This window comes from Kutzneria sp. 744 (assembly GCF_000568255.1).
Lineage (GTDB): Bacteria > Actinomycetota > Actinomycetes > Mycobacteriales > Pseudonocardiaceae > Kutzneria.
This window is the reverse complement of sequence record NZ_KK037166.1, coordinates 320,312-377,982: the sequence shown is the minus strand read 5'-3', so window position 1 is coordinate 377,982 and position 57,671 is coordinate 320,312. Positions and strand designations below refer to the sequence as shown.

General features: G+C 67.9%; 43 protein-coding genes, 1 tRNA gene and 3 pseudogenes (1 of these 47 cut by a window edge). 23 read left to right on the top strand and 24 right to left on the bottom strand.

Annotated elements, in window-relative coordinates:
* Positions 1–449: the 5' portion of an IS30 family transposase gene (locus KUTG_RS01735; RefSeq protein ID WP_043714398.1), read on the bottom strand. 922 nt of this gene lie to the left of the window's left edge; 449 of the gene's 1,371 nt are visible here — the first part of the coding sequence; the start codon lies at positions 447–449; its stop codon lies beyond the left edge, outside the window.
* Between KUTG_RS01735 and KUTG_RS60570 the strand changes: the two are divergent.
* A pseudogene (locus KUTG_RS60570) lies at positions 374–739 on the top strand (integrase core domain-containing protein); the annotation flags it as partial. The gene KUTG_RS01735 and the pseudogene KUTG_RS60570 sit on opposite strands and share 76 nt — an antisense overlap.
* A gap of 256 nt (positions 740–995) precedes the next feature.
* Positions 996–2,594, top strand: coding sequence for an IS4 family transposase (locus KUTG_RS01730; RefSeq protein ID WP_063753465.1), 1,599 nt, complete (start codon positions 996–998; stop codon positions 2,592–2,594).
* On the opposite strand, the gene KUTG_RS01725 is transcribed toward KUTG_RS01730, so the two are convergent.
* Together KUTG_RS01725 and KUTG_RS01720 are read right to left on the bottom strand one after the other, a co-directional pair.
* A complete protein-coding gene (locus KUTG_RS01725; protein WP_043714396.1) occupies positions 2,591–3,034 on the bottom strand; it encodes a hypothetical protein in 444 nt (147 codons plus the stop codon). The genes KUTG_RS01730 and KUTG_RS01725 overlap by 4 nt on opposite strands.
* A complete protein-coding gene (locus KUTG_RS01720) occupies positions 3,031–4,788 on the bottom strand; it encodes an IS1182 family transposase (protein WP_255361005.1) in 1,758 nt (585 codons plus the stop codon). Before KUTG_RS01720 ends, KUTG_RS01725 begins: the two co-directional genes overlap by 4 nt.
* Before the next feature lie 1,039 nt (positions 4,789–5,827).
* Between KUTG_RS01720 and KUTG_RS01715 the strand changes: the two genes are divergently transcribed.
* On the top strand, positions 5,828–6,217 hold the full coding sequence (locus KUTG_RS01715) for a hypothetical protein (protein WP_157494217.1): 390 nt from the start codon (positions 5,828–5,830) through the stop codon (positions 6,215–6,217).
* A gap of 231 nt (positions 6,218–6,448) precedes the next feature.
* Here KUTG_RS01715 and KUTG_RS01710 read toward each other — a convergent pair whose 3' ends face one another.
* From KUTG_RS01710 to KUTG_RS01700, 3 genes are all read right to left on the bottom strand, one after another.
* Positions 6,449–7,642: a S53 family peptidase gene (locus tag KUTG_RS01710; RefSeq protein ID WP_232240596.1), complete on the bottom strand. Its 1,194-nt coding sequence runs from the start codon at positions 7,640–7,642 to the stop codon at positions 6,449–6,451.
* Positions 7,643–7,671: 29 nt separating this feature from the next.
* On the bottom strand, positions 7,672–9,870 hold the full coding sequence (locus KUTG_RS01705; RefSeq protein WP_157494215.1) for a hypothetical protein: 2,199 nt from the start codon (positions 9,868–9,870) through the stop codon (positions 7,672–7,674).
* A 727-nt stretch (positions 9,871–10,597) separates the two neighbouring features.
* Complete coding sequence (locus KUTG_RS01700; RefSeq protein WP_043714389.1) at positions 10,598–11,527, bottom strand: LysR family transcriptional regulator; 930 nt, start codon at positions 11,525–11,527, stop codon at positions 10,598–10,600.
* A gap of 147 nt (positions 11,528–11,674) precedes the next feature.
* Between KUTG_RS01700 and KUTG_RS01695 the strand changes: the two genes are divergently transcribed.
* The gene (locus tag KUTG_RS01695) at positions 11,675–12,586 is read left to right on the top strand and encodes an SDR family oxidoreductase (protein ID WP_043714387.1); all 912 of its coding nucleotides are present in this window, start codon (positions 11,675–11,677) and stop codon (positions 12,584–12,586) included.
* 32 nt (positions 12,587–12,618) lie between these two features.
* Here the strand turns inward: KUTG_RS01695 and KUTG_RS01690 are convergent.
* Positions 12,619–13,397, bottom strand: a pseudogene (locus KUTG_RS01690) (transposase family protein).
* 208 nt (positions 13,398–13,605) lie between these two features.
* On the opposite strand from KUTG_RS01690, the gene KUTG_RS01680 reads away from it, so the two are divergent.
* Positions 13,606–14,819, top strand: a protein-coding gene (locus KUTG_RS01680) for an IS3 family transposase (RefSeq protein WP_157494212.1) whose coding sequence is annotated in 2 segments (ribosomal slippage) — positions 13,606–13,909 and positions 13,909–14,819 — 1,215 coding nt in all. Because the reading frame shifts where the segments join, the coding sequence is not laid out codon by codon here.
* Positions 14,820–14,880: 61 nt separating this feature from the next.
* Here the strand turns inward: KUTG_RS01680 and KUTG_RS52760 are convergent.
* From KUTG_RS52760 to KUTG_RS01650, 7 genes are all read right to left on the bottom strand, one after another.
* Positions 14,881–15,936 (bottom strand): hypothetical protein, encoded by a 1,056-nt coding sequence (locus tag KUTG_RS52760; RefSeq protein ID WP_052393710.1) that lies wholly within the window; start codon positions 15,934–15,936, stop codon positions 14,881–14,883.
* Positions 15,933–20,360, bottom strand: coding sequence for a coiled-coil domain-containing protein (locus tag KUTG_RS01670; RefSeq protein WP_157494210.1), 4,428 nt, complete (start codon positions 20,358–20,360; stop codon positions 15,933–15,935). The genes KUTG_RS52760 and KUTG_RS01670 overlap by 4 nt, the downstream gene beginning before the upstream one ends.
* Positions 20,357–21,073, bottom strand: coding sequence for a hypothetical protein (locus KUTG_RS52755; protein WP_052393707.1), 717 nt, complete (start codon positions 21,071–21,073; stop codon positions 20,357–20,359). Before KUTG_RS52755 ends, KUTG_RS01670 begins: the two co-directional genes overlap by 4 nt.
* Positions 21,070–22,635 carry a hypothetical protein gene (locus KUTG_RS01660; protein WP_157494208.1) on the bottom strand — a complete coding sequence of 522 codons (1,566 nt, stop codon included), beginning with the start codon at positions 22,633–22,635 and terminating at the stop codon, positions 21,070–21,072. The genes KUTG_RS52755 and KUTG_RS01660 overlap by 4 nt, the downstream gene beginning before the upstream one ends.
* 278 nt (positions 22,636–22,913) lie before the next feature.
* Positions 22,914–23,477 carry a DUF6907 domain-containing protein gene (locus KUTG_RS57850; RefSeq protein ID WP_157494206.1) on the bottom strand — a complete coding sequence of 188 codons (564 nt, stop codon included), beginning with the start codon at positions 23,475–23,477 and terminating at the stop codon, positions 22,914–22,916.
* A gap of 76 nt (positions 23,478–23,553) precedes the next feature.
* Complete coding sequence (locus KUTG_RS52750; RefSeq protein ID WP_052393706.1) at positions 23,554–24,294, bottom strand: hypothetical protein; 741 nt, start codon at positions 24,292–24,294, stop codon at positions 23,554–23,556.
* Between the two features lie 361 nt (positions 24,295–24,655).
* Positions 24,656–25,708 carry a hypothetical protein gene (locus KUTG_RS01650; protein ID WP_157494204.1) on the bottom strand — a complete coding sequence of 351 codons (1,053 nt, stop codon included), beginning with the start codon at positions 25,706–25,708 and terminating at the stop codon, positions 24,656–24,658.
* A 68-nt stretch (positions 25,709–25,776) separates the two neighbouring features.
* Between KUTG_RS01650 and KUTG_RS65855 the strand changes: the two genes are divergently transcribed.
* The 4 genes from KUTG_RS65855 (at position 25,777) to KUTG_RS01625 (ending at position 29,903) form a co-directional block, all read left to right on the top strand.
* Positions 25,777–26,097, top strand: a complete 321-nt coding sequence (locus KUTG_RS65855; RefSeq protein ID WP_084578778.1) for a transposase — start codon at positions 25,777–25,779, stop codon at positions 26,095–26,097.
* A 568-nt stretch (positions 26,098–26,665) separates the two neighbouring features.
* A complete protein-coding gene (ltrA, locus tag KUTG_RS01640) occupies positions 26,666–28,102 on the top strand; it encodes a group II intron reverse transcriptase/maturase (RefSeq protein WP_043727917.1) in 1,437 nt (478 codons plus the stop codon).
* A 146-nt stretch (positions 28,103–28,248) separates the two neighbouring features.
* Entirely contained in the window at positions 28,249–28,692 is a 444-nt protein-coding gene (locus KUTG_RS60565; RefSeq protein ID WP_198046962.1) for an IS3 family transposase, read from the top strand.
* A 45-nt stretch (positions 28,693–28,737) separates the two neighbouring features.
* A protein-coding gene (locus KUTG_RS01625) for an IS3 family transposase (protein WP_232240595.1) occupies positions 28,738–29,903 on the top strand; the annotation gives its coding sequence in 2 pieces (ribosomal slippage) (positions 28,738–29,022 and positions 29,025–29,903; 1,164 coding nt in all).
* Here KUTG_RS01625 and KUTG_RS01620 read toward each other — a convergent pair.
* Positions 29,810–31,060: an NB-ARC domain-containing protein gene (locus KUTG_RS01620; RefSeq protein WP_043714376.1), complete on the bottom strand. Its 1,251-nt coding sequence runs from the start codon at positions 31,058–31,060 to the stop codon at positions 29,810–29,812. The genes KUTG_RS01625 and KUTG_RS01620 overlap by 94 nt on opposite strands.
* 172 nt (positions 31,061–31,232) lie before the next feature.
* Positions 31,233–31,315 (bottom strand) — tRNA-Leu (locus KUTG_RS01615).
* Positions 31,316–31,839: 524 nt separating this feature from the next.
* On the opposite strand from KUTG_RS01615, the gene KUTG_RS01610 reads away from it, so the two are divergent.
* Positions 31,840–32,925 (top strand): ankyrin repeat domain-containing protein, encoded by a 1,086-nt coding sequence (locus tag KUTG_RS01610; protein WP_052393703.1) that lies wholly within the window; start codon positions 31,840–31,842, stop codon positions 32,923–32,925.
* A 9-nt stretch (positions 32,926–32,934) separates the two neighbouring features.
* Here KUTG_RS01610 and KUTG_RS01605 read toward each other — a convergent pair whose 3' ends face one another.
* On the bottom strand, positions 32,935–34,533 hold the full coding sequence (locus KUTG_RS01605) for an SDR family oxidoreductase (protein WP_084578776.1): 1,599 nt from the start codon (positions 34,531–34,533) through the stop codon (positions 32,935–32,937).
* Between KUTG_RS01605 and istA the strand changes: the two genes are divergently transcribed.
* Both istA and istB read left to right on the top strand, forming a co-directional pair.
* Positions 34,532–36,007: an IS21 family transposase gene (gene istA / locus KUTG_RS01600; RefSeq protein WP_043714374.1), complete on the top strand. Its 1,476-nt coding sequence runs from the start codon at positions 34,532–34,534 to the stop codon at positions 36,005–36,007. The genes KUTG_RS01605 and istA overlap by 2 nt on opposite strands.
* Positions 36,004–36,777 (top strand): IS21-like element helper ATPase IstB, encoded by a 774-nt coding sequence (gene istB, locus KUTG_RS01595; protein ID WP_043714372.1) that lies wholly within the window; start codon positions 36,004–36,006, stop codon positions 36,775–36,777. The genes istA and istB overlap by 4 nt, the downstream gene beginning before the upstream one ends.
* Before the next feature lie 26 nt (positions 36,778–36,803).
* Here istB and KUTG_RS01590 read toward each other — a convergent pair whose 3' ends face one another.
* A complete protein-coding gene (locus KUTG_RS01590) occupies positions 36,804–37,454 on the bottom strand; it encodes an SDR family NAD(P)-dependent oxidoreductase (protein ID WP_084580929.1) in 651 nt (216 codons plus the stop codon).
* A gap of 111 nt (positions 37,455–37,565) precedes the next feature.
* On the opposite strand from KUTG_RS01590, the gene KUTG_RS60560 reads away from it, so the two are divergent.
* The 5 genes and pseudogenes from KUTG_RS60560 to KUTG_RS60555 form a co-directional block, all read left to right on the top strand.
* Positions 37,566–38,609 (top strand): cupin domain-containing protein, encoded by a 1,044-nt coding sequence (locus KUTG_RS60560; RefSeq protein WP_198046961.1) that lies wholly within the window; start codon positions 37,566–37,568, stop codon positions 38,607–38,609.
* A 34-nt stretch (positions 38,610–38,643) separates the two neighbouring features.
* Positions 38,644–40,056 carry a MocR-like pyridoxine biosynthesis transcription factor PdxR gene (locus KUTG_RS01580; RefSeq protein WP_043714371.1) on the top strand — a complete coding sequence of 471 codons (1,413 nt, stop codon included), beginning with the start codon at positions 38,644–38,646 and terminating at the stop codon, positions 40,054–40,056.
* Between the two features lie 116 nt (positions 40,057–40,172).
* Complete coding sequence (locus KUTG_RS01575) at positions 40,173–41,090, top strand: NADP-dependent oxidoreductase (protein WP_043714369.1); 918 nt, start codon at positions 40,173–40,175, stop codon at positions 41,088–41,090.
* A gap of 422 nt (positions 41,091–41,512) precedes the next feature.
* A complete protein-coding gene (locus KUTG_RS01570) occupies positions 41,513–42,988 on the top strand; it encodes an arabinofuranosidase catalytic domain-containing protein (RefSeq protein ID WP_052393701.1) in 1,476 nt (491 codons plus the stop codon).
* A 395-nt stretch (positions 42,989–43,383) separates the two neighbouring features.
* Positions 43,384–43,983, top strand: a pseudogene (locus KUTG_RS60555) (chitinase); the annotation flags it as partial.
* A gap of 17 nt (positions 43,984–44,000) precedes the next feature.
* Here KUTG_RS60555 and KUTG_RS01560 read toward each other — a convergent pair.
* The 4 genes from KUTG_RS01560 to KUTG_RS01545 all read right to left on the bottom strand — a co-directional run bounded on the left by KUTG_RS01560 (position 44,001) and on the right by KUTG_RS01545 (position 47,834).
* The gene (locus KUTG_RS01560; protein WP_043714366.1) at positions 44,001–44,765 is read right to left on the bottom strand and encodes an anti-sigma factor; all 765 of its coding nucleotides are present in this window, start codon (positions 44,763–44,765) and stop codon (positions 44,001–44,003) included.
* Positions 44,765–45,382: an RNA polymerase sigma factor gene (locus KUTG_RS01555; RefSeq protein WP_052396505.1), complete on the bottom strand. Its 618-nt coding sequence runs from the start codon at positions 45,380–45,382 to the stop codon at positions 44,765–44,767. The genes KUTG_RS01560 and KUTG_RS01555 overlap by 1 nt, the downstream gene beginning before the upstream one ends.
* 135 nt (positions 45,383–45,517) lie before the next feature.
* Positions 45,518–46,162, bottom strand: coding sequence for a fasciclin domain-containing protein (locus KUTG_RS01550; protein WP_043714364.1), 645 nt, complete (start codon positions 46,160–46,162; stop codon positions 45,518–45,520).
* Between the two features lie 136 nt (positions 46,163–46,298).
* Positions 46,299–47,834, bottom strand: a complete 1,536-nt coding sequence (locus KUTG_RS01545; RefSeq protein ID WP_157494197.1) for a molybdopterin-dependent oxidoreductase — start codon at positions 47,832–47,834, stop codon at positions 46,299–46,301.
* 63 nt (positions 47,835–47,897) lie between these two features.
* On the opposite strand from KUTG_RS01545, the gene KUTG_RS01540 reads away from it, so the two are divergent.
* The 4 genes from KUTG_RS01540 (at position 47,898) to KUTG_RS01525 (ending at position 53,453) form a co-directional block, all read left to right on the top strand.
* On the top strand, positions 47,898–48,827 hold the full coding sequence (locus KUTG_RS01540) for a DUF389 domain-containing protein (RefSeq protein ID WP_043727897.1): 930 nt from the start codon (positions 47,898–47,900) through the stop codon (positions 48,825–48,827).
* Positions 48,828–48,894: 67 nt separating this feature from the next.
* Positions 48,895–49,356, top strand: a complete 462-nt coding sequence (locus tag KUTG_RS01535) for a hypothetical protein (RefSeq protein ID WP_157494195.1) — start codon at positions 48,895–48,897, stop codon at positions 49,354–49,356.
* Between the two features lie 111 nt (positions 49,357–49,467).
* Positions 49,468–51,810, top strand: coding sequence for a tetratricopeptide repeat protein (locus KUTG_RS01530; RefSeq protein ID WP_198046960.1), 2,343 nt, complete (start codon positions 49,468–49,470; stop codon positions 51,808–51,810).
* A 236-nt stretch (positions 51,811–52,046) separates the two neighbouring features.
* Entirely contained in the window at positions 52,047–53,453 is a 1,407-nt protein-coding gene (locus KUTG_RS01525; RefSeq protein ID WP_052393695.1) for an NAD(P)/FAD-dependent oxidoreductase, read from the top strand.
* Between the two features lie 75 nt (positions 53,454–53,528).
* Here the strand turns inward: KUTG_RS01525 and KUTG_RS52740 are convergent, their stop codons facing one another.
* The gene (locus KUTG_RS52740) at positions 53,529–54,383 is read right to left on the bottom strand and encodes an alpha/beta hydrolase (protein WP_052393694.1); all 855 of its coding nucleotides are present in this window, start codon (positions 54,381–54,383) and stop codon (positions 53,529–53,531) included.
* Positions 54,383–55,441, bottom strand: a complete 1,059-nt coding sequence (locus KUTG_RS01515) for an LLM class flavin-dependent oxidoreductase (RefSeq protein ID WP_043714360.1) — start codon at positions 55,439–55,441, stop codon at positions 54,383–54,385. Before KUTG_RS01515 ends, KUTG_RS52740 begins: the two co-directional genes overlap by 1 nt.
* A 211-nt stretch (positions 55,442–55,652) precedes the next feature.
* Between KUTG_RS01515 and KUTG_RS01510 the strand changes: the two genes are divergently transcribed.
* Together KUTG_RS01510 and KUTG_RS01505 are read left to right on the top strand one after the other, a co-directional pair.
* The gene (locus tag KUTG_RS01510; RefSeq protein ID WP_043714359.1) at positions 55,653–56,276 is read left to right on the top strand and encodes a TetR/AcrR family transcriptional regulator; all 624 of its coding nucleotides are present in this window, start codon (positions 55,653–55,655) and stop codon (positions 56,274–56,276) included.
* Positions 56,277–56,387: 111 nt separating this feature from the next.
* Positions 56,388–57,671, top strand: a 1,284-nt coding sequence (locus KUTG_RS01505) for a serine hydrolase domain-containing protein (protein WP_043714357.1), incomplete at its 3' end; no start/stop codon positions are given.

Genomic DNA, 57,671 nt, shown 5'->3' with positions numbered 1-57,671 from the left:
AGCTTCGAGGCTTTTGGCCGGCGAGCACGACGCTCGGCATGCCATTGCGCGGTCGAGGCCTTGTAGTCGAGGTTGTAGGTTCGGGTCGATGCGTTGCGCCGCAACTCGCGCGAGATCGTCGAAGCATCACGCCCGAGTTGTCGAGCAATCTCACGAACGCCAACGCCTTGCGCACGCAAGATCGCGATGTCCTCTCGTTCAGCGAAGGACAAGTACCGGCCCGACACCGTCGGAGGAAGAGCTGGATTCACGCCGCCAGCGTGACGGAACCATCTGAACGCGACCGGTCCCGACACGCCGGCCTTCGTAGCCGCGTCCTCGGTCTTCTCGCCTCGCGCGATCGCAGCCCAAAACCTGACTCGATCCTCGCGCCATGCCACCGTTGGACGCCCAGGCGACGGCATCTGACCGCGGTACTCACGCGCCAGTTTCTGCTTCAATCCGGCCATCACAAACCCCTGACGTCGAGGTGTTGCGACGACCAGTTGAATCCACCCAGTACACGTCGATCAGCTTCACCGACCACCTGATCGCCACGGACATCGACGCCTCGATCGGCTCGGTCGGGGATGCCTACGACAACGCCCTGGCCGAGTCCATGATCGGGCTGTACAAGACGGAGCTGATCACCAGGCGTGGCCCGTGGCGTACCCGTGATCAGGTCGAATACGCCACCCTGGAGTACATCGACTGGTACAACAACCGGCGGCTGCACAGTCGGATCGGGCACCTACCGCCTGCTGAGCATGAGGCCGGGGCTTACCCCGGATGTCGGACACGGGGTTATGTGAGGTTCCCCCAAGGCCGGGTAGTTAACGCATTCGTGCTGGTGGCAAAGGGTTTTAGTACGGTTCCTCTTCGGCACGGGAACGCGGGTAACGCAGCCACGTTGGAGCAGGTAGTCCGTCAAGATCCACTGCTTCCACGGAGCTCTGTTGCCCACACGTCGTTGTGCCCTGCCGCCTGGTCTGACGACCGTCTCCCGCGAGTTCACGGTGGCAGAGGGACGCTTCGCTCCCGGCCACCTGGGCGAGCTGACCCAGGTCGTTCCGTTCGATCTCGTGGACGCCGTGCTGGAAGAGACACGCAGAGGGCAGCGCCGACTGCGGGACCTGCCCTCCCGGGTCGGGGTCTACTTCATGCTCGCGATGTGTCTGTTCCCGGAGGTCGGTTATCGGCTGGTGTGGCAGAAGCTGACCGCGGGCCTGGCAGGACTGGAGGTGGCCCAGCCCACCGCGAAAGCCTTGCGGGACCTGCGCCGCCGGCTCACCGCCGCACCGATGCGACGCCTATTCGAGGCGGTCGCAGGGCTACTCGCCCAGCCGACGACACGCGGCGTGCGATTCGGGCCGTTGCGCACGGTCTCCTTCGACGGCTGCAGTTCCATCAAGATCCCCGACAGCGTGCGCAACGTCGACCGGTTCGGGCCCGGTAGCCGAGGCGGCTACCCGATGGTGGAACTCATGACCCTCGTCGAAACCGGCACCCGAGCCGTGATCGCCGCGGTATTCGGCCCGACCCGTGAAGGGGAGACCGCCTACGCCCGCCAACTGCTGCACCACCTGGGCCCGGACATGCTGGTCTTGTGGGACAAGGGCTTCGACGCCAACGCCTTCCTCGCCGCCGTGGCCGACACCGGCGCTCAACTCCTGGGCCGCCTGCGCGCCAACCGTCGCACCCCGGTCCTGACCCGTCTGAGCGACGGGTCCTACCTGTCGGTCATCGGCGCTGTCCCCGTCAGGGTCGTGGAGGCGCGGATCACCGTGACCTGCACGGGCGGCACCGTGTTCACCGGCTCCTACCGGCTGGTCACGACGTTGACCGATGCCCGCCGCTACCCCGCCCAGGCCCTGGTCGCCCTCTACCACCAGCGTTGGGAGCACGAGTCGGCGTACTACGCGCTGCGGCACACCCTCGGGCAAGGCCGGGTGCTCCGCTCGGGCGACCCCGCCGGCGTCGAGCAGGAGATGTGGGCCCTGCTGACCCTCTACCAAGCGTTGCGGGCCGTGATGGTGCGGGCCGCCGAGTCGCAGCCCGGCATCGACCCGGACCGCTGCGGCTTCACCATTGCCCTGCACACCGCCCGTGATCTGGTCATTGGAGCCAGGGGCATCACGGCGCCCACCGCGGGGACGGACCACGTGGGTGTCATCGGCCACCGCGTGCTGGCCGGTCTGCTTCCACCACGACGCCTTCGCGTGAGCACCCGCAAGGTCACATCGCCGATCTCGCGCTACAGCGAACGCCTCGACGACGGCCGCCCGGACACCAGCCGCGCTGTCACCGGCCTCGACATCGTCATCGTCGAACCCCCGCAACCGCTGCCCGCGCTGCCCACCGAGTCCCGAGACGACCGAAACACTGCCCCTGCACAGCGTCGTAGGCACCGGATTTTGGCTCTGCTACAACAAGATTCCACTCGCCTGTGGCGACCCCGTGACATCGCGGCCCACTTCGGCGACATCACCATGGACACCATGTACAGACAGCTCTCCCGATGGGCGGACAGCGGGCTCATCCACAAGATCGGCCCCGGTCTCTACACCGCAACGACATGGGCGCCCAACCCCTTGCCAGGACACAAAGATCGTTAACTTCCCGGCCTTGGGTCAAGTCCCCGCTCGATGAACCCCGGCTCGTAGGACCAGCCGTCGCCGACCCAGGACGCCTGGTTGTTTGTGGCCGAGGTCAGGCCGTCCACCGACTGCGAGTCGTAGTTCAGCTCGAGGGTGGGATGCAGACCGCCGGGCACCGGCGGAGTGTTCATCGTGTAGTTCCAGGTGAACGCGTCCGAGGAGCCGCCCGCTGCCCAGGACCCGGATGGCTTCAGCGATGTCGCAGTGAAGTCGCCGCTGCCGTTGCCGGTGCTCGACCCCGTGGCGGCGAGCATCATCGGTGTCCTGGAGGCAGGCAGTCTGACATCCGCGGACACCGTGAGCGTCTTGGCGTTGTTGGTGGACGCCAGCGCGGTTGGGGCCAGGCATTCGGGATTGTGGTTCTGGCCCACTTTCCGGATGCTGTTGGTGATCTTCAAGCGGCCAGCTCGGTGAGCAAGGTCTGACTGAACCGGTAGAAGGGACTCGGCGGCCGTGGGTTCCGATCGGTCGCTGATTGTTGGCTCAGGCGGATGATGTTGGTTCCGGCGGCGGTCAGGACGTGCTGCACGTGGGTCTTGGCCAGTCCGTGGTAGCGGCAGTGTCGTAGCCCGTGGGCGTGGACGGTCTCGGAGACCGTCGCCTCACACCCGGCCCGCATCGCGTACCTCTCCTTCCACTCAGGGGTTTTCTGCTCCACTCGGGCACGAGACTGAATCTCCTGCAGCGGTTGAGGTAGTAGGAGGAGATGCCGGCCTTTGCCATCGACGTTGCCAGTGCATTGCTTGCGCACGGCGCAATCCCGGCAGTCTGACCGTCTAAACAGGACCGATAGGCCGGGGTTCTGGTCGGCGATGGTAGGTTTCCATGGTGGGCTGGTGACTCCTTGCGGACAGGTGACCGTCCGGGCCTGCCAGTCGATGGTGAACGCATCCTTGCTGAAGCCGGGATGCTCGTCAGCTCGAGGGTCTTCCCGAACCGGCCCGACGATGGTGACACTGTGGACGGTCGCGGCGTGGTGGATAGCCTGCGGGGTCACGTATCCGGTGTCGACCAGGTGTTCGGCGGGGAGGAGATGTTGGGTGGCCAACGCGGTGTGGACACGGTCGAGGGCTGCGATGTCCTGCTCGGGAGCCGGGGTGGTCAGCACATGCACGATCACCCGTGGCATGTCCTCATCGCACGTCTCGGTCTGGTGGTCCTTGTACCCGATCCATCTCGCCTTGCCCGGCTTGTGACTGAACCGCGCCTCGGGATCATGCAGGGACACGATCTCCAGCCCCGACCACGGCACTCGAGCCGAAGCCGGATCCGGATTCCCATCGGCCGCCGGCGCGGAGGCTGATCTGCGCGGCATGCCTCGCCGACTGTTGCGGTCCTTGGTTTGTTTGGGGCCCCGCCACCGCAGCTGGCTGGCACTGTCGTACCAGTACTGCTGAATCCAGACCCGCCGCAAGACATCCACCTGTTTACCCCGGCGCAGCCGCTGCGGGGTATCCGGGCGAGCCAGGGCCTGCAGCACCGTCATTCCGTCGGTCCCGACGGTCAGGGCGTAGTCCCGTTGGGCGTCGGCGCCGCGAGGTAGCCGATCGTAGCGGACCGGTCGACCGTAGCGCTTGACCCAGTCCGCGGTCACGACGCCGGCCAGCCAGTCAGGAGCAGTGGCCGCCAGTTCCTCCAGTGCTGCCCGCAGCGTTTCACCCACCAACTCCAGCCGCGACAACGTGCGCACCGCGGCCAGCACGTGCGTGGAGTCCGTGCGCTGCCGCCCCCGGCTTTTGACCAAGCCGGCGGCCACCAACCGATCGACCATCACTGCCAGCAGTCGGTCGGCACGGTCGTCCTCGGCCATCCGATCGCGGAACTCGCACAGCACCGAGTGGTCAAAGCCCGGTGCGTCCAACTCCAGCCCCAAGCAGTATTTCCAGTCGATACGGCACGCCACCGCCTGCGCGGCCTGCCGATCAGTCAGGTTCTCGGCGAACTGCAGCACCGACACCAACGCCAGCTGGGCCGGCGACAACCCCGGCCGGGTACCAGTCGGCGAAGTCCTCGTCGACGAACAAGCCGTCCAACTGGTCCCGGATCCACATCGCCGGCGTCCCTCGGGGGTTCGCTGCACGCGCGACCCGCGCCGTCTCGGCCGGGATCGTTCTGCCCGAGCTGTGCCCCATCGCCACGACCAGCACCTCATCCGCGAGGCCGCCCCCACGCTGACCAGCTAATCGCTCATACGAGCGGTGATGCCAGGGGCCAACTATCCAAGATCACCAACAGCATCCGGAAAGCGTGCCAGAACCAGTTTTCACGCATCGCCGACAGCTGTACGCCGACTTCGACGTCTCGGTGCTCCACATCGTGGCTCAGCCTTTTCTTTTGTCAGCAACGACTATGGGCGTGCTACGCAAGCAAATTCCGGACTATCTGCTGCTCACCCTGACGCAGGGACATCGATGATCACAGCAGTCAGTTCCGGTTCGGACGGGAGCGGAACGGGACACCCACAGCCCCATGGACCTGGAACGACCTGGCATAGCACCCAGCCCCCGCGGACAGCAGGGGCTCAGTCCAAGCCCGCGCTGCGTTCGGCGCGTCGCCGCTCGGCGGAAGTAACCGACGCCATGCGCGTCCAACGGCAACTTAACAACCTCGACAAGCTGCGCGGCACCGGCGATGAGCTGTACGACCGCTGACCTGGCCGGTGTCAGGCGAGGAAATGCCACAGATATTGAGACTGATCATGGGCGATACGGTCGTGAGACGACCAGAACGCCCAGGTCAGCAAAGATCGACATGTCGTCGACAGCGAGACCCTACAAGACAAGATCACGATCTAGGGTTGGAGCACTACGCCGGTTGAAGCTGGCCGCGCAGTTCGTCTACGGTGGGCCAATTCGCTGGCCCCTTTTCTCGCCGGCCCACACGGGAGCAGACTGGATGCAAGTCGCTCGCGAATCATCATAGCCGGCCAAGGATTTCGGCATGAGCCGCGCGACCGCGTACGGCTACGTGTGGGCCGCAAGCGCCGTTTCGGGGTTCTGGCAGTAGCGGCGAAAGAAACGGCGCATGCATAGATCATCGGCCATGCCAAGGCTGTCTGAGGAGGTGGTTGTCGCGAAGCCGCGGACCAGGCACCTCGATGGTTCCGCCGTCGCTACTACCAAGACTCCACCACACGCGGGGGGCTTGGATGAAAAACGCCAACTATTTCCGTTAGTCGAAGGGATGAATTCATGATTAAGCGCATGATCGTGGGCGCGACCACGGTGCTGGCTGCCTGCCTACTGGCAGGCGGACCCGCGAGTGCTGCCACCCCGACCGCCACGCCTCAAGCCGGTCCGGCTGTGGGCACCGCCCTCCTCCTGTCCCCGGAACCCAATTTCCTGGGGGTCCCGCAGCGGGTGCTCGCTCCAGTGCCGTTCCGGTGTACGCCCGTGGCAATCGAAACTCTGCCGGATGGCGCACGATCCGCGATCAACCGCACCCGCCAGAGCATCCGGCTGTACGCGGAGCCGGGCGAGGGACAGGCCCCGTGCGAGGGCACTCCGGTCGTCGACCTGCCGCCCCGCTCCGCGGTCGCTGCATTCACCGAGCCGGTTTTCTACTTCAAAGCGGCTCTTTAGTAACGCGCCAGCAATCGAGCCCCCAGAGCCTTGGGAGCGGATTCTGAACGTGTGAGTCAGGTTTCAGGTGTTGGGTCATCTGGCTGCTGGCGTAGGGCTCGCCGAGCAGTCGGGCGACATAAGGCGCGCAGGCTCCTGGTGGTGATGCCTGACCTGACTTGTCATTGATGCTCCCCAAGCAAGCGGCGGGTTGCCCCACCCGAGAGGGTGGGGCAACCCGCGACGGCCCGGTCAGAAGGAGGCCGGGCCGTTGGGGGTGCCCTCTCCGGTGGGACCGTCGTAGCCGGACAGGGAGTTGCATTGGTAGTCACCGCCGCAGTCCATGCCGGACGGGCTGGTGACGTTGGTGCCGCTGGTGATGTCGTTGAGTGCATCGGTGTGGGCATACAGGTAGCTGGCGTCGGGAAACGCGGTGGGATTGCCGGCGAGCGCGATCACACCCGCGATGAACGGAGAGGAGGCACTGGTGCCACCAACTATCGTCCAGCCGGGACCTCCGTCTGACCCGTAGCTGTCGTAGACGGCGGGTCCTGTGTCAGGATCGGCGTCGGCGGCGACGTCAGCGGTCATCCGCCCCGAACAGTTCGGGTCGTGCTGCCAGGTGGGCTTGGCGATCCACGCCGAGCAGCCGCTGCCCGTACCGCCGGTGGTGCTCGAGCCGCCCCAGGCGGTTTCGGCCCAGCGGCGTGCAGCGGTGGGCACGCGGGTCAGGCGAGTGCCGCCGACCGCAATCACACTTGCCAGCACTGCGGGGAATTCCGGGATGCCGTAGCCGGAATCGCCTGCGGCGGCGACAATCGCCACGCCCGGATGGCGGTAGGCGTCCTGAAACGGGAGCATCGCGGGGTCCTCCTGGATGCCGTAGCTGTTGGAGATCTCGTTGGCGCCCAAGCTTGCGGCGGTGGCCTCGGCGGTGGCCAGGTCCGCGATGGCCGCGCTGGCGCCCTCGACCAACAGGACGCGGCAGTCCGGGCAGGCGGCAGACACCATGTCCAGATCGAGGGAAATCTCCAGGCCCCACCCCTCATCGGCCGGAGGGAGCGGACTGGCGGCGCCGCTGCCGTTGACCTTGTGGAAGCAGCCGTTGGCGGTGGTGCAGGCCGGCAGGCCGTAGGTGGTCCGGTAGGTGGCCAGATCGGATTCGGCGTTGGGATCGTCGTAGGCGTCTACGACGGCTACAGTCTGTGCGCCGCCGCCGGTGATGGGCAGGTTGTACGCCGAGCGCAGATCCGCCGGACCGTAGCCGGCCGGTAACGCGGCTGCAGTCATGTGGCCACTGTGGACGTCAGTACGGATTTTGGCGAAACACCTGGCGTATCCAGGCCGTGCCGCGCCGCAGGCGTCGCGGACGGCCGCGGTGCGCGGAAAGCCGATGGCGACCGGCGCTTGGACGGTCAGCGCCGCAGCCGTGATCGTGGCGAGCATGACGACGAGTCTCATCGCAACTCCTGTGATCAGTGGCCGGGCGCGGCGATGGTGTAGGCGTTGGTGATGGTCTGGGTGATCGATCCGCCGGCGGCGTCGGCGGCGGTTACTCGCAACGCCGGGCTGGTGCCCCGCGCCGACGCGGGATTGGGCCAGGCCACGAGGTACTGCCCGTTGTCGCCGTGCACCATCGCGGGCTGCCAGGTGGCGCCGTCGAAGGACACGGACACCGTCACCGAGGTGACCGGGTCGTGTGAGCCGGCGCCGTCATAGCTCAGATGGGCGACGGTGAGCCGCATCAACTGCCGGGGCGCGGTGCTGCTGCCGGTCTGGTCGGTAGCCAGCCAGTAGTTCAGCGTGAGCACCGGCAGGATGTGGCACGCAGTGGACGCCGATTGTCCGTAGCAGGTGTTGCCGGCGGGCAGCGCGCTGCCCGGCAGGTCGCGGAAGGCCAGGTCGGTGTGCGTGTGGGTGGACTGGCTGACCGGGGACTGCGTGCCGCGGTCGACATCGAACACCGCGCGATAGGCGCCTGGCACACTTGTCACCACGGCGCCGATGGCGTTCTGGCCGTCGACCACCTGAGTGCCGTCACGGTAAAGCGTGATCCGCGTGGTGGCATCCAGGAGAGTTCCCTGATGGGTTGGATCGCTGTCGGCCGCGTCGTCGGCGAAGAACAGGGAGAGCGTGCCGCCAGCGCTGCACGCTAGGCAGTACGGGTACTGGATACTGTCCAACCACTGGTGCGGTCCAGTGTGTTGCCCGAACTCGGCGGCCTGCGGACCGTGGCCCCAGTCGATCGAGTACCGGTGTCCGGCGGTGAAGGTGCGCGCGTCCGCCGTGTACAGCACGTTGCCGGGCATCTGCGTCATCTGCAGCCACTGCCCCCCGTTGGCGGCGCCCACGTACTCGGTCACCTCGCCGGGTGCCGGGACGCCGCCCAGGTTGCCGTACACCAGTCCCCCTATCCGACCGGTCGCCGGGTCCAGGGGAGCCTTGAGGAACGCTGCCCTGGGCGTGTCGGCGGGGTCGGCGAAGAAACGCTGTCGCACCACGGCCAGTTCGTTGGGGTGCACGACGTAGGCGTTCACGGTCGGCACGTCGTTCGAACCGAAAGCCACGTCATAGCGCGAAGTCGCGGACTGGCCGCTCCACGAGACGAGGAAACGCAGATTCCCCACCGGGGCAGCGGATGTGGGCGTCACATAGAAGTCGGCACCGTGCGAGCCAGCACCGCCTGCGGTGACCACCAAACCGGTTTGCCTGGCCTTGTCCTGTGGGATGAACGTGACGGTCATACCGTCTTCGGCGGCCTGCTGGGGCGTGGCCACCGAGATCCGAGACGACGCGCTGCGCTCATCGATCCCCAGCGCGGTGACGGCGTCGGAGTCCGAGACGGTGAAACTCGGCGTGACCCATCGTCCCGCCACGACCCTGCCGCGCTGGTCGAAATCGCAGAAGAAGCTGAGCGCGACATAATGTCCTGCCGGCACCGCCAGCCGCTGGATCTCGCCGTGAGTGAACAGCGCCACCCCAGGCACGCGACGGATGGAGTCCACATTGAACAGTGTGAGAAAGCTGTTCGTCAGCTGGCCGGTCAGGCCGACCGTGGTCAGCTGGACGACACGCATGGGATACGCCGGCGTGGCGGAGCTTGAGTCGGTCGGCGCGGCCAGTGTCATCCGTGCCAACCCGCCGGGCAGCGGGCCAGTGCCTGGCTCCCGACCGGCGGCGATGTCGGCGCCGATCCGCTCGCGCAGCATCGCGGCGAACCGCGACGCCGACGCGACGTTGAGGTATCCACGCGCCGTGCCGCCCGATGCGGCGGTAAGCGTGACTCCCGGCGGCGCCACCGGCGGGGCTCCGGCGGCGAACGACAGCTCCAGCGGAATCCCGTCCCGGGTCCGCGCGCGAGCCAGCGCCGACACGTCGAACAACGACAGGTCCAACTGGCGCCCCGCATACGGTGCCGCCACGGAGGGCACCACGTAGCGGTCACCGGTGGGACCGGTGAACGACAGCATCGGTCCGCCGTCGTCCTCGGAGGGAATCGTGGCGACCGGACCGCCACCGGCCGACTCCACAATCCGGTCGCCGGTCACCAGGGTCACCGACACCGAACCGGCATCCGCTCCCAGCGCGGTGGGCGCGGTGGCCACCATGCCTGGCGGCGCGGTCAACATAGCGACGACAAGTGGTGCGGTCACCAAAGGCAAGAACGCGTGCATGAGTACCTCCCGCAGGCAGGGTGGAGGCGAGTCCGCATAGTGTGCATGTATCCCTTGGTTGAGCAGGAGAATGTGTCATGGCCAATAAGTGCCGTTGACCGCGAGTGGTCATCACATCAGGTCACCCTCAGGAGTTCTTCTCCGGCCACGCCGGCCAGCAACGCCCGCGCCAGCAGCGCAAACGACGTCCAAGGCTCCGGATGGGTGAACATCCAGCCCAGGTCCTCGGCCAGGGCTTGAAGATCCGCATCTCGCGATGTAGTACGGGATCCCGACCTCCGCTGGCAGCTTCATTTGTGAAGCGAGTTTGAGACAGCAGTCCCGATCAAGATCGTTGCTGGGGAGTACGGACGATGCGACGTTGTGTGGTCGGGAATCTCTCAAATCCGGGGCTGGTGGGACGCGTGGCACGCCTGTTCGCGTGAATCGTGTAGGCGCTGCGGCCCCGCTTAACAGCCAACTCGGCTATGCCGCCACCTCAACATCGTCCCAGGCAGAGCTTTCCTAAGGGCAGCAGCAGTTTCGTCGAGCTCATCACGTTGACGTACGCGCCAATCTGCATGCAAACCGAAGCCATCACCCGGAAACCGGGGGAAGACGTGCAAGTGATGTCGGAGCGGCGATGGGTCAGCCAGGTGGTCAACGAGCCGGCGGGTGAAGGTGGTGTCGGCCGGCGGTCGGGTTAAGTGCGCCAACCGTTGATCTTGCAAGCCGTTGTCGGTCTCTGTCAGTACATTTTCCCGAGGTTTGGGGAGCGCGTCGCGCCCCTCCTGGTGAGCTGGTTCACAGCAACGTCGAGGAAGTCCTGTACGAGCGGTCCACGGTCTTCGGCCCTGGTTGCGAGCACGACTCGGCACGGTGCGATTCCTTCAACGGGAATGGTTGTGAGGTCGTGTCGAAGGGGGGTGTGCTCGCCGCCGGCCGGTGCGAGGGCGAGGGCCTGGCCGCTGGCGATGAGTTCGAGTTTGTCTGCCGCGGACATGGCGAGCGGGCCTTCGGGTGTCGGGCGTCCGTTCGGGCGTGGGTCGAGACGCCAGAATGCGTCATACGCCGCGTCGGTGTACCGGACCAGGGCTTCGTCCGCAAAGTCGTCAATGGTGACAGACGTGCGGCCGGCGAGGCGATGGAAGGTGGGCACCACGAGCACCCGGGGCTCCTCGTAGAGGGCCGTCACGCGCAGCTGGTCGGTCGGGAACGGCTCTCGGGCGAGGACCACGTCGACCCGGTAGTCCATGAGGGCCGCTTTTACCTGGCTAAAGTCCAGATGCAGGGTGCGCACCTCGGCGTCGGGACGCCGGTTGCGCAGTTCGCGCGCCGCGGTGGTCACGATGAGGCCGCCCGTGTACCCGATGGTGAATTCGTCGGGGCCAACGGCGGCACGGGTCGTCGCCACGGCTTGCCGGGCGGAGTGCAGGAGTGCTTGCGCCTGAGGCAGGAAGATCCGGCCCGCCTCGGTGAGGTGGCTGCCCTGTCTCGTGCGATCGAGCAGGCGGACGCCCATTCGTTCTTCGAGACGCTGAATCTGCCGGCTCAGCGACGGCTGGGCGAGGTGCAGGGCGCTGGCCGCGCGGTGGAAGTTGCGGTGCTCGGCGACGACCGTGAAGTACCGCACCAAGCGCAGTTCGAGGTCCGCCGAGGAGGCGGGCTGGTCGGGCACGCCGCCAGGATACTCCTGATACCTATTTCGCATCACGTGGTGCGGGACAGGACTTGGACGCGGGGCGCCCGTGGTTCTTAGCGTTGAGGCACAGGCCCACCCCTCTCCAGAGACCGGGCTGACTCGAAGCCACAGAGGATTGTCATCGTGCGCATTTTTGTCACCGGTGCCACCGGGTACATCGGATCCGCGGTTGTCCGCGAGCTCCTCGGAGCAGGCCATCAGGTCATCGGCCTCGCCCGCTCGGACTCGGCCGCCGCAGCGTTGTCGGCGGTCGGCGCAGATGTTCGCCGCGGCGAACTGGAAGACCTCGACAGCTTGCGTGCCGGCGCCACCGCAGCGGACGGGGTCATTTACGCGGCCAACCAGCACATTACTGAGACCACGGATCCGGCCGCTCGAGCCCGGGTCGAACTGAGCGCCGTCGAGGCGATCGGGGCAGCGCTTGAAGGCTCCGACAAACCCTTCGTGGTGACCTCGGGAACCTTGGGCCTGACGTTCGGGCGCCTGGGCACGGAAGCGGATGCCCCCGATGTAGAAAGGCTGGGGGCCTGGGCCCTGCGAGTTCCGACCGAGCACGCCGTGATCGCGATGGGAGAGCGCAGCGTGCGCGCAGCTGCGCTACGGCTCGCGCCGCTGGTGCACGGCGAGGGAGACCTGAAGGGTTTCACACCGACTCTCATCGGCATCGCCCGCGCGAAGGGCGTGTCCGCCTATGTTGGCGACGGATCGAACCGGTGGCCTGCGGTGCACCGGCTGGACGCGGCGCACCTGTACCGGCTGGCTGTGGAGGCCGCCCCAGCCGGCTCGCGCCTGCACGCAGTCGACGATGAGGGGGTGAGGTTGCGGGACATCGCTGAGGCCATCGGCCGTCAGCTGAAGGTGCCGGTTGTCAGCCTCGCGGCCGAGGACGCAGGCAACCACTTCGGTTTTCTCGGCCCCCTGGTGTCGATCGACAGCCCGACGTCGAGCGCACTGACGCAGGAACGCCTGGGATGGCGGCCGACGCGTCCCGCGCTGATCGCGGACATCAAGGAAGGCCACTACTTCAACGATTGACGATTCATCTTGGAGAGCACACTGAACGTTTTTCATCCTGCGGTGACTTCGTAGTTCTGTAGCACGTGGATGGCCTTGGCCGGACGGCCGGCGCGGCGGGGACAGCACCGGAGCTTGCGCAGGATGCGCCAGGTCTTGAGTTGTGCGTTGGCGCGTTCGCCGGGGCCGCGCAGCCGGGCGTGGGCGCGGTTGGCCTCCTTCTGGGACTCGGGCTTGTTGCGGCCCTTGTACGGGGTGATCACGTGGTGTCCGGTCTGGTCGTAGCCGTGGTAGCCCTTGTCGCCCAACGCGATGAGCCCGGTGTCGCGTAGGGCGGCGAGGATCTGCCAGATCCGGGCGGCGGCGGTGTCGTGCGTGCTGCCGGGCAGTTGGCCGGACACCCACAGGATCGTGCCGTCTGGGGAGGCGATCACCTGGACGTTTATTCCATGGAGCTTGTGTTTGCCGGAGTAGTACGGGCGGTCGGCGGCGATCCGGTCGATCGGGATCAGGGTGCCGTCGATGATCACGTAGGCCATCCCCTCGCGCTGGGCTTTCCGGAGTGCCGCCCGCAGCTTCGGCGCCCGCGCGGTCAGCAATCCGACGGTCTCGTTGACGTAGCGCCAGCAGGTGGCGGTGGACACCTCGAACCCGGCGCCGACCTCGGCGAACGGCTCGCCTTGCGCAGGCACACCAGCACCAGCAGGGCCTGTTGTCCCGGGTTGAGCGCCCGCCACACCGAGCCGATCCGCCGGCGGTGGGTACGGATCAGCCTGGACACGACGGTCAGGGTCTGACGTGACAACGGCAGCGCCGCACGGTAGAACAGCATACGAAGCCCTTGGGTCGGACGTGGATCTTGGTCGATTGCTGTCCTACCAAGGGCTTCGTCATGTCTCCAGCACCGACACGCCCACCGACAACGGACGCTGTGACCTGGAACCCGTACCCGGCAACACATCCACGGGACTTGACCCCGGATGTTGGACACCTGACACACTCGGATCGTGATGGTCCGGGTGGACTGGAGTCCTGCATAAATGGTCATGAAGCACTACCCGCCGGAGTTCAAGGCTGAGGCGGTCGCGCTGTACCGGTCCCGTCCGGGCACGACGGTCGCCGCGGTGGCCAGGCATCTTGGGGTCAACGCCGAGACGCTGCGGTCCTGGATCCGGATCGACGACGCACGACGCGCCGATTCCCACCCCACGACCGGCGCAACCCCGGTTGCCGCGCCGGCCTCGGGCACGCTGGAAAGCGAGAACGCCGAGCTGCGCAAGCGAGTCCGAGAGTTGGAGGAGGAACGCGAGATCCTGCGCAAGGCGGCCAAGTATTTCGCCGGGGAGACGCGCTGGTGAACCGCTTCCAGTTCGTCGCCGACCATCACCGCCGCTACGGCGTGAAGCGGTTGTGCCAGGTCATCGGGATCGCCCGGTCCAGCTTCTACCACTGGAAGGCCACCGCGGCCGACCGCGCCGCCCGCAGTGCTGCCGACGATCGGCTGGCGGCCCGGATCCGCGTGGTTCACCGGGAATCCGACGGCACCTACGGCGTTCCGCGGATTACCGCCGAGCTGCGTGAGGCTGGGCAGGTGGTCAACCACAAGCGGGTCGCGCGGGAGATGCGCGGGATCGGCCTGGCCGGGGTGCGGCTGCGCCGCCGGCACCGCACCACCGTCAGCGATCCGGCCGCGGGCACGGCGCCAGACCTGATCCAGCGCGACTTCACCGCGCAGGCGCCGAACATCCGCTACGTCGGTGACATCACCTACCTGCCGATCGCCGACGGCACGTTCTGTTATCTGGCAACGGTGATGGACCTGTGCTCGCGCCGGCTGGTCGGCTGGGCCATCGCTGATCACATGCGCACCGAGCTGGTCATCGACGCACTCGCAGCAGCCCAGCGCACGCGGGGCAGCCTGGCCGGGGCGATCTTCCATACCGACCACGGGGCCCAATACGTCTCCCGGGCGTTCGCCCAAGCCTGCCACGCGGCTGGGGTGATCCAGTCCATGGGCGCGGTCGGCAGTTCCGCGGACAACGCCGCCGCGGAGAGCCTGAACGCCGCGTTCAAACGCGAGACCCTGCAGGGCATTGGAAGCTGGTCCACCGCAAAGGAAGCACGGCTGGCGGCGTTCGGCTGGCTGCATCGCTACAACACCCGACGCCGTCATTCCTACCTCGGGCAACGGTCCCCGATCGCCTACGAGAACAGTCTTGGCGCGACATCGGCTACGCTGCCCGAAGTCGCATAACCCCGTGTCCAACATCCGGGGGTAAGCCCCCCTAATGCGGACGCTGTTTTCCCGGACATCGTCAGACTTGATCGAGCCGCTCGCCACGGTCCATCAACAGCTCGTATCCGACTGCCTCTTGTGGGAATCTGACGCCGTTGACCAGAGCGTCCCGTGCCTGCGCGGCGAACGACCCCAGCCACGCCGCAGCTTCCGTGGCGACAGCGGTGGGAACCTGCTTGGCGGGTCGCGCAAGGCCCATCTCGAAGAGGAGGCCATACAACGGTACCGCCGGAACTACTCCTGGAAGCCCAGCCAGGGAGCCAGCAGCGTGTGCCGCCAAGGGAATCTGTAGTCCTTTTAGGTCCACGTCGCCGAAGTATGCGATTCGTTCGGGCATGGGGGACAGCAGCGGCACGGACAGCACCGCTGAGGGAAACTGGCCACCGGTCCCGTACCCCACATGCCGTCCCGGGCCGCCGCTGGCCGCGCGGTGCCGTGTGACTTCCAGCAGAGACGTGTAGGTGTGATGGTTTTCGGCGATGAGCAGCGCTGTGCCCTTTGGGTCGTCGATGCCCGGAACCCATTGTGAGACAAAGGGGATGGGCACGGTGTGGCAGCGCAGGAGGTTCAGGGTCAGTGCCCCCGATGTGAATAGGCGGGTGCTCAGGAGCCGATCGAGTCTCTTCTCGTCGCCGAACAGTTCCAGGGACCGCTCTCGCATCGGCACGTTCGGCCGCGTCGCACCGCTGTCACGAAGGAAAGCGGTAACCGTGTCCAGCAGCGCCAGTTCCTCGTCGCGGTGCGCGATTCGGCCTGCGGCTTCGAGTGCCGCCGGCCAGACCCGAACGGGCGCCTTCTCCCGTACGACACGTTCGCGAGCCGGCCGCCGTACCCACCTGGGCAGGTGAGGCTCGTCCCGGGTGTCGAAGTCCCGAAGCGAGCGCGGAAACATCACCAGGCCGGCGGCGACGAGCTCATCCAGCGCATGGCGGATCTCGCCGCGTGCCGCCGGTGCCGTCGCCAGGCTGCGATCGAACTCGACGGCCGCGGCGTACAGCGCCCCAACCTCGATCTTCTGCCTGGGCGCGTCTGCGACGTGTGCGGCCAGGTATCGCGCCAGTGAACTCAACGTCATGACGACGGTTCCTCCACTGCTTCGTCGCGTGCGACTCGGACACTGGTGATGCCGTCGACGGTCGTACCGAAACGCTCCTCCACGACCACATAGCGCCTGGTGCGCAGCGCACCAGGGGCGTTGCGCATCCGCAGCACGTTGGGGAACTGGCCGACGGCGCCGAGGTCCTCGACGCCGGTCGTGTAGAGGAGCTGCACTCCGTGTGCGGCTGCGACGTCGCGTTGCAGCCGCAGCAGTGCCACGTGGCTGGCCGTGCCCAATGGGTTGTCCAACACCAGGGTGCCGCCCAGCGCGGATCTGCCTTGGCCGCGGTTGATCGCGCGCAGCCGGGCGAGGGTGCAGTACAGCGCGACACACACGGTGAGCTTCTCACCGCCGGAGAACTTGCCGAGCCGGGTCACATCGACGGGTTCAACCGCGAGATCGCTGTTCGGCTTGAGAACCTTGACGGTGAAGCCGCGCGGCGCGACTGCTTCGTGCACGCACCGTTTGAGCAGCGCGAGACCCTCCGGCTTCGACTTCTCCGCCACGATCCGGTCCACCACGGCGTTGATCCGGGCCCGCAGGTCCTCGTCACCAGTAGGACGGGTGAAACGGATCCGGAGGAAGTGCTCGTTGCCCCAGCCGCCGAGCGTGCCGGGCAGCTTCGAGTGCCGGTGCGCGGAGTCCAGGTTCGCGAGCACACTCTGGACGAGGGCGGCGATCTCGACCACCACCAGCCCTTGATCACGGTCGATGTCTCCGAGCTGGTCCTCGATCGTCCGCCGGCGCACGCGCATCTCCTCGGCCCGGCCGGCTGCGCGGGCGGCGAGCACGGCGGAGTCGTCACCGGTGAACCGGTCCCTGATCGCGGCGGGGATCGCGGCGAACCGGTTGTCCGACGCCAGTTTACGCACCTGCTGGACGGCTTCGTCCCGGTCCTGTCCGGTCGACGAGGCTACGGTGTTGGCGCCGGTGAGCCGCTCGAGAAGGTGCTCGGTGTCGGATTCGGCCCGCGCGCTGTCGCCGTCGTACGCCGGGACGTCCTGCGGTGCCGTGACCGGGACGGCGGCATCGGCGAGGCGGTGAGCACGTTGTGCGAACACCTGGGCGGCGGTGTCCGCCTCGCGTGCCGCTGTGCCTGCCTCGTCGGCTTCCCGGTTGAAGCTGGTCACCTTGCCACTCATCTCCGCCGCCCGGGCGGAGTGCTCCTCGGCCTGTGCACGGGCCTGCTCTTCGGTGGCCGGCTCGGCATCGAGCTGCGTGTGCCGTGCCCTGTCCCGCGGTGTTCGCGCGCTGAGCTCGTTCTCGGCCGTCTTGACCTCCGTCTCGGCGCGGGTCAACGCCACCTGGAGCTCGTCCGCGCGGTTTCGGGCGCGCTCTCGTGCCGTTGCTCGACGTGCCGGATCCTGGCCGTCACCGGTCTTGAGCAGAGCGGCGGAGCGCAGCCGAGCCGACTGCGTGAACCTGGCCAGGGCGTCCGCGGCTTGTCCGGCTCGGGCGAGAGCGCTCCGTAGCCGTTCGGCCAGGACGGACTGTGACGCTACTGTGCGCCAGCGTTCGTCCGCGCCATCGAATTGCCTCTCCAGCAACGACAACGGATCGCCGGCATCATCGACGTCGGCCTTGTGATCGGGTTCGAGCAATGAGATCTTGCGATCGGCCTGCTCGTACCGTTCCTTGTTGGAGTGGTGTCGGCGAGCACCGTCGCGGGCGCCTCGTTCTTCGTGGCGATGCTCATTCGCTCGTTCGGTCGCTTCTGCCTCGATCCTCCTGTGAGTTCGTGCGTCACGGTCCAGTTGCTCGACAGCCTGGCTGATCCCGGGCAAGTCGGCGACTTTGTCCCGGAGCAGGGCCAGCCGTTGAATCTTTCCTTCGAGCGAGGCGAGTTCGTCACCAAGAGCGGTTTCGGTGTCCGCGTCCTCTGCGTCCTGGCGCTCGAGTTCGTCACTCTGGTCGAGCAGGTTCCGGTCGGTGCCGTCGATGTCCTCGATCGCCTGCCGGTACTCCTCGATATTGGCCTCGAGTGCGCGCAGGTGGCCTTCCGGGCAGTCGTGCAGCACCGTGTCCACCCTGTCGAGCAGGACACGATCCGCTGCCGCCTGGTCACGCAACTCGGCCATCCGACGATCCTGGACTTCGCGGCGGAGTTCACGTTCGGCGCGCGCGTTCTCTGCCGCGCCCGGATCGAACAGCGCCGGATCGTTCGGTACCACCAGCCACTCCGGCCGCGCGCCGGTCAGCGCGTGTTGCAGCTGGCTGGCGGTGCACACGGTCACGTGAGCCACCGACCGCCAGTCCCGCGACCGTACTGCGTCGCGGACATCGTTGGCGGCGACGTCCGCGACGACGACTCCGGCCGCGAGCTCCGCGACGACCGGGTTCTCCAGCACCCTGGCGCGGTCGGGTTCGGGCACCAGGTCGCGCAGCAGCTCCCAGCCAGGTCGCGCTGCCTTGCCGGTGGCAGCGTGGATCGCTTCGGCCGCGCGCTGGGCATCACGTGTGGTGGGCAGGAAGGCGTCGCCGCGCAGCCCCTCCAAGGCACGGTCATCGTCTGCCGCGTCGACACGAGTGTCCACAATGGTCGACTCGGCCAGTGCGATCGCATGCGTCAGCGCCGCACGGAGATCGGCTGCTTCCCGCCACAGGTCCAGCCGGCCACCGTCGTCGAGTTGGACGAGTTCGGCCAGTCTGGGGTGCGTCGCGAGCTCATCGACGCGCTCAGCCAACTTTCGGCGTTCGGCGGCGAGGTGATCCCGTTCTGTCACCTTGGTGGCACGCTCACGGGCAAGGGCTTGTCGTCGGCTCGACAACGACTTGCGCGTTGCCGGCCGCTTGGCGCGGCGGCGTCGAACGGTGTCGAGATCGTCCTTCTTCTCGCGTTTGGACGTCCGTGCCTCGGCGAGAATGACATCCGGTACGGCGTCCGGACCCGGCAGGTCGCCCTGCCGCACTGAGTCGGCGATCGCGTCGCTGATCTCGATCAACTTGCCCCTGAGGCCCTTGGCACGGGTCTCCTCCTGAGTCGCGAGGTCCCGGTTAGCCAGGGCCCGGCTGTCCTCCTCAGCCGCCTTCGTCTCCGCGGTGTCGGCGAGGGAGGTCTCCGTTTCCTCAGCGGCGGCTTCCTCCTCGGCGAGCGCGGTATAACGGGCCTTCAGTGCGGTGGCCGCGCGGTCGCGTTCTACGCGCAGTGGTGCCGTCTGTCGTTGCTCCTCCGCCATCTGCTTGCGTACGGACTCCGCGTCGTGCTCGGCCTCCATCTGCTCGGCCAGCGGAACGACCGCCTGCCAAGCCAGTTCCTCGTCCCGGGCTTCGACATGATCAGACGCTGCCTGCTCATGGGTCGCGACTGCGGTGGCAAGACGGTGCGTGGCCGCGACCCTGTGCAACTCGTTCGCGACGTCGTTGACACCTTTACGTTCACGGTCCAACCTGAGCGCTTCCTCGCGGAGCCGACCTTCCTCGTTCGTGAACCACTCCGCGTCGGTTCCGCGTTCGCGTGCCGCGACGGCGAACGCACCGGCAAGCCGGGCAGCGGCCTGCCTGGCGGCGTTCGCCTCGGTCTCGGCGTTCTTGGCGACCTCGTGACGTTCGGCGAGCAAGTCCAGCCGGCCCGTCACCTCCACACAGAAGTCGCGGTCAGCGAGCAGGTCCGGCTTGCGAGCCAGGATGTCGATGATCTTGCGCAGGTTGGTCGCGACGAGGTCCGGCTGCGCGCTGTCCACGGTCAGGTCGATCAGGAAGTCGACGAACCTGTCGGTGGACGGGAAGTTGAACAGCTCGGCCACACCGCCCTCGGAATGGTTCATCTCCTTCTGATAGCTGAACAGCGCGGGATCGAGGCCGCGCGCGGTGAGCGTGTCCATCCATAGGTTGCGTTGGTCGGTCACCGCGAACGAGAACTGCTGCGGTCTGGTCGCAGCGATCTCACGCAACAGGCGGACGAACTCGGTCATCGGCCTGAGCCGGCCGGTGTCGTGTACTGGCAGCCGGTCGAGATCAAGTTCCCCGGACACCGCGAAGAACGTGTAGTACCACCCCTTGAGCTTGTCGCGGTCCCGGTCTGGGTCGAGTGGCCGGCGGCGGTCCACCCATTCGTAGACCGCGCCGGTGATCAGTCGCGGTGCGGCCGAGGGCAGCAAGCTGTTATCGGACCGTGCGACCCATTCGGCGATCGTGTGACTGGTGTCGCCCGACGCGACGTAGTCCTCCAGGTAGCGCTTCACGGTCTTGCCCATGAAGTCCTTGCGCAGCGGCAGCAGCAAGGCGAAGAACAACGACAGTAGGCTCGATTTGCCGCCGCCGTTGCGCAACCAGAGTATGGAGTCGACCGGATCGCCCGGGCCGTCCACGCCGGACGAGGACATATCCAGGGTCACGTCGGTGAACCGGGCTGCGCGATCTCCCACGCTCGCCAACCGCAGTCGGGACAGTTGGTACGTCACGACGTCACCTCATCCTGTCGGATCGCTGCCAGCACGTCATAGGTGGCGTTCCCGGCGAGTTCCCCGGCTTGTATACGGAACCGCTCCAGCAGTTGGTACGCCTCCGGGCCGCGAGCGGGCGCCGGTCGGGCGAGCCCCTGATCCACCATCCAGCCCAGTACGCTCGCCACCCAGTAGGTCGACGACGCTGGCGATCGACGCCCCTTGCCCTTTCCCCGGTCTGCCTTGTAGCCGGGAGACAATCGGTCGTAGCAGCGCCATGCCTCGTCCAGCGACTCCTCGTCGGTCGGTGTGCGCTTGAGCCGTTCGCACGCGTCGCGGATGAAGCGTTCGACCTCCTCGACGGACACCCAACGAACCCGGTCGTCGTCGAAGTCGGCGGGTGTCGGGTAGGCGTACGCCGTGATCGCGACGCTGACGAGCCCGACCAGGAGACGATCTGTCACACCGGTGACGTTAGGCAGGTCCGACAACCGAAATGCGAAGACCGACTCGCGGCGCACACCCAGCACCAGACCGAGATCGGAATCGGAGAGGACGCGCGCGTCGAGTCCGTCAAGGACACTGTCAACCGCGTTGCGGAACTCGAAGTCGGCGCGGTACCGACCGAGCAGACGCCGGTAGTCGGAATCCGCACCAGGCCGCATCTTCGGCCGCAGCGCACAGGCGATGAGCACACCCACCTCGGCGAGGTCGCGTTGGCTCAGCGTCACGATGCCTCCCGATCTCGCGGCGTGGCGGCGGAATGCCGTTCGGCCCAGCGGGCCAGTGCGTCCTCGTCCTGGGCGACGATCAGGTCATCGCCGGACCAGCCGGGCATGGTGATCCGAACGCCGTCCGCGTCGACCGCTGCCGTCGGACCCAGGACGTATGCCGCCGCATCCACCGCCGTGGACACGTCCTGCGTCGTCTCAGGTGCGTAGTTCCACAGCACCGCAAGGACGACCAACCGTTCAACATGCCGGCGGTCGACGCCGGCCGGCAGACTCGCTTCGCGGGCGGCCAGCAGTAGATCGGACAGTCTCGCGGGCAGTTCGACACCGTCAACCACGGCTGCGGCCGCCGCCAGAACCTCAGGCGGCACGGCTGGCGGATCGGGGTCGCCGAGTTCCTCGTCGGGCTCGAGCGGTTCCTCCGGCGCGGCTTCCCGACGTGGTGCCAGCAGGTCGTCCACCAGATCGGCGAACCGGACGATCTTCGGCGGCTGGGTACCCGCCAACAGGATGCTGAACGTCTCCGCGGGTTCGATGGCCCCCTTCGTGGGCATCGTGAGCAACGGAAGGAACACACCGTCGTTGATGTCGGGGTTGCGGAGCCCGCCGACAGGTCGGAACGACTGCCGGGTCTGCTCGTCCAGGAAGGTCGTTCGGGCGGTGACCAGCCTCCCGTGCAGCTCGGTGTGTCGCTGCCGGCACTCCTCCAGCAAACCGGCGATGCGTGCCGCGGCCGCCGCAACGTCTGGCTCGACGTCCGGCGCGTCCAGCGCGCCTCGAACGTGATCGAGTAGCCGTGACTCCCCGGCGAGCCGTTCCTCCAGGTGGACGCGGTTGCGGTCGAGTTGTGCCGGCACTTGCTCGGCCCATTGGTTGAACACTGTCCGAATGTCACGGCTGGTGTCCGCCAGGATTGTCCGCAGTTCGTCCGCGTAGCGCACGGAAAGCAACCGTGACCGTTCAGCCGCCTTTTCGGCCTGTCCGAAAGCTCCACGTTGGAGTTGCCGGGTGAGCATGAGCTCGATGGCGGACTGCTCGTCTTCGACGTCGAACTCCAATCCGCCCACGAGGGCGTTGATAGCGTCGGTCGATGCCCGCAGCACATTGACACCTCGGCCGTGGTCCTCGTGCTCGGTGAGTAGCCGGAACTCGACCGCGGTGCGCCTGTGTCGGACAGAGCCGTCCTGCTCACGGGTGAAGGCGGAGACCGAGTAGCTGAATGGGGCCTCGCGTTCCCTGCGGTTGAGTAGCGCGTCCACGACGTACCCCGCGACCGCCCTGTGTTCGTCGTGAGGCCGGGTGGGATTGGTGTTGGCGGCCAAGCTCGCCAGCCCGGTGATGGCCTCGTCATAGGTGACTTCGTGGTCGAAACCCTGTCTGGCGATCACCGTGTCGATGGCTGTCAGGGAGAGCGCCACCACGTCGTAGCCCTGGTCGCTCCAGGCCTGGCGGGTGGCGTTGTCCGCCGCGTCGGCCACTGGTCGGGTGCGCAGGAGCACTCGTACTCGGTCGCTGAACGAGGCGTCGAAGACAGCCCGCCCGACAGGCCATGGCTCGCTCACCCGATGTAACCTCCTCGGTGTGCCGACGCCTCCACTGTAAGGTCGGCCTCGGAGCGTTTTGTGCGGCTTCGAGCCAGGCTGCACCCGTTTGGTCCAATGGGCGGCTGATTCGCGTGCGTGCGCCAGATGACTATTGGAGAAATGCCGTGTCGTCGGGTGCCGTGCTATCGCGCGTGCGGTTCGCTCCGGATCCATGTCGATGATCGGCACAACACCACTGCCACCAACCGCGGTCGACGTCTACTACACGCGGCGACACGGCGACGTCATCGCGGTCGTCACGCTGCCTGTGTTGCCGCCACGGTGGGCACAGCTGGCGCCTCCTGGGATGTAACGCACGGCGTGGCAGCATCTGCGAGACTCGCTGCCTCGTTCAAGACCGTGGCGAATTCCCGTGCCTCCTCGACGGTCAGGTGCCAACCCGTGGAGCTTCCGCCCTTACCGCACCAGATCTGCGGCGACACTTCACGAGCTCCTTGCTCCAAGCTCACGGAAACGTATTCAGCCTGACACAGCCGATCGTGTTCTCCGGAAGACGTCATTCGCACACCATCCTCCAACGTTAGAAGTACGACGCCCTGCCAGTCGGAGAAGTGGGTTCGATCGTCGGTCATGTCGTCGTCGTGATGGTCTCCTGAGCACCAGCGGGGACAGGGTGTTTCGAGCCAGTAGACCTCTCGGGCGCACAGGTTCCGGCGTCGGTCATCACAGGCGATCAAGTGGATGCCGTCGAGTTTGCCGACGGATTTGGCCACGACGGGACTGCGATGGCACGACACGCAGGCGTGGCCAGCGCGCTGATCGGGCGTGAGGCGGGAGACGTCGGCAATGGTGTTTGTCATAGCAAGGACTCCGTGGTGAGAAGTTGTCACAATCGAGTGCGTCGGGACCCGGTACACCGTCCGAGCCGCATCGTCTTTAGGACGCGATGTCCGGCACGCGTTCGGCGAGAAATCCGACCAACTTGCGCTGCGCTTGCGCCAGCTGGGCGCGGCATCGGCGCGGAGTCACTCCCAGCGCCGCGGCTGCGCACGTGCAGTTCATGCCGCCCAGGTGTACGTCAGACAAGAGTCCCGCCTGTTCGGCGGTCAACGCCTTGTCCAGGACGGCATTCGCCAACAGCAGGTCGGGATGACCTTCCTGGCGGGCGCGGTAGGTGTCAACGCGTCCTTCGTCCAGCTCAGCTCGCTTTGCCGCAAGCCGGCGCTCGCGACAGCACGCTTCATGTCCACGCCGGAAGGCGCCCATGTACAACTGCGAATAAACCTTCGGATGATCAGCCTCGACGAGATCCAACGCTTCGAAGAACCCGCCGAGGATCTCCGAGTCGAGATCTTGATTGTCGCCGGGGTACTGGCGGCTCAACCTGCCGGCGATACGCTTCAGTCCCGGCAGGAGCATCCCAGCCGCAGCCATCACCCACGGATCCGGTTCCGTGTGGGCGCGACGCGCCAGTTCCTTCCAGACCGCGTCTTTGGTGACCCACGCAGTACGTACCTTGAGTAGCAGAACGCGCAACTCGTCAAGGCATATGAGGCGCTCCGGCAGGCCGCAACCGAGTGTCGCACAGTCCAAACTCAAAGCAATCGGTGGCCTTGTCAACTCGACGAACCGCTGCTCGACAATGTCCAAGCTCGACGGGTGGTCGTTGTAGGGCATGCTGTATCGTCCTCCGCGGTGTCATGAACTTTCTATCACTCCTTATTCGTTTGTTACCTGCCAGTACGACGAAAAATACTCCATATGGTTTAAGTAATTTAGGCGGATCATCCCCGCGGTGATACAACGTGTTCGGTGAACGACTCGTTGTGAACAGGCCCTGCCTCACGGACTAGACGTAAAAATCGGTCTTCACATGCTCGGATCGCTCTAACGGCCGGACACCTGCCGTGTGTGCTCCGTACGGAGCGCGAGGGTCCAGTCAAGCCCTCGCTTCTTACGACGGCGGTCCAGCGACAGGGGCAACATCAGGTAGATCAGTCCACGGGGGCCCGCCAGTCCCGCCCAGTCCCGCTCGGCCCTATGCGACGAGGCCGATGAGAGATCGTGCCACTTCTACGGCGGCAGGACAGTCCAGGTGCGTGGTGGCGTACTGGGCGGCGAGCAGGTCGGCGCCCAGCCAACGGTCGTATTTGGCGGTGACTTTGTTCAGGACCTCCCGAGCGAGGTCAACCTCGGTGGGCGGTGGTGCCTCGGCGATCGATCGGACGGCGACCCTCACGTCTTCGACAGTGGCCTTGACGACAACAAGGGCCAGATTCTGTGCGGCGACATCCAGACCTTGTCCAACCAGGAGTTGCGCGAGCGTGCCCAGTTCGAGGTCGCCGGTCCACGGCAAGGCGAGCACATCTTGGCCGTCCCGGACGAAGCATTCCTCGTCGAGCCGGAGCTGCGCGTATGCGCGGCGTGCCTGTTCGAGGGCCTGCTGCGCTGTGCTGTCCAGGTATGGGAAGTGTTCGTCACCCGCCAGGATCGCCCGCATCCGTGTTCGGACCACGGCGTGCACCCGCCCTGATGACGGCCCTACGATCACAGGCTTGCCGCCCGAGGCAGGGGTTAGCTGGATGAGTTTGTCCTCTTCATGCACTGCCAGCACTCGCCACCGCCGTGCGGCGAACACCACCAGCTGGTCCTCGTGGATCGGGTTCTCGACGGGCATCGTGCCGAGCGTGGTGTCGCCATGGACCAACCGATACTCCTCAGCGGTCGGAAACGCCGCGTAGAAGGTGTAGTGGTTGACCTCGCGGTCGCCTTTCGCGCCAGTGAGCAGGGTTCGGTCGGCGGACTGTACGACCACGTCTCGTTCCGCGAGTTCGCGTAGCAGGGCGGCGAACTGTTGGGGGCGTACCGCGGTGAACGGACCACCGCGGCCGCACAACACCCGATACGCCTCTTCGGGCCTGGCGCCGCCGTGCTGGGCGATGAGCGAGAGCAGTTGCTGTACCAGCGTGGACAGGTCCATTTGGGACGGTCTCGGCGGTTCGCACCAATGTTCGCGTAGCAGCTCTACCGCGGCAATCAGCTGAATCAGGTCGGGTTGTCCCGCCCCGGGTTTGATGGAGACATCGAACACCCGGAGGATTCACAGTCATGGCGGCACCACGGAAGTACCCCGACGAGTTGCGGTAGCGGGCCACGCGTCTGGTAGTCGAGGCCAGGCGAGACCCCGCGTCGGCGGCTGGGGCGATCAAACGGATCGCCGACCAGCTCGGTGTGCACCCGGAGGCGTTGCGGACGTGGGTGAAACAGGCCGAGACCGACGAGAGGACACGGCCGGGGACGGCCTCGACGGAGGCGGCCAGGATCGCCGAGTTGGAACGTGAAGTGCGTGAGCTGCGTCGGGCGAACCAGATCCTGAAGTCAGCGGCGTCTTTCTTCGCGGCGGAGCTGTGCGCCACGAGGCGCTGCGTTGATCGAGGAGCGGTGAGAGACCGCTCCCGTCAGGCCGTCGCAGCGGCCTGATCGAAGCACGGGGGCAGCCCGATCCGGGGAACGCCGGAGAGGGTGGCAAGCGGCCCCGACAAAGGCAGGTCGCGCTGGGACTGCCAGACGGTGCGGGCCTGTCGAGCGAGGTCAGAAGGTGCAACGAGAGTGAACCAGTGCTCGACGCTCCGTAACAGCGAAGCCGGCTCCAACCTGGTGGATATGGGCCGGTGTGCAGTGCGTGACATCCCAGGACTCGTGATCGGGATGTCAACTCCGAAGCCGGGTAGTTCCGCCGACGAGGAGGCCACGGTGAAAGCCTGCGGCGTAGCCGTGGCGATGCTGCCGGAGTACAGCTGGGCGCCTCCCTGATCGATCGATCACGCGGTGAACGTGGGAACCACCCGACAGTCGCCTGATGACTGTCCATCCAGGACAGTCGCGGGCAGGTCCGTTACCGGCTGGTGGCTGACCGGGTGGGGCGGCGGCTGTGTAGTAGTCGCGGGCGTCACGACCCGCCGAGGGGTCCGGGAAAGCCGGACACAGGGCGAAGACAGCCAGCAAGTCAGCAGTGATGGAGAGTGGAATGCCAGGAGGGATGTCGTTGGTGAACACCGACGATCTGGACTGGGCCGTGCTCAAGGCCGAGCGCCGGGTACTGGAGATCCAAACCAAGCTGCACCGGTGGGCGCGTGAGGATGCCCGTCGGCAGTTCGACGACCTGTTCAATTTGGTGGCCGATCCCGCGTTTCTGTTGGTGGCGTGGGATCGGGTGCGGGGCAACAAGGGTGCCAAGACCGCCGGGGTGGACGGGCGCACCGCCGCGTCGATTGTGGCGCGGGTCGGGGTGTCGGAGTATCTGGCCGGGTTGCGGTCTGCGTTGCGGGATCGTAGTTTCCGGCCGTTGCCGGTGCGGGAGCGGATGATTCCCAAGGCGGGCGGGAAGCTGCGCCGGTTGGGGATCGCTACCATCACCGACCGGGTGGTCCAGGCATCGGTGAAGCTGGTGCTGGAGCCGATCTTCGAGGCGGATTTTCTCCCGTGCTCCTACGGGTTCCGCCCGATGCGCCGGGCTCATGACGCGGTGGCTGAGATTCGTTACCTGACCTCGAAACCACGATGCTATGAGTGGATCGTGGAAGGCGACATCAAGGCCTGTTTCGACGAGATCTCGCATGTGTCCTTAATGGACAGAGTGCGGGCGCGAGTCGGAGACAAGCGTGTCCTTGCCCTGGTGAAGGCGTTCCTCAAGTCGGGCATTCTCGGCGAGGATCGCCTGCTGAGGTCGACCACCGCCGGCACCCCGCAAGGGTCGATCCTCTCGCCGTTGCTCAGCAACATCGCCTTGTCCGTGCTGGACGAGCATATAGCCCGGCTGCCGGGTGGACCGGCCACGGGCAGGGCGGAGAAGGCCAAGCGTCTGCGGCATGGCCTGCCGAACTTCAAGCTGGTGCGTTATGCCGACGACTGGTGCCTGGTGATCAAGGGCGCCAGGGCAGACGCGGAAGCCTTGCGGGAGGACATCGCGGAGGTCTTGTCCACGATGGGTTTGCGCCTGTCGCAGGAGAAGACGCTGATCACCCACATCGATGAGGGCCTGGACTTTCTCGGGTGGCGCATCCAGCGTCATCGCAAGAAGGGCACGCGCGAGCACTACGTCTACTCCTATCCGTCCAAGAAAGCCCTCAAGGCGGTCATGGCCAAGGTGAAGACGATCGGCCGCGAGGTCGAGGTGAACCAGCCCATCGACGACCTGATACGCAGGCTCAACTCTGCGTTGCGGGGCTGGTGCGCCTACTTCCGGCCCGGGGTGTCGTCGGTGACCTTCGCTTACCTGAGCCATTATGTGTTCGCGACGGTATGGCGATGGATCCGCCGGAAACACCGCCGGTCCAGGTGGACCGAGCTGCGCCGCCACTACTGCGGTGGTGGATGGTGGCCCACGGGGCAGGATCGGGAGCTGTTCGACCCCGAGAAGGTGAGCACTACTCGTTACCGATATCGGGGATCAGTCATCCCGTCTCCCTGGACGGCCACTGCCTGACGGACAGACGACAAGCACAGCGGGGCTTGTGGAGCGCCCGGTGCCTTGAAAGGGGCACGCCGGGTGCGGGAAGCGGCTCGGGGAAACGGATCGGCCACATCGGCCGATACCGCGCCCCGGGCCGACTTCACGGACCGTCCATCGCGATGAAGGTCGAGTTCGTTGACTCCCAACGGAAGGAGCACGGTGTCCAGCCGGTCCTGCGGGTGCTCGAGGGCACGCCTGCCCAGATCGCACCGTCGACCTACTATGCCGCCAAGACCCGCCCCGAGTCCGCGCGTGCGGCGTCCGACCGGGAGCTGACCGAGAAGATCACACGGGTGTGGGAGGCGAACTACAGCGTCTACGGGGCCAGGAAAGTCTGGGCGCAGCTGAACCGGCAGGGTGTGCAGGTGGCCCGGTGCACGGTCGAGCGGCTCATGCGCGAGGCCGGGTTACGCGGCCTGCTCCGTGACACGTCTCCTCGCACGACGCGGCCGGCGCCGGAGACAGGAAGGCCGACTGACCTGGTGGAACGTGACTTCACGGCGACGCGGGCGAACGAGCTGTGGGTCGCGGACATCACCTGGGTCTGCTGCACGGATTGGTGACATCTGAGTTGGCTTGCCGTGACGGCGAGCTGGGAGGATGTCGCTGTGCCCAAGCCCTACCCTCAGGAGTTCCGCGACGATGTCGTGCGGGTCGCTCGGGACCGTGAGCCCGGTGTGACCGTCGAGCAGATCGCGAAGGACTTCGGGGTCCACCCGATGACACTGTTCAAGTGGCTGCGCCAGGCCGACGCCAACGAGGGCGTCAACCCCGGTGTGAGCAAGAGTGACTCGGCCGAGCTGCACGAGGCCCGTAAGCGGATCAAACTGCTCGAGCAGGAGAACGAGGTCCTGCGCCGGGCGACGGCGTATCTGTCGCAGGCGAACCTGCCGGGAAAAGGCTTTACCCGCTCGTGAGCGAGCTGGCCGCGGACGGTGTCCCGGTCGCGGTGACGTGCCGGGTCCTGAACATCGCTCGACAGCCGTACTACCGATGGCGTGCCCGCCCGGTCACCGACGCCGAACTGGCCGGGGCATACCGGGCGGACGCGTTGTTCGACGCGCACCGCGACGATCCGGAGTTCGGCTACCGGTTCCTCGCCGATGAGGCCCGCGACGCCGGCCTGTCGATGGCGGATCGGACCGCGTGGCGGATCTGTTCGGCCATGGGCTGGTGGAGCGCATTCGGCAAGAAACGCGGCCGCAACGGCAAGAAGGCCGGCCCGCCGGTCCACGACGACCTGGTCCGCCGCGAGTTCACCGCCACCGCGCCGAACCGGCTGTGGCTGGCCGACATCACCGAACACCGCACCGCCGAAGGAAAGCTGTATCTGTGCGCGGTCAAGGACGTCTGCTCCAACCGGATCGTGGGCTACTCCATCGACTCCCGGATGAAGTCTCGCCTCGCCGTCACCGCGCTGACCAACGCCGTCGCCAGGCGTGACGGCGTCGCCGGTTGCGTGGTGCACACCGACCGCGGATCGCAATTTCGATCAAGAAAGTTCGTCCGCGCGCTCGCGCGTCACGGCCTGACTGGCTCGATGGGCCGGGTCGGCGCCGCGGGCGACAACGCCGCGATGGAAAGCTTCTTCGCGTTGCTACAGAACAACGTTCTCAACCGGCGCACCTGGTCCACCCGCACCGAACTGCGGACCGCGATCGTGGCCTGGATCGAACGCACTTACCACCGCCGCAGACGCCAAGCCGCCCTCAGCCGGTTGACCCCCATCGAATACGAAGCAATCATGACCACGTCAGCCAGCCAGGCTGCGTGACTACCACTGTCACCTACTCGTGCAGCAGACCCCTCGTCGAGATCGATAGGAGCATGGTTTGGCGCGATGAGCCGGTCGGCAGCGTGCGCGGTGTGACAGGCGAAGACCACCAGTCGCCGCATGCCCCGTTCGCCTTCGGCGGCGTCCGCTTGCGTTTTCGCGTATAGGCGCACGAGGTCGTGCATGCTGTAGCGCTTGGAGGAGTGCTGCTGCACGAGCGACACGCGCTCTAGCGCCCGCAGGACTGACACCGTCTCATGTTCTGGCAAGCCGACCAAGTTAGCGGCAGCAGACAAACTGATGTCGGCCCCCGGAGCAAGGCCCAGCATCGTGAACACCCTGGCCTGTCCCGCGGGCAGTGCCCGGTACGACCACGACAACACAGCCTTCAGATTGGCGGCCGGCTCGCCCTCGTCCAGCGCGCTCAACCGGGATGAGGTGTCACGCAACTCCGCAGCTAGATCCGCCAGCGGAATCTGTGGGGCGAGCATGGCGCGGCTGGCCACGATGCTCAACGCCAAGGGCAGTCCCGCACACCAATGCACCAACTCCGTCACCGCTGCGGGCTCGGCCGCGAGTCGCTCTGCCCCCAGTCGGCGGGACAGCAGTACCCGCGACTGGCGTTCGTCGAGCGCTTCCAAGGTCACGGGGTTGGCGCTGTGCCGGGTCACCAGTTCCGACATGCGGTCCCGGCTGGTCACCAGGACTGTGCATGAGGAGTCTCCTGGCAGCAAGGGTGCTACCTGCGCACTGTCCCGCGCATTGTCAAGCACGATGAGCATCCGTCGTTTCGCTACGAGGCTGCGGTAGAGCCCGAGCTGCGCGGCGAGCTCCGCGGGTACGTCGTCGGCAGCGACACCCAGAGCGTCCAGAAAGCCGCGCACCGCCTCGTAGGATGGCATCGGATTGTCGCTGGGATCGAAACCTCTCAGGTCGACGAAGAGCTGACCGTCTGGGAACCGGTCCTCGTGGTGGTGGGCCCAGTGCAACGCCAACCACGTCTTGCCGAGTCCGCCGGCGCCGCCGACCGCGGAGATCACCACTGTGGAGCCGTGCTCGGACTGGGCATCGAGTGCTGCTGTGAGCCGATCCAGCTCGTTCTTCCGGCCGGTGAACAGACTGGAAGCGGCCGGGAGCTGCCTCGGTATCACCGGCACACGGCCAGCGTGGTTGACAGTGACTGTGTCGATCCGCCCAGCCTGCAGGAGGTTCCTAGCACGGTCCCGCTGACCAGGTTGTGAGTCTCCGAGTCACCCGCCATGACCGTCAGTGTGCCCGACTGTCGGGTCCTCACCGGGGTTGGTGTCCCCAGGGACTTGAACCCCCACGTGTCCGAGGGGGGACTTGAACCCCCACGCCCTTGCGGGCACTAGCACCTCAAGCTAGCGCGTCTGCCATTCCGCCACCCGGACTGGGTTGTCAGCGTTGCTGACAGGACAGAGAGTACATGATCGTCTCAGGGGATTCCAAATCGGGGGTAGGTGTTGGGGTTTGCGCAGGTCAGGACGGGTGGTGCAGGGGTTGGGCGGTTGGTAGGGAGGGTGGGTGGGTGGGATATGGGAGGCGGGTGCGGGCGGGGTGCTTCAGGGGTTCGGGAGCGGGGTGAGACCGGCGCGGCAGCGGCGGTTGGGGTGGTTGGCGTCGGAGGGTTGGGTTGGTGGCCAGGCCATCAGCACCGCGGCACCGGGAGGGGTGCGGGGGCGTTGGTTCGTGAGGGGTGCGGGGTCGGGGAGTTGAGAAGTCGGGACTGGGAAGTGGGGACTGCCTCACTGGTGGGTATAGGTGATGACGTCTCACGTTGTGTGCTGTGACGGTGTGGTTGATCGCCACCAGTTGCTGGTTTCTGTTGATATCCGAACGGCGGGCCCGCCGGCCAGTGCCGAGCCCAGGGCCTGGCCGCATCGGTTGAGCGAGGTGCGGCATAGAATCGGCCGTTGTGAGCGCGGTCGGCGTCGGTCTTGACCTGCTCGGCCTGCCGCCGGCGGCCGATACCCGGCTGACGGTGCGGGACACCCTGGAACATCAGGCCGAGTTGGTGCGGCAGGCCCACGGCCGCCGTCGTGCCGTGGTGGCCCGGTTGCTCCGTGGGCACGGCATGGCCGACGGGACCGACGAGCGGATCTTCGCCACGCCGCTGCCGATCGAGGACGCTCGGCTGCTGGTGGCCCACGAGCACGGATACCGGGACTGGGCGGACGCGACGGAGCACGGCGCCGACCTGGTCGACCGAGGTTTCGAGGCGACGGCCGATGCCGTGGTGACCGGCGACGTCGACACGCTGCGGACACTGCTGGCGCAGCGGCCGGCGCTGAGTGCGACGCGTTCGACGTACCCGCACCATGCGACGCTGTTGCATCATGTGGCCGCCAACGGGATCGAGCACAACCGGCAGCATTCGCCCGACAACGCCGTGGAGGTCACGCGGATGCTGTTGGCTGCCGGGGCGGACCCGAACGCGCGGTGTGAAACCTACGGCGGGCGGTGGAGCACTCCGTTGGAGCTGTTGGTCTCGTCCGCCCCGCCGGCCGACGCCGGGGTGCAGGCCGATCTGGTCGAGGCGCTCTGCAACGGTGGCGCATCCCCGGACGGACCCGACGCCGACGGCGCCCCGTTGTGGACCGCGATCAGCTGGGGCTACACGGACAGCGTGCGGCGGCTGGTGGGCTGCGGCGCGCGGGTGGACAACCTGGTCTTCGCTGCGGTGGCTGGCGACTTGGCGCAGGTGGCCGGCTACTTCGGTACGAACGCGGAGGCCGTCCGCCCGCGTCCGATCGAGCGGGTCAACCACCGTGGTGCCGTGTTCGACCCGGCCCGGACGCTGGAGTACGCGCTGATCTACGCGGCCAGCCACGGCCGGGCCGACATCGTCGAGTACCTGCTCGCCAAACAGCCGGATCTGTCGGTCAGGGAGCCGGTGCACGGTGCCACCGCGCTCGGCGCAGCCGGTTACCACCACCCCTCCGCCGGCCGGCCCGCGGGCAGCCCGGCCGTGGTCAGACTGCTGGAAGCCCACACGCGCTGATCCCAGAGGTCACGCCCGAACCCGCCGCCAGACGAGCACGACGACGGCCCCAGCGAGGATCACAGCCGTGAGGGCGAAGGGGACCGGGATGAGGGGGTCGATGAGGACGAGGAGCGCGGCCAAAGGCAGCGCGGTGTTGACGACGCGGTCGGCGTGGGGCCTGATCGCCAGGGCCCAGATGCCGAGGACGAAGACGGCGAGGGGGATTGTGTAGGCGAAGGACGCGTAAGGCAGTGCGGTGTGCCCGGTGAGGACGTCGGTCTCGATCTCGATGCCGGCGGAGAACGCGCCGGCGGCGGCGAAGACGAAGAAGTGCCCGTACACGTAGGCCAGGGAACTCGCGACGTCCCTGATGGCGTGGTGGTGCGGCGGCCAGAAGTAGATCCACCACAGGGCCGCCGTGGCGATGAGCGTGAGTGCGGCGATGCCGATGAGCCGGCCGGGCGACTCGACGTCCCGCTGGGCCTCGATGATCGCGTTGGCGGACGCGAGCAGGCTCTCACCGAGGAGGATGAGGGTGAACAGGCCGTAGCGTTCGGTGATGTGGTGTGGATGCCAGGGCGTGGTCCCGGTGCGCTCGGCGACGATCGGCACGATCAGTTCCGCGGCGATGAGCACGATCAACGCGACGGTGAACACCCCGGAGGGAAGCAGCAGGGAGGCGAGCCACAGGACTTGGACCAGTGCGATGCCGGTCGCGTAGATGAGTGTTGCTCGGCGCGTGGGCCCTGACAGCCGGGACGCGCGGAGCCACTGTGCGACGAGTGCCCCGCGCATGACGACGTAGGCGATGACGAGCACTGAGTAGTCGTGTTCCCCGAAGGCGGGGCCGATGCCCGAGGCGAAGACGAGCACGCCACCCATCTGCAGGATGGTGAGCACCCGGTACAGCCAGTCGTCGGTGTCGAAGGAGGTGGCGAACCAGGTGAAGTTCATCCAGGCCCACCAGATTCCGAAGAACACGAAGCCGTAATTGGCGATCGCGTCGAGCGCGTGCCCTTCGCTGAGCCCGTGGTGCAGCTGCGCGGCGGCGGTGCTCACGGCGACGACGAAGACGAGGTCGAAGAACAGCTCCAGCGTGGACGCGGCCCGTCCGGCCTCGTGCGGGTCGCGCGGAGTCATCGGGACGAGCCGGAATCGGGATTCGGGTGTCATGACGTGTCGGTCGATCGCCGATAGTTCGGTCAGATGGCCAGCCCCCCCGCCCCCGGCGACCATGATCTCCTGCCCAGTGATGTACGCGGCGTCGTCGGAAGCCAGGAATGCGACGGTCCGGGCCATGTCCTCCGGCACGCCAAGACGGCCGAACGGGTTCTTCTCCGCAATGGCCGCCATCACCGCCGCGACGTCGTCGGATTGTGCGCGGAGTGAGGTCCGTGTCATGGTGCCGGCGGACACGGCAAGATCCGGGTAGGCGGACAGATCGGTCCGGGTAGACGGACACCAGACCGCCGGCCTGGCGGACACGAAATCTCCGGAAGAAGTACCTGAACAGCCATAACAGGCGGAACCCCTCCGGTCGGGGTTGGCTTCGGATGCCGTCCAAAGCACCCAAGCCCAGACCCCGACCCGGAGGGACTCCTTGACCAAGTCTGACAGGGAAATCATGGAGATTCTCGAAGCGTTCGACCGAACGAGGTGCGCTCACTCCGCAGCGCATCTGGCCGGGGTGGACGAGAAGACAGTCACCCGATATGTCACGTTGCGTGACAGTGGTCATGACCCGTTCCAGCGGTCCCGACGTGCCCGGTTGATCGACCCGTTCCTGGACAAGATCGAAGAGATGGTGGAGGACTCCCAGGGCCGCATCCGCGCCGACGTGGTGCACCAACGCCTGGTCACGATGGGCTTCACCGGCACCGACCGGTCCACCCGCCGCGCGGTCGCGGAGAGCAAGACGGCGTTCAAGGCCGGTCACCGGCGCAAGTACCGGCCCTGGGTGCCCGAGCCGGGTATGTGGTTGCAGTTTGACTGGGGTGAAGGCCCCCGCGTCGGCGGCCGGCGCACCCAGTTGTTCTGCGCCTGGCTGTCCTGGTCGCGGTTCCGGGTCGTGTTGCCCTCCTGGGACCAGACCCTGGGCAGTCTGGTGTCCTGTTTGGACACTGTGCTGCGTCGGATCGGCGGCGCACCAACGTATCTGCTCACCGACAACGCGAAGACCGTGACGATGGACCGTATCGCCGGGGTCCCGATCCGCCATCCTGAGATGGTCGCGGCCGGTCGGCACTACGGCTGCAAGGTCGAGACCTGCGAGCCGTTCGATCCGGAGTCCAAGGGCGGTGCCGAGCACACCGTCAAGATCGCCAAGGCCGACTTGGTGCCCACGGCCGCGAACCTGCTGCCCGCCTACAACTCGTTCACCGACCTGGTCGAGGCCTGCGTCAGCTGGTGCGAGCGGGTCAACGGCCGCGCTCACCGGGAGACCGCGGCCGCCCCGGTCACCCGGCTGGCCGCCGAACACGCCTACCTGCATGTCCTGCCCGCCGAGCCCCATGCGATCGCCTTGGGCGAGGAGCGCCTGGTCGACATCGACCAAACGATCCGGTTCGGGTCGGTGCGCTACTCGACACCCGACGGGCATCAGGGCAGCAAGGTCTGGTGCCGGGTTGCCGGCGACGAGCTGGTGATCACCGCCCGCGTCGAGCACGGCCTGGTCGAGATCGCCCGCCACGAGCTGTCGACGCCGGGCAACCCGAGGATCTGTCAGGCCCACTATCCTCACCACCCCGGCCAAGCGTTCCCACGCGAGCCGAGGATCAGACCGCGCACCGAGTTGGAGATCGGCTTCCTCGCTCTGGGCGAGGGCGCTCGACGTTGGCTGGTGGAGGCCGGCGCGACCGGGGTCACGCGGATCAGGGCGAAGATGACCCGCGCGATCGAGTTGGCCGCGGTCCTGGGCACGGGCGAGGTGGACGAGGCGTTGGGGCTGGCCGCGTTCGCGGGCCGGTTCGGCGAGGACGACCTGGCCTCGATCCTGGATCATCTGGCCACCGCCGGCGCTGCGATCGGGGAGGTCGTGGTGATCGACGAGAACCACTCCGCCCAACCGGGCACCACTGGCTGGGAAAGGTTCGGATCATGAGCGGCCCCAAGGCGCCCGAGCTGCCCGAGGACCTCGACCGCGTCCTGCGCCGCATGCGGTTGCCCTACCTGCGCAAGGCCGCACCCGACATCCTGGCGACGGCTCGCGCGCAGCGCTGGGATCCCGCCGAGGTGGTCCGGGTCCTGCTGGCTGAGGAGGTCACCGGCCGCAACTGCGCGACCAGGCGGATGCGGCGCAAGGCCGCGAACTTCCCCACGGGCAAGACATTCTCTTCCTGGCGGCCGGAGGAGTCCTCGATCGCCGAGGCCACCCAGCAGTCCCTGATGACCCTGGAATGGCTTGGCAGGCATGAGAATCTGGCGTTGGCCGGGCCATCGGGGACGAGCAAGTCGCACTTCGTCGAGGCCCTCGGGCACGCCGCGATCGAGCAGGATATGCGGGTGGCCTGGTTCACCCTGGAGACGCTGACCGCCGCGATCGGCAAGGCCAAGGTCGACGGGTCGGTGGCCCGGACGATCTCCCGGATCTGCGGCTGCGATCTGATCGTGGTCGACGACATCGGGATGCTGCCCGCTGGGCAGGACGCCGCCGAGGCGTTCTACCGGATCATCGATGCCGCCTACGAGCGCCGCTCGATCGCGGTGACCAGCAACCTGCACCCGTCGGGATTCGATTCGATCATGCCCAAGACGTTGGCCACCGCGACAGTCGATCGGCTGCTACATCACGCTCATCTGGTCACCACCAAGGGCGACTCTCACCGGCTGGCCGAGGCGCTGGCCGGTAAGGGGGTGGTTGCGTTGGCTTGACCGCCCGTCCGGAGAACTGGTGTCCATCAGCCTGGAGTTCTGTTGTCCGCCCACCCGGCGGTCGGAAGTCCGTCCACCCGGCGGTCGGAAGTCCGTCCAGCCGGAGCTGTTCGTGTCCGTTGACACATGGGTGTGTCGGTGAATCCCGGGCTGATCGCGTTGATTCGGATGCGGCGGGGCGCCAATTCGAGGGCAAGTGTCGGGATCATGCCCAGAAACGCGCCGTGCGACCCGGCCGTGACGCTGTTTCCGGTCAGACTGCGGGTCGCCCCGATGCCGACGGTGACAATGACCGAAGCGCCCTCGGTCAGTAGCGGCAGTGCCTTGGCCAGCGTGAAGAACTGGCCTTTGGTGTTGACGGAGAACACCTCGTCGTAGGCGGCTTCGTCGGCGGTGGCCAGCGTCATCGGACGGCTGACGCCGGCGTTGAGAAACAGCGTCGTCAGACTCCCGAATCGTGCTCCGACTTCGGACACGACCTTGTCGGTCTCCGCGAGCGATCGTGCGTCGGCCGGTAGGACCAGGACATCCTCGGGCAGCTCTGCCCGCGCCCGGGCGACGCCCTCCGGACGTTGTCCGGTGACGGCAACGCGGTAGCCGCGACTGTGCAGAAGCTCGGCGGTCGCCTTCCCGAACCCGCTGGTGCCGCCGGTGATCAGGGCTGTACGTGCCGACATGGTGATCACTCCACTGTGGTCATAACCGAGTCGGTCGACGCTAACCCGCCTTCGATCCGCAACCTGGGGCCACTTGGCCGGCGGTAACGGGAACCACCGGATTGGTCCCCGTTGCCGGACGGCAAGTGGACCCAGGTTCCCAGTCGAAACCGGTCTAGTTTTGGCGCCATGTTGCCTGTCGAAAACGCCAGGGTCACCGATGGCCAATGGGCGAAGGGGAAACATTCGGGGGAGCTGTCCTTGAAGGCCGTCGCCCAGCGAGAGCGGGTGTGGTCGGTCGCCACTGTGTTTGCGCGGCTCGCATTGGCCGCCGGGTTCCTTTCGGCCCTCGCCGATCGGTTCGGCTTGTGGGGCCCATCGCACACCGGGCAGGTCGGGTGGGGCGATTTCGCCGCGTACACCGCCTATACGCACCAGCTCTCGCCGTACCTGCCCGACGGCCTGCAAGGCGCCGCCGCGTGGGGCGCGACCGCCGCGGAATCGTTGCTGGGCCTGGCATTGCTGGCCGGCGTCCTCGTGCGCTGGTCGGCCTGGGCCGCCACGGCGCTGCTGCTCTGGTTCGCGCTGTCGATGGGGCTGTTCCTGGGCTGGGAAGCGCCGCTGAGCAACTCCGTCCCCGCCGCCGCGGCCGCCGCCCTCCTACTGGCGCTCGCGCCCGTGGACACGTTCGCCCTCAGCGTCGACAGAATTCTCGACAGGAAGCGAACGGCCGGGTCACAGATCGTTGGTCGTGTTGTGGCCATTGCCGCGCTGGCCGGCGTCACTGCCTGCGGCTCCGCCAACGGAAGCATGCCGGCGACAGCCGCGGCCAGCTCGGCGCCGCCTCAGGTGAGTGTCCTGCTCCAGCAGGCCCTTCCGAACGCCGAGGGCAAGACGTTCACGTCGCAGATCGTGGACTTCCCGCCGGGCGCGGCGGCGCCGCCGCACCGGCACGGTCAGGCTTTCGTGTACGCCTACGTGCTGCAAGGTGCTGTGCGAAGCCAGGTCGACGAAAAACCCGCGACCACGTACCACCAGGGCGAGAACTGGTTCGAGCAGCCGGGCGCACACCACGTCGTCGCCGCGAATCCCAGTGCGACCGAACGGGCCAAGCTGCTGGTCGTCTACGTCTCCACCACCGGAGACCCGCTCCAGGCCAACGATCCTCACTCGTGAGTCGCGATTCGACCGATCCGTATCGTTGTCCGACATGACCGAGCAAGCGGCCGGCGGCACCCGGACCTCCGGCCTCGACCTGCATCTGGGCCATATCGGCCGCAATGTGCGAGCGGGGCTCATGGATGCCTTCCGGGAGGCGATCCGCAGCGGGCGGTTGGCGCCGGGGACGCGGCTGCCGTCGAGCCGGGTACTGGCGACCGACCTCGGGTTGGGCCGCAACACCGTGGTCCGCGTGTACTCGGAGCTGATCAACGAAGGATGGCTCACCGGGGTGCACGGTTCCGGCACCGAAGTGGCGCAGCGTTCGGCGGAACCGGCGGGCGAACGGGAACGGCCGCGCCCGCCCGCGGCCCGCCCGCAGCTGGTGCACAATCTCCGGCCCGGGCAGCCGGATCTGTCGTCGTTCCCGCGCGACGAATGGATTCGGGCGGTGAAGCGGACGGTGAGCACGGCACCGTTCGACGCGTTCGGGTACACCGATCCACACGGCCGGAGTGAACTGCGTGAGGCCGTCGCCCGGTATCTGGCCCGCGCCCGGGGACTGCGTGCGCGGGCGGACAATGTGGTGGTGTGCAGCGGGGCCGCGGAGGGCTTGCGGCTCGTGGCCGCGGCGCTGGCGAGGGCCGGGGTCACCACGGTGGCGGTCGAGGAGTTCGGCCTGCAGACCCAGCGCGAGGCGTTGGTGAACGCGGGGCTCGACGCGGTCCCGATCCCGGTGGACGCGGACGGCGCCGACCTGTCGACGCTCGATCAGGCGCCGATCCCGGGAGCGGTTCTGCTGACGCCGTCGCACCATTTTCCCCTGGGGGTGGCGCTGCATTCCGACCGGCGGGCGGCGGTCGTCGACTGGGCGCGGCGGCGGGGCACGCTGATAATCGAGGACGACTACGACGGCGAGTTCCGCTACGACCGGTCTCCCGTGGGCGCGTTGCAGTGCCTCGATCACGACCACGTGGTCTACATGGGCACCGCGAGCAAGTCGCTGGCGCCGGGACTGCGCCTCGGCTGGCTCGTCCTGCCGGACCACGTCCTCGGCTCGGTCGTCGGGCAGAAGGGGGAAACCGAGGAGACCGTCGGGTTCGTCAACCAGTTGGCGATGACCGAGTTCATCGAGTCGGGGGCGTACGACCGGCACATCCGCGCGATGCGCTCGCAGTACCGCCGCCGGCGCCAGCAGCTGGTCGAGACGATCGGCCGGCACTCACCCACCGCGCGGGTGACCGGGATGTCCGCCGGGCTGCACATCGTGCGCGAACAGCTCGGCCGGACCGGCGTCGAACTCGTGCGCCGCGCCGCTCGCGAGCAGCTGGTGATCGAGCCCCTCGACCTCTTCCGACACCCCGAGTCCACATCGGACCGTGACGGCGTGGCCATCGGATTCGCCGCGCCTTCCCCCAGCGGCTGGTCGGGCGCGCTCGACGCGTTGGTTCGCGCGCTGCGGTGACGCCACGATTGGTTCCCGTTCCAGGATGCCAAGTGGACCCAGATTCCGGGCGGAAACCGGGTTAGCGTCAGGGAACTGGACCACCGGGTCCGAGGGGCGATGCGGGAAGGTGCCGGATGAAGGCGATTGTGGTGTCGGATCAGGCCGCGGGAACGGCCGGGATGACGCTGGCGGAACGACCGCAGCCCGCGGCGGCGGGAAACGATGTGCTGGTTGAGGTTCACGCGTCGGGGTTCACTCCGGGGGAGCTGGAGTGGGACACGACCTGGACCGACCGCCTCGAGCGTGATCGGACGCCGTCGATTCCCGGGCACGAGCTGGCCGGCGTGGTCAGCGCTCTCGGTTATGGCACAACGGGTCTGTCGGTGGGGCAGCGGGTGTTCGGCCTCACGGACTGGACGCGTGACGGCACCCTGGCCGAGTACGTGGCCGTCGAGGCGCGCAATCTCGCGCCGCTGCCCGGCGACATCGACTTCACGGTCGGCGCGAGCCTTCCGATCTCGGGTCTGACCGCGTGGCAGGGATTGTTCGTGCACGGCCGCCTTCAGATGGGGCAGAGCGTCCTGGTGCACGGCGCGGCCGGTGGAGTCGGTTCGGTGGTGACGCAGCTGGCCCGCGAAGCCGGCGCCCATGTCATAGGCACCGGACGTGCCGCCGACCGGGAGACCGCGCTCGGCTTCGGCGCGCACGACTTCGTCGACCTCGAGAACGACAGGTTGGAAGACGTCGGCGGCGTCGATCTGGTGTTCGACGTTTTCGGCGGAGAGGTTCAGAAGCGGTCCGTGGGCCTGATCCGAGCCGGAGGAACCCTGGTGACCATCGCCGGCCCGCCCGAGACTCGACCCGCCGACGGCCTGGCGATCGACTTCGTCGTCGAGGCCGACCGCGCCCAGCTGGGTGAGATCGCGCAGCGGGTGCGGGACTGTCGACTGCGAACACTCATCGGCAACGTCGCGAGCCTCGACGATGCCGTCGCCGCCTTCAACCCGACGGAGCGGGTCAGGGGGAAGACGATCATCCGCGTTCGCCCGTGAGGACGGCGACGCGATCCTCGGCAAGTCAAGGCCACAGCAGCGCGGCCGCGCCGAGGCCGGCCAACGTAGGCAGCTGGCCAAGGCGTGGCCGGCCTCATGCGCCGCGGTGTTCACCACGTTGAGCAGTTCGCGCCGCCGGTCGATGCGGCGCTTTTGCGCTGGTTTTACGCAAAACAACGTCTTGTGTTGTCGGTTTCCTGGAAATCCGTCGCAGGGTTTGTTTCGTATGTCGTTCAATGTCGGGGCAAAACGCCGGTGATCCTCTTGACTTAGGTCTAAAGCCGGTCGAACATGCGCTGCACCACAGGGAGGGCGCTCACCCTGCTCGCGCGGCTGCTGACCGCCGCGAAGCGCTGTCCCGATGACTCCCGACAACGACGACGGAGGTTTTCGTGCACGCCCTGCCCACACTCCGACGGCGCATGCGGCTGCTGATCGCGCTGCTGCTGGCGTTGGCCCTGCCGGTAATCGGCCTGACGACCACTCAGACCGCTGCTGCGGCGACGCAAAAGGCTTGCGACATCTACGCGTCCGGCGGCACGCCGTGCGTGGCGGCCTACAGCACCACGCGAGCGCTGTTCGCGTCCTACGGCGGCCCGCTGTACCAGATCAAGCGCGCCTCGGACGGCGGCACGGTGAACGTCGGACTGCGCTCGGCCGGCGGTGTGGTGAACTCCGCGCCGCAGGTCTCCTTCTGCGCCGGCACGACCTGCACCATCACTCAGCTCTACGACCAGACCGCCAACGCCAACCACATGCCCATCTCCCCGGGCACGTCCTGCGCGGGTTGCTCGGGCGGGCTCAACGGGCCCGGCCCGAACGGCGCGGACATCGGCGCGAACGCGATGGCGCTGCCCGTGACGATCGGCGGCCAGCCGGCGTACGGCGTGCTGGTCAACGACATCGGCACCGGATACCGCAACAACGCCGCCCGCAACGTGCCCACCGGCGCGCAGCCCGAGGGCATGTACATGATGACCTCGTCCCAGCTCACCAGCGGTTCCTGCTGCTTCGACTTCGGTTCGGCCGAGACCAACGACTCCGACGACGGCAACGCCACCATGAACGCGATCTACTACGGATCCGCGTGCTGGGTCGGCGGCTGCACCGGTCCGGGGCCCTGGGTCGGCGGCGACCTCGAGAACGGCATGTACTTCAGCGACAACGGCCGGAACCCCACGAACATCCAGAGCGAGACCGGCATGTTCGTCTCGGCCTGGGAGAAGAACAACGGCACCACGAACTTCACGCTCAAGTACGGCAACGGCCAGTCCGGCGGGTTGACCACCTCGTACGCGGGTGCCCTGCCCAACGGCTACAACCCGATGAAGGTGCAGCCCTCCATCGAGCTGGGCACCGGCGGCGACAACAGCACCTTGGGCAAGGGTGAGTTCTTCGAAGGCGCGGTCACGGCCGGCTTCCCCTCCGACGCCACCGAGAGCGCGGTGCAGGCCGACCTGGTCGCGGCCGGCTACGCCAACAACACCACCACGTTCCACCGCAGCACGTCCGTGGTGAGTTTCCGGGCCCACGCCAACGGCAAATACGTCGACGCGCCCAACAACACCACCTCGTTGATCGCGGATGCCACCACCGTTGGCCCGGCCGAGACCTTCGACATGTTCACCGACACCGATGGCACCATCGGTCTGCGGGCGCACTCGGACAACAACTGGGTCACCGCGGAGAGCAACGGCTCTGCGCCGCTGATCGCCAACCGTGGCGGCCCCGGGCCCTGGGAGACCTTCTACCTGCTGCACAACCCCGACGGCAGCGTGACCCTGCGCGCGTACAACAACCAGCACCTCGTCACCGCGGAGAACGCCGGCGCCTCGGCGCTGATCGCCAACCGCACGGCGGTCGGCCCGTGGGAGGAGTTCGACCTCATCACCCACTGACGGCTCTGCCACGGCCGGCGGGACCTCGGCGGCTCGCTACCAACGAACGTCGAGGTCCGCGGCCTTCGGAAGCTCGGTCACCAGATCGCGCAGCGCCTTTGCCGTCGTTCGTCCAGTGTGGACAGTTAAGGCCCCGTTGTGCCCGGGCCCGTTTCCGGGCAGGTGCGTTGTTGCCATCGGCAGCAACTGCGGGTGGTGCTGGAGTCGTTCGGGGACAACGCGTCGCTGTCAGACGTGAGGTCGCGGGCCTCCGCGACGAAACGACCGCCGTGGCCAGGCGGGCGCTCGCCGGCGCGGCCGCCGTCATCGCCACGGTCGTCCTGCCAGCCCTGCCGGCGCAAGCGGCCACGGGCTCGATCACCGGCATCGCCGGCAAGTGCGTCGACAACCAGAAGTGGAACGCCCCGGGCAGCGGCGGGGGTGGCGGCGGTGGTTTTGTCGTCAGCGAGTCGCAGTTCAACTCGCTGTTCCCCGGCCGGAACGGCTTCTACACCTACAGCGGGCTGGTCTCGGCGATGAGCGCCTGCCCGGCGTTCGCCACCACCGGCAGCGACACCGTGAAGAAGCAGGAAGCCGCGGCGTTCCTGGCCAACGTGGCCCATGAGACCGGGAACCTGGTCTACGTCACGGAGATCGACAAGTCCGGCAACCACTGCGACGCCAGCCAGTCCTACGGCTGCCCGGCCGGCACCTTCGCCTACTACGGCCGCGGCCCGATCCAGCTCAGCTGGAACTTCAACTACCAGGCGGCCGGCGACGCGCTGGGCATCAACCTGCTGGGCAACCCGCACCTGGTCGAGCAGGACTCCGCGATCTCGTGGAAGACCGGCCTCTGGTACTGGATGACGCAGACCGGTCCCGGCAGCATGACCGGGCACAACGCGATGGTCAACGGCGCCGGCTTCGGGCGGACCATCCGCAGCATCAACGGCAGTCTCGAGTGCGACGGCCGCAATCCGGCCCAGGTCCAGAGCCGGGTCGACAACTACAACCGGATCGCGGACGACCCCGCTCAGGCCGAGCCGCTGGCAATCACGTCGGTCGGCTTCTGGGGCATGACCCGGCCCGGTTCCAAGGAGATCGCGAACCGGGCCAGGCCGCGGGCCGAGGCCGGGACGTCGACGACGATGGGCCGGAGGCTGTCGGCGGGGACGTCGAACGAGGCCAGGGCGCTGGGACCGGCGGCGTCGTGCAGGCCCCACGCCACGTACTGCTGGTTGCGGCCGTTCGGCGTGAGGCCGAGCGGCACCACGACCGAGCCGGACGCGCTGGTGATCAGCATCGCGGTGGGCTTGCCGGCGGAGTTGGTCAGCACGGCCCGCTTCGCCGTCGGGTCGGCGACGATGGACTGGACCATGGCGTCGCCGGCGGCCTGGGCCTGCTGCTGGTGGTTGAGTTGGCTGACCTGCACGCCGAGCACGGTGGTCACGCCGCCGAGCACGACCACGACGGCCGCGGCAGCGGCCAGCAGCCCACGGCCGCGCCGTTGCCGTTTCTGGCGGGCGAGGTCGAGCGACAAAGGCCGTGGCGCTCGGGGCGTGTCGTTGATCGCGACCATCAGGCGTGCGCGCAGGGCCGAGGGCGGTTCGTGCTGCGGGACGGCGTGGCCCATCAAGGCGGCGACCTGCTCGGCCTCCCGAACGGTCGCCCGGCATTCCGCGCAGGTCTGGAGGTGCGCGCGAAGGGCGTGTTCCTCGTCGAGCCCCAGCGCGTACAGCGCCCAGCCCACCGCGTTCTCCCGGTGGGCACAGCGCCCGTGTTCGCGGACCGCGTCCATCACTGCACCTCCATCCAGTTCTCATGACGCCGACCGCCGGACAGGGTGGACAGCAGGGAGCGCAGGTGTTTCATGCCCGCGAAGGTCCGTGACTTGACCGTGCCCAACGGCAGCCCGGTGATCGAGGAGACCTCGGTCTGGGTGTAGCCGCCGAGATAGGCCAGGGCGATGACCTGCCGCTGGTCGGCCGACAGCTGGCCGAGGGCCTTGCGGACCAGGCCGCCGACCACCCGGCTCATCGCCTTCTCGTCCGCGCCGGGCTCGGCCGGCAGGGCCTGGGCGGTGATCTCGTCGCCGCCGAGCAGGTTGCGTTTGCGGTGCACGGCTTGCCGCCGCACGACGTCGACCGACCGATGGTGCACGAGCGTGAGCAGCCAGCCGGCGAAGCCGCCCCGGTCCGGGTCGAACCGGCCCGGCTCCCGCCAGAAGGCGAGAAACGCCTCCTGCACGGCTTCCTCGGCGTACTCGGGGTCGACGCAGACCCGCCGGGCCAGGGAGTAGGCCTGGCGGCAGTACCGGTCGTAGAGGGCCGCGAACGCGTCCTGGTCGCCGGCGGCCACGGCCGTCACCAGGTCCGCGTCGGCGGCCCGGCTCCCGGTGGTCGACTCGGCGTCCATGCTGATCGTCACCTCACGTGTTCGGTCCTGCCCGGCAATCCGGTTCGGTCGATCCCTACGCACTCGTGAATTGCCTTGTGCGGCAACGCGAAGACCCCGGCGTGGGTGCGCCGGGGCCTTCGCTGGGGGCGATGTTCAGCTGCCCGGGGTGAGGACCTTGTCGATGACGAAGACGGTGGCGTTGCCGGTGGGGATGTTGCCGCACAGCACCTTCGCGCCGTTGACCATCATGCCGGAGCTCTTGTCGCCGGTGATCTTCACGTCGGCGCCCTGCAACGTCTTCTCCGACCCGGCGGCGATGAGGCCGTCGGCGTCCATGCGGGTGGGCAGCACGTGGTACTGCAGGATCGGCGCGAGGGTGGCCGGGTCCTTGGCCAGCGCGGCGAACTTGTCCGCGCCCAGCGCGTCGAAGGCCGGGTCGTACGGCGCGAACACGGTGATCGCCTTCTGTGAGTTCAGCGTGTCGCCCAGGTTGGCGGCGCCGACGGCGGCGACGAGCTTGGTCAGCAGTGGGTTGTTGCTGGCGGCGGTGGCGACCGGGTCGGACGCCATGCCGTTGAGGGAGCCCTTGCCGTCGGCGGGAATCTGGCCGCAGGCCGGGCCGAAGGTGTCGCTGGTCTTGGTGATTCCGTCCGAAGTGGACATCGTGGTGGTCGGCATGGCCGAGGTGGTGGTGCTGCCGCCCGAGGCGGTGGAGTTCGAGCCGTTGCCGCAGGCGGCAAGGGAAATGCCGGCGGCCGCGATGACGGCGGTGGCGGCGACGCGAGGGAAGGTGCGCATGCGGAATCACTCCAGAATAGATGGATTGTCGATGCCCCGGCCGTTCGGGGAGCATCATCTGGTGTCTGCCCTGTGTTCGGAACTCGCCGCGTTCGCGGTTCGATCCCGTGGGTAACGCTTCGGTCACGGCGTGAGATCAGCTGGTGGTGAAGACAATCGTGTGCCAGCCGGTGGCGCCGTCGGGGATCGGGCCGACCCGGTCACGGGTCTGGGTGTAGCCGCCTGTGTCCGTGGCACGGCTGATCACCGTGTGGGTGCCCGGTTTCAGGTCGTAGACCTTGCGCCACATCCGCCAGGTCTCGGCGTTGACGGTCACGGCGAGATCTGCCTCCTGCCACGGCCCGCCGTCCATCTGTAGCTCGACCTTGGCGATGCCCTTGGTCTGCGCCCAGGCGATCCCGGCCACCACAACTCTGCCGCCGGGCAGGGATTGCAGGCCCTGCGGCATGTCTATGCGTGCCTCGGTCTTGACCGGTGCACGTTCGCGGTACCCGCGCGGCACCCAGTACTGCTTCTTCGCGGCGAACGTGGTGAGCTCGATGTCCTTGAGCCACTTGGTCGCCGAGGCGTAGCCGTAGATGCCGGGCACCACCAGTCGTGCCGGAAAACCGTGCTCGGGCGGCAGAGCCTGGCCGTTCATGCCGACGGCCAGCATCGCGTCCCGACGCGGATCCAGCACCGACGACACGGGGCTGCCCGCGCTGTATCCGTCCACACTGGACGACAGGACCTGGTCCGCGCCCGCCTTGACGCCGGCTACGGCCAGCAGATCGCGCAGCAGCACGCCGGTGAAGTTCGCCGTGGAGACGTACGGTCCGCCGACCTCATTGGACACACAGGTCATGGTGATCGTCCGGGTCACCAGGTTCATCGCCATGACGTCGGCGAAGGTGAGGTTCAGCTCGCGCTCGACCAGGCCGTGCACCCGCAGCGTCCAATCCTCGGCCCGCAGCTGAGGAACCGACAGCGCGGTGTCCACGCGGTAGAACTTGTCGTTCGGGGTGAGGAACGTGGGCGTGCCGTCCGAGGCGAAGTCCGCGCCGGTCGGCACCGTCGGCTGCTTGTGGTTGTCCAGCATCTGGGTGACCTTGGCCCGGGAGCCCTCCACGTCCACCCGGCCGACCAGCAACCGGCCGCCGGCGCCGGCCAGGCCGATGCCGACGAGCGTCCCGAGCGACCCGAGCAGGAACGCTCGACGTCCGGACGTCGACGGGCCATCGGCGTCCGCCCCGCCGGCCAGCCGGTGCAGCCCGCGGAACACCGCCACACCGGCGACAAGACTGGCCGCCGGCGCCACCACGGCGACCGGTGTGAGGTTCGGTCGGACGAGAACCGCCACCACACCGAGCAGGCCCAGCAGCACGGCGAGCACGGTTCCCGGCAGCGGCCGGCGGCGGGACAGCACACCGGCCGCCGTGGCCGCGACCAGCAGGAACACGCCCATGCCGGCCAGCAGCACGAGCTTGTCGTACGTGCCGAAGGTGCGGACGGCGAAGTCCTTGAGCGGCAACGGGGTCAGGTCGATCGCGGTGTTGCCGACCGCGAGGAAGGGGGAGGAGTCGGGATCGACGAACGCCGCGACCAGATCTCCGACCGCCAGCGCGGCGCCGACCCCGAGCACGCCGACGACCATCGCGACCGTCACCGGCAGCAGCGGGGAGCGTTGGTTCATGTCCCCCGTTCGTCGATGGGCGACCGATCGGTTCACGGCCGATCCGCCCGGTACGGTTCGGGGGTGCTGCACCTCAGGTTGATCGTCCCTCATGGACAGACCGACATAGCCCTTGACGTGCTGCGTGCGCAGCCGGGCGTCACACACATCGTGTTGCTGCGGGACGCCGCGATAGCGCCGCCGGGTGACGTGGTCGATGCGGCGGTGGCCAGGGAGGCCGTCGACGAGGTGGTGGCCGCGTTGTGCGCCCTGGACCTCGACCATGTCGGCGGCATCACGCTGGAGACGATCGACACCGTGTTGTCGGACGCGGCGGATCGGGCCGAGCTGGCGGCGCCGGGCGACGGCGCGGACGCCATGGTGTGGGAGGAGCTGCTGGCCAAGACCGGCGAGGAGTCCAAGCCGAGCGTGACCTTCCAGTCCTTCCTGACGCTGGCATGCGTGCTGGCCTCGGTCGGCGTGGTCACGAACTCGGCGGTGACCATCGTCGGGGCGATGATCGTGGGGCCGGAGTTCGGGCCGCTGGCGGCGATCGCGGTGGGTCTGGTGCGGCGGCGCACGGATCTGTTGCGGCGGGCGGGCGTCGCGCTCGGTGTCGGATTCCCGCTGGCGATGCTGGTGACGGCCGGCGTCACGGTGCTGGCCGGACTGGCTGGGCTGTTCGACCGCAACACCGTGCTCGCGGCCCATCAGGTCGAGTTCGTCTACCAGGTCGGTCCCTACTCGCTGATCGTGGCGCTGCTGGCGGGGGCGGCCGGGATGCTGGCCATGACCTCGGCGAAGTCGGCGGCGCTGGTCGGGGTGTTCGTGTCGGTGACGACGGTGCCCGCGGCCGGATACGCCGTGGTCGCGGCGGTGGTGGGCGAGTGGGACCGGTGCGTGGGTTCGCTGGTCCAGCTGGTGGTGAACATGCTCGGCATCGTCCTGGCGGCCGCCGTGGTGCTGCTGATCAGCCGCCGGCGCGCGGGTCATGATCGTCCGCTCCGCGCATAGATGCCGGTGAACCGGATTCCGCGCCACGGACGAATGCCTTGTGACGGCGCGCGGAGGGGAGGCGATGATGGCCGTGACCAGCGACTTCCCCGGCGCGCGGCTGTGTCACACGATTGAGCGGCATGTCACCGCCAGCAGCCTGATGGCGTACCCCATCGAGATCCGCCGTCCCGAGCGGGCTGGCTCCGTCGAGCGGACCGTCACCTGCGGTTTCTGCGGCGACGAGGTGACCTTGATCGTTTATGGCACGGCGCGCACGTCCGCGCTGCGCCGCCGCTGGCTCACGCTGGCCTCGCTCGGCGGCGTGCTGGCCACGCTCGGCGTGCTGGGCATGGTCCACCCGATGGGGGACATCTCCGCCGGCTCGCCGCTGCTGGGGGCGCTGGTCCTCGTCACCGGGACCGGGGTCGTGCTCGCGCTGAGCTTCCTGCGGCTCTGGTTCCACGAAGACGGTGTCCGCCATCCGGCCCCCGATCGGTGGGAAGCGCCGAGGCACTCGGTCCGGCTGTCGCGGGGCTTGAACCGCTAGTACGCAGCCGCTCGTTGCTCTGATGGGGTCGGCGGGCCACGAACCGGCCATATGTTGCCGGCCTGGGCGCTACTGTCAGCACACGCGGATGCACTGACGGTGGGGGCCGGCGTGGAGGAGAAGGAGAACGTGACGCTCAAGCAGTTCCGTCTGCGTGCGGGCCTGACCCAGGAGGCCCTGGCCGAGAAGTCAGGTGTCTCGATCCGCACGATCCGCGGGCTGGAGACCGGAACGCGAAGCAATCCTCGACGCACCTCGCTGCGGCAGCTGGCGGACGCGCTGGAGCTGGCGCCGCACGAGCGGGAGCAGCTGGCCGGGCTCGGCTCGACCGAGACGCCGCCGTCGAGCACGCGCCCGATGCCCCGGCAGCTTCCGCCGCCCTCGCCCGGGTTCGCCGGCCGTGACGCCGAACTCGCCGAGCTGGACGGGGCAGGCGACAGCGAGATCCGTGTCGTGGTCGGGGCCGGGGGCATCGGCAAGACCTGGCTGGCGTCGCACTGGGCCCACACTCAGGCCGAGCGCTTCCCGGACGGCCAGTTGTTCGTCGATCTCCAGGGCTTCACTCCCGACCCCGATCCCCTCGACGCGGCGACCGCGGTGCGCGGCTTCCTCGACGCCCTCGGCGTCGACGCCAGCAGGGTGCCGACCACCCTGGACGGCCAGATCGCTCTGTACCGGAGCCTGGTCGCCGGCCGGCGAATGCTGATCATCCTCGACAACGCCGCCACCGCCGACCAGGTCATACCGCTGTTGCCCGGGACACCGACCTGTGCCGTGCTGGCGACCAGCAGGAAGACCCTCACGGCACTGCTGCTCCGGCACGGCGCGCACCACCTGTCGTTGGGTGCCTTGGGCGAGGACGACGCCCATGCGCTGCTCGCCCTGCGGCTGGGCGAGCAGCGCGTCGCCGCCGAACCCGACGCGGTGGCGCAGCTGATCGCATTGTGCGGGCGGTACCCCCTGGCCTTGGCCATCGTGGCCGGCCGTGCTCAGACCCGGCCGCGGATCCCACTGGCGGAGTTCGCCGCGGAATTGCGTGAGTCCGGTCTGGACGCGTTGGACGACGATGATCCGGCGGCCAGCGTGCCGTCGGTGTTGTCCTGGTCGATGCGCGCTCTGACCACCGAGCAGCGCAAGGTGTTCGCCCTGCTGGGCATCGCCCCCGGGCCGGACATCGGCCTGCCCGCCGCGACCAGTCTCACCGGCCTGCCCCTGCCTCGACTGAGGAAGGTGTTGCGTGAGTTGGAGGAATCCTCGCTGATCGACCGGCAGCCGGGCGACCGGCACTCGATGCACGACCTCGTTCGCGAACTAGCCATCGAGCAGGCGGACCACTGTCTGTCCATGGAGGACCGTGATGCCGCGCTGCGTCGGCTCGCCGAGTTCTACCTGCACACCGCGTTTGCCGGCGACCGACAGCTGTCGCCGCACCGGCACTCGATCAGCCTTCCGCCGCTGACGGATGGTGTCGTTCCCCTGGCACTGCCGGACGACAGCGCCGTCATGGCCTGGTTCGGCGCCGAGCACGCGTGTCTGCTCGCCGCGCAGCGCTCGGCCGTCGCGGTTGGTTGGGACGACGTGGTGTGGCAGTTGGCGTGGAGTGTGAACCGTTTCCACTACCGGCACAGCTATCTCGTGGACGATGTCGCCGTCACGGAGCTCGGCCTCGCTGCGGCCGAACGGCTCGGCGACACCTCGGCCCTCATCGAAATGCGCCGCCTGTCGGGACTCGCGCTGGTCCGTCACGGCCAGCCCGAGGTCGCGTTGGAGCACCTCCGGCTGGCCCTCACCCTCGCCGAAGGCCGTGGGAAGCCGGAGGAACTGGCCTACGTGCATCAGATGTTCACCTACGTGCTGGGACGGGCCGGGCAGGATCGGCAGGCGTACTGGCATGCCGTGCAGGCCTTGGAGATCTACCAGGACCTTCAGACACCGCAGTGGGAGGCGGCCGCGCTCAACTCGGTCGGTTGGTACGCCGCCAAGCTCGGTGACTTCGACCGGGCGTGGGAGTACTGCCAGCAAGCACTGACGCTGCAACGACTTCTGCACGACGAGGACAGCGAGGCCATCGTCCTGGACAGCCTCGGCTACATCGACCACCACCTCGGCCGTCATGCCGATGCCATTGCGCACTACCGGCAGTCGGTCGCGCTGCTCCGTGGCCTCGGTGACGTCTACCAACTGGCCGGCACCCTGGAGGCGCTCGGCCATCCCTACCACGCCCTGAACCGGCTCGTCGACGCGCACGCCGTGTGGGGCGAGGCCATCGAGCTCTACCAGGCCCAGCACCGGACCGAGGAGGCCGAGCGGCTTCGGCGCCACCTCCACACGGACGAGGTCGAGGTGCCCGAAGCCGCCAGCAGACGACGAGGCCAGCACCGTTCACCGGCCTCCCGAACGGCGCCGGTCCCGGATTTATGGGCGAGCGGCACGCATCCGCAGCGCACCCGGTGACCGGCGAAATGCATCATATGGCCGACAAGCGACCGCCGGGTGGCCCAATGTCCACAATGGATGGTTTGGATACATGACCGTGGCGGAAATGCGCTGAGGACAGCCCGAAAAGACGGGTGCGGATCCAAACGGGCAAGGAACGCGGTGCCGGGTGCCGCGGCTGTCCCGGGGTGCGCCGCGCGAACGTAGCCTCGATCGCGAATCCACTGATTTCCCCATGGCATCAGGAGATCCGCGTGAAGGTGTTGGTGATCGGCGGCGGTCCGGCCGGCAGTGTGACGGCAACTGCGCTCGCCCGGGCGGGACTGGAGGTGGAGCTCGTCGAGGCGGACGAGTTTCCGCGTTACCACATCGGGGAGTCGCTGACGCCGTCGTGCCGTGCGGTGCTGGAGGCCGTCGGCGTGGCCGAGAAGATCGATGCCCACGGCTTCGTCATCAAACACGGCGGCGTAATCCAGTGGGATTCGGACAACTGGGTGTTCGACTGGGGCAAGCAGGTCGGCGCGCGGTCCTGGCAGGTGGACCGCGGTGTGTTCGACGACCTGCTGCTCGGACATGCAAGGGACAGCGGGGTTTCGGTGCGTACCGGCGTGTCCGTGACCAGCGTCGAATTCGACGGGAAACGGCCCAGGGCCGTGCACTGCCGGCCGAAGGACGGCGCCGAGTACGTTGTCGACGACTTCGACTTCCTGGTGGACGCTTCCGGCCGCAACGGAGTGCTGAGCTCGCGCCACTTCCGTGACCGGCGCTCGCTGCAGAACCTGCGCAACATCGCGATGTGGAGCTACTGGACCGGCGTGACGGCGCTGCCGGACACACCGAGCGGCGGCATCAACATCGTCTCCTCGGACGAGGGCTGGTACTGGGCGATCCCGTTGTCCGGCGGGCGAACCAGCCTCGGCTACGTCACCACGAAGGATGCGTTCAACCGGGACCGTGCGGCCGGCGAGCAGCCGGAGGACCTCTACCACCGGCTCCTGCGCGCATCGCCGACGATGCGGGGCCTGCTGTACGACGCCGAGCACGTGGGTGAGGTGCGCGTCGAGACCGACTACTCCTACATCGCGGATCGGTTCTGCGGCCCGGGTTTCGCGATCGTCGGCGACGCCGCGTGTTTCCTGGACCCGCTGCTGTCCACCGGCGTGCATCTGGCGCTGTACAGCGGTCTCACGGCCGCCGCGAGCATCATCTCCATCGACTGGGGCGATGTGACCGAGGACGAGGGGCTGCTGTTCTACGAGTTCGCCTACCGCCGTGCCTACACCCGCCTGTTCGCGCTGGTCAGCGTGATGTACGAGCGGTACCTCGGCAAGGACGGCTTCTTTCGCACATCCGACCGTCTGATCGGCGACGACATCCGGCAGGCCGCGGTGGGCGGCCTGTCCACGCGGTCGTTCGCCGAGATCATCGCCGGCCTGTCCGACCTGCGCGAGGCCACCGACTCCTCGACGAGGGTGCTCACCGAGCGGCTGCGCGACGAAGCCCTCATGGTGCAGCTGCGCGCGGTCGGCGGCACCGACGGCACGCCGATGCCCGACTTCACGTCGGTGCTGGAGAACCCGTTGCGCGACGCCGAATCCGCGCACTTCCGGCTGGTCACCAGCCCGAAGCTCCGCCTGGAGCGCATCGAGGACGACCAGTGACGCAGGCGGTTCTCGTTGTCGCCCGGCTGCGAGCGCGCCGATCACTTCCTGGCGGCTCGCAGCCGGCGGTGATGGTCAGGGCTGGGGGACGGGTGGGAAGCCGTACTGGCCGGCCTCGGCCGCGCTGTCCTCGCGGTGGGTGACCATGCGTTCCAGGAACGAGGTCGTCGCCGCGACGGTGGCCCGGGCCATGGACGGCGCGCGGTCGAATCCGTGGTTCCGGTCGGCGTAGACGTGCAACTCGGCCGACACGTCGAGGGCGGTGAGGCGCTGGTGCAGGGCGACGCTGGAGCGGACGTCGAACAGGATGTCCGCGGTGGCGTGGAAGAGGATGGTCGGCGGGAAGTCCTTGTGCAGCAGGTCGATCGGGCTGGCCGCCGACAGCTCGGCCGCGGTGGCGCCGGTCGGGAACAGCATCCAGCTCGGCACCCGGCCGATCTCGTCCAGATCCAGGGGCAGCGAGGGAAGGCGTGGGGCGTCCGGGTCGCCGGTCAGCTCCGGCATCGCCGAAGGGTGGAAACCGATGGCGGGGTAGTAGGCGACGATCGCCGCCGGCCGCACGTCCGGGTCGAGGGCGCCGGTCAGCAGGGCCATCTGAGCGCCGGCGGAGTGGCCCTGCACGACCAGACGGGCGGGGTCGATGTCCAGAGTGTCGGCGTTGTCCCGGACCCACACACAGGCCGCGACGGCGTCGTCGAGCTGCGCCGGCCAAGGTGCGACACCGAGTAAGCGGTACTGCACGGCGACGGCGGTAAATCCTTGAGCGGCAAGGGCTGCTGCTTGCTCGTGCACGAACTCCTTGGCCCCGCCCCGCCAGCCGCCTCCGTGAAAGAGCAGGACGGCGCAGTGGCGGTTTTCGGTGCTGGGCCGGAAGATGTCGAGCGCGAGGTCACGCGCGTAGACGACGGTCTCGGGCTGTGGGGCGGTCATCACTGCTCCTTGGATACGGCGACGGTCGAACGCACCGCGGCCGCGCGTAGCACTGGGGCGACCTCGCGGCCGAGCAGTTCGTGCGAGCGCACCAGATCGTCGTGCGTGAACTGGGCGAAGTCGGTCCAGGCCATGATCGCGCCGTAACCGCCGGCACGGCACTGCTCGATCAGCTTCTCGGCCACGGTGGCGGGGGAGCCCACGGCGAAGTCGTCGGGATGCATCATCCGGCGGCGGATCTCGCTGTCCGCGGTCTCCAGCCCCCGGATGCCGACCGCGGCGGCGAACTTGTCCACACTGGACTCGTGGATCTCCTGGGCCCGCGCGTCGGCCTCGGCCACGAACACCCGTCGCCGCAGGCCGAGCATGGTCGGATCCACCTGATGGCCGGCGGCATCGGCGGCCGCCCGGTAGGCCTCGGCGAGGGGGACCGTGGCCGCGACCGGAAGGAAGGCGGTGCACAGCTTGTAGCCGCGCTGACCGGTCCACTCCGCGGAATTCGCCGACATCACGGTCACCCAGGTCGCACGCCCGGTCTCGGGCCGCATCGCCGGAACCAAGGGGACCTGCTCCAGGTTGTAGAACGCGTCGTGCTGCGTGACGACAGGGTTCTCGATCGCCTTGGCGAACACGTCGGCGCCGCTGTAGAAGCGCGGTCGGACCTCCTCGGAGGCGATGCCGGCCGCCACCGCCTCACGGTCGCCCGCGCCCGGCGCGATCCCGGGCTCGAACCGGCCGCCGGTGAGGTAGTCCAACATGCCCACCTCCTCGACGTAACGACGAGCGTCGTGCAGGGGCAGCACGCTGCCCAGCGTCGTGAAGCGCAGGTTCTTGGTGCGGGAGGCGAGCGCCGCCACCATCAGATGCGGTGACGGGGTCAGGCACATCGGGTTGAAGTGGTGCTCCGCGAACGCCAGGCCGTCCAACCCGAGCTGGTCGCATCTGGTCCACAGCTCCAGATAGCGGTCGAAGGTCTCCTGCAGCTGCGCCGGCTCGGACGGCTCCTGCGGTGACAGGCTGTCCGCGCTGAGAAAGGAGAAGACCCAGGTTTCGATCACGTCGTCCTGCCTTCTGATCGGTCGGTGCCGGGGAAGAGATGTGGCCGGAAGGGATCGCGGTGAACGCGCGGGCCCGTTCCATGCCCGCGGCGTGCTGCGCCGACGGCAGCGGATCGCTCATGGCGGTCTCCTCGCCCCAGCCGTGCGGTGCCGGACCGTTCTGACGGTACGGTACTGGACCGTACTCCAGTCAAGGGGTTAATCTCGGCGCATGCCGTCACCGTCCGCGATCGAACCCGACTCCGCCGCGCCGCGCTGGACCGAGCGCGAGGTGGAGCTGCTGACCGTGACGCTGGACCTGTTGCAGCAGAACGGATTTGACCGGCTCACCATCGACGATGTCGCCGCCCGGGCGCGGGCCAGCAAGGCCACCGTCTACCGCCGCTGGCCCACCAAGGCCGACCTCGTCGTCGCCGCCGTCTCACACAGCCTGAGCCGCACCGTCGTCGCGCCCGACACGGGCAGCCTGCGCGGCGACCTCATGCAGCTGGCCGAGTTCCTCATCCGCCAGGCCACCGCCCTGGCCGACACCCTCACCGCGATCCTCATCGAGGTGCGCCGCAATCCCCACCTGAGCGCCGTCGTCGAACAGCTTCTCCTGCAGAAGAAGCGCCCGATCAACCAGGCCATCCTCCGTCAGGCGGCCGACCGCGGCGAGATCCACCCCAGCAAGATCGACACCGACCTGTGGGACATCCTGCCCGGCTACCTCCTGTTCCGCTTCCTCATGCCCGGCCGCCCCGTCACGCCCGACACGGCCCGTGCCCTCGTCGACGAGATCCTGCTCCCGGCCCTGACCAGCGCACCCACGTCCGGCCGCCCCGCCGACGACTGAGACGGGTCGCCGTCAACAGCGGCGGACGGAACCGAGCCTTTTTCGGTAACGTCGTCGGCGGCGAAGTGACCTGACACGGCCGCGAGTCCGCGGTGGGGAGTTGGTTGGCAGATGTCCGACGAAGTGCTCCAGGTTCCCCTGCACAAGGAGCTTGACGCCCTGCTCGGCCAACATACGGCGGCCGGGCACTCGCGGGCCCTGGTCTATGGCGTCGCCGACCGGAACGGGCTGTCGCACGCGGCCGGCTTCGGCGCGGTCGACGAGCGGGACCGCGTTCCGGACGCGGACGTGGTCTTCCCGATCGCGTCGATGACGAAGAGCTTCGTCGCCTGTGCCGTGCTGATCGCCCGCGACCAGGGCAGGCTGTCCCTGCACGATCCGATCACCAAGCACGTCCCGGAATTCGTGCTCGCCGATGGCCAGCGGGACGTCCCCACGATCGAGATGCTCCTGGGCATGTGTGGCGGCCTCACCGAGGACAACGCCTGGGTCGACCCGTTCATCAACACCCCCACCGAGGACCTCCTGGCCCGGGTGTCCAAGGGAGTGCGGCTCAGCCATCTGCCGGGCGCGGTCTTCGAGTACTCCAACCTCGGTTTCACGATGGCGGGCCTGGCGCTGAGCCGCGCGGTCGGCCGGCCCCTGGCGGAGTTCGTCACCGAGGAGCTGCTGCGGCCGTTGGGCCTGACGTCTACGTTCTGCGACACGGCCGTGCCCGACGACCGGCCGCGCGCCGTCGGCTATTCGCTGGACACGGAGGGGAACTGGGTCGCCTATCCGCCGCAGACCTCGGACGCGTTCCTCGGCGCCGGCGGACTGGTGAGCACGGTGCGTGACCTCGCCCGGTGGATCACCTGGCTGGGCTCCGCGTTCCGACCGGAGCGACCCGACGACAGCCCCGTGTTGAGCCGATTGTCCCGGCGGGACCTGCAGCGCGTGCGCGTGTTCATGCCACCGTCGCTGAGCCTGACCGGTATCGGGCAGGCTCGGCTGAGCTCGACCGGATACGCCCTCGGCCTCGGGGTCACGACCGACCTGCGCCGTGGGACGGTCATCTCCCACAGCGGCGGCCTGCCCGGTTTCTGGCTCTGCATGGCCTGGCACCCCGAATCGGGGCACGGCACGGTCGTCCTGACCAACGGCAACCGAGGCAACCCGAGCGCGCTGTGCGTCGAGGCGCTGGGCCGGGTGCTCGACCACAACCAGGCCCCCGCGACCACCGCCACCCTGTGGCCGGAGACTGTCGCGCTTCGCGCGCAGGCCGACTCGCTGGTCCGGCACTGGGACGATTCGCTGGCCGCCCGGATCTTCGCCGAGAACGTCGAATTCGACCGCCCGCTGGCGCAACGTCGCGCGGAACTCGCCGAGCTCGTGGCCGAGGTCGGCCCCCTGCTC

What these genes read in the sequence shown, in the direction of transcription:
- KUTG_RS01720 (WP_255361005.1), bottom strand. Translation starts at nt 4,788, where the DNA reads ATGAGGTGCTGGTCGTGGCGATGGGGCACAGCTCGGGCAGAACGATCC.
- KUTG_RS01715 (WP_157494217.1), top strand. Translation starts at nt 5,828, where the DNA reads ATGATTAAGCGCATGATCGTGGGCGCGACCACGGTGCTGGCTGCCTGC.
- KUTG_RS01710 (WP_232240596.1), bottom strand. Translation starts at nt 7,642, where the DNA reads ATGCTCGCCACGATCACGGCTGCGGCGCTGACCGTCCAAGCGCCGGTC.
- KUTG_RS01705 (WP_157494215.1), bottom strand. Translation starts at nt 9,870, where the DNA reads ATGCACGCGTTCTTGCCTTTGGTGACCGCACCACTTGTCGTCGCTATG.
- KUTG_RS52760 (WP_052393710.1), bottom strand. Translation starts at nt 15,936, where the DNA reads ATGACGTTGAGTTCACTGGCGCGATACCTGGCCGCACACGTCGCAGAC.
- KUTG_RS57850 (WP_157494206.1), bottom strand. Translation starts at nt 23,477, where the DNA reads ATGACAAACACCATTGCCGACGTCTCCCGCCTCACGCCCGATCAGCGC.
- KUTG_RS52750 (WP_052393706.1), bottom strand. Translation starts at nt 24,294, where the DNA reads ATGCCCTACAACGACCACCCGTCGAGCTTGGACATTGTCGAGCAGCGG.
- KUTG_RS60565 (WP_198046962.1), top strand. Translation starts at nt 28,249, where the DNA reads ATGAAGGTCGAGTTCGTTGACTCCCAACGGAAGGAGCACGGTGTCCAG.
- istA (WP_043714374.1), top strand. Translation starts at nt 34,532, where the DNA reads ATGGAGATTCTCGAAGCGTTCGACCGAACGAGGTGCGCTCACTCCGCA.
- KUTG_RS01605 (WP_084578776.1), bottom strand. Translation starts at nt 34,533, where the DNA reads ATGATTTCCCTGTCAGACTTGGTCAAGGAGTCCCTCCGGGTCGGGGTC.
- istB (WP_043714372.1), top strand. Translation starts at nt 36,004, where the DNA reads ATGAGCGGCCCCAAGGCGCCCGAGCTGCCCGAGGACCTCGACCGCGTC.
- KUTG_RS01590 (WP_084580929.1), bottom strand. Translation starts at nt 37,454, where the DNA reads ATGTCGGCACGTACAGCCCTGATCACCGGCGGCACCAGCGGGTTCGGG.
- KUTG_RS01580 (WP_043714371.1), top strand. Translation starts at nt 38,644, where the DNA reads ATGACCGAGCAAGCGGCCGGCGGCACCCGGACCTCCGGCCTCGACCTG.
- KUTG_RS01575 (WP_043714369.1), top strand. Translation starts at nt 40,173, where the DNA reads ATGAAGGCGATTGTGGTGTCGGATCAGGCCGCGGGAACGGCCGGGATG.
- KUTG_RS01570 (WP_052393701.1), top strand. Translation starts at nt 41,513, where the DNA reads ATGCGGCTGCTGATCGCGCTGCTGCTGGCGTTGGCCCTGCCGGTAATC.
- KUTG_RS01560 (WP_043714366.1), bottom strand. Translation starts at nt 44,765, where the DNA reads ATGGACGCGGTCCGCGAACACGGGCGCTGTGCCCACCGGGAGAACGCG.
- KUTG_RS01555 (WP_052396505.1), bottom strand. Translation starts at nt 45,382, where the DNA reads ATGGACGCCGAGTCGACCACCGGGAGCCGGGCCGCCGACGCGGACCTG.
- KUTG_RS01550 (WP_043714364.1), bottom strand. Translation starts at nt 46,162, where the DNA reads ATGCGCACCTTCCCTCGCGTCGCCGCCACCGCCGTCATCGCGGCCGCC.
- KUTG_RS01545 (WP_157494197.1), bottom strand. Translation starts at nt 47,834, where the DNA reads ATGAACCAACGCTCCCCGCTGCTGCCGGTGACGGTCGCGATGGTCGTC.
- KUTG_RS01535 (WP_157494195.1), top strand. Translation starts at nt 48,895, where the DNA reads ATGGCCGTGACCAGCGACTTCCCCGGCGCGCGGCTGTGTCACACGATT.
- KUTG_RS52740 (WP_052393694.1), bottom strand. Translation starts at nt 54,383, where the DNA reads ATGACCGCCCCACAGCCCGAGACCGTCGTCTACGCGCGTGACCTCGCG.
- KUTG_RS01510 (WP_043714359.1), top strand. Translation starts at nt 55,653, where the DNA reads ATGCCGTCACCGTCCGCGATCGAACCCGACTCCGCCGCGCCGCGCTGG.